The sequence below is a fragment of the Fusobacterium varium genome (genome assembly GCA_021531615.1).
GTDB classification, from domain to species: Bacteria; Fusobacteriota; Fusobacteriia; order Fusobacteriales; family Fusobacteriaceae; genus Fusobacterium_A; species Fusobacterium_A varium_C.
In genome coordinates this window covers 1-43,889 of sequence record JADYUE010000014.1, presented here as the reverse complement: position 1 = coordinate 43,889, position 43,889 = coordinate 1, and the positions used below count along the sequence as shown (strand labels likewise).

54 protein-coding genes, 1 tRNA gene, 1 CRISPR repeat array and 5 riboswitches are annotated in these 43,889 nt (G+C 30.2%); of the genes, 34 read left to right on the top strand and 21 right to left on the bottom strand.

Features of this window, described 5'->3' with window-relative positions:
- Nucleotides 1-80 precede the first annotated feature (80 nt).
- From I6E31_06560 to I6E31_06520, 9 genes are all read right to left on the bottom strand, one after another.
- Nucleotides 81-605: a hypothetical protein gene (locus I6E31_06560; protein ID MCF2639635.1), complete on the bottom strand. Its 525-nt coding sequence runs from the start codon at nucleotides 603-605 to the stop codon at nucleotides 81-83.
- A gap of 14 nt (nucleotides 606-619) precedes the next feature.
- A complete protein-coding gene (locus I6E31_06555; protein ID MCF2639634.1) occupies nucleotides 620-2,611 on the bottom strand; it encodes a TonB-dependent receptor in 1,992 nt (663 codons plus the stop codon).
- Between the two features lie 98 nt (nucleotides 2,612-2,709).
- Nucleotides 2,710-2,888, bottom strand: a riboswitch (cobalamin riboswitch).
- 158 nt (nucleotides 2,889-3,046) lie between these two features.
- Entirely contained in the window at nucleotides 3,047-3,358 is a 312-nt protein-coding gene (locus I6E31_06550) for a hypothetical protein (GenBank protein ID MCF2639633.1), read from the bottom strand.
- Nucleotides 3,359-3,434: 76 nt separating this feature from the next.
- A complete protein-coding gene (locus tag I6E31_06545) occupies nucleotides 3,435-4,130 on the bottom strand; it encodes an energy transducer TonB (protein ID MCF2639632.1) in 696 nt (231 codons plus the stop codon).
- An 8-nt stretch (nucleotides 4,131-4,138) separates the two neighbouring features.
- Nucleotides 4,139-4,549, bottom strand: a complete 411-nt coding sequence (locus tag I6E31_06540) for a biopolymer transporter ExbD (GenBank protein MCF2639631.1) — start codon at nucleotides 4,547-4,549, stop codon at nucleotides 4,139-4,141.
- A 6-nt stretch (nucleotides 4,550-4,555) separates the two neighbouring features.
- Nucleotides 4,556-5,176: a MotA/TolQ/ExbB proton channel family protein gene (locus tag I6E31_06535; GenBank protein ID MCF2639630.1), complete on the bottom strand. Its 621-nt coding sequence runs from the start codon at nucleotides 5,174-5,176 to the stop codon at nucleotides 4,556-4,558.
- Nucleotides 5,177-5,267: 91 nt separating this feature from the next.
- A riboswitch (cobalamin riboswitch) is annotated at nucleotides 5,268-5,440 on the bottom strand.
- Nucleotides 5,426-6,208: an ABC transporter ATP-binding protein gene (locus I6E31_06530; protein MCF2639629.1), complete on the bottom strand. Its 783-nt coding sequence runs from the start codon at nucleotides 6,206-6,208 to the stop codon at nucleotides 5,426-5,428. Its footprint overlaps the riboswitch before it by 15 nt.
- Before the next feature lies 1 nt (nucleotide 6,209).
- A complete protein-coding gene (locus I6E31_06525) occupies nucleotides 6,210-7,211 on the bottom strand; it encodes an iron ABC transporter permease (GenBank protein MCF2639628.1) in 1,002 nt (333 codons plus the stop codon).
- The gene (locus I6E31_06520) at nucleotides 7,198-8,100 is read right to left on the bottom strand and encodes an ABC transporter substrate-binding protein (GenBank protein MCF2639627.1); all 903 of its coding nucleotides are present in this window, start codon (nucleotides 8,098-8,100) and stop codon (nucleotides 7,198-7,200) included. Before I6E31_06520 ends, I6E31_06525 begins: the two co-directional genes overlap by 14 nt.
- A 101-nt stretch (nucleotides 8,101-8,201) precedes the next feature.
- A riboswitch (cobalamin riboswitch) is annotated at nucleotides 8,202-8,376 on the bottom strand.
- A 119-nt stretch (nucleotides 8,377-8,495) separates the two neighbouring features.
- Nucleotides 8,496-8,668, top strand: a riboswitch (cobalamin riboswitch).
- A gap of 108 nt (nucleotides 8,669-8,776) precedes the next feature.
- Here I6E31_06520 and I6E31_06515 point away from each other — a divergent pair.
- The 3 genes from I6E31_06515 to I6E31_06505 all read left to right on the top strand — a co-directional run bounded on the left by I6E31_06515 (nucleotide 8,777) and on the right by I6E31_06505 (nucleotide 11,172).
- Nucleotides 8,777-9,715 (top strand): sirohydrochlorin cobaltochelatase, encoded by a 939-nt coding sequence (locus I6E31_06515; GenBank protein ID MCF2639626.1) that lies wholly within the window; start codon nucleotides 8,777-8,779, stop codon nucleotides 9,713-9,715.
- A 166-nt stretch (nucleotides 9,716-9,881) separates the two neighbouring features.
- The gene (locus tag I6E31_06510) at nucleotides 9,882-10,400 is read left to right on the top strand and encodes a cob(I)yrinic acid a,c-diamide adenosyltransferase (protein MCF2639625.1); all 519 of its coding nucleotides are present in this window, start codon (nucleotides 9,882-9,884) and stop codon (nucleotides 10,398-10,400) included.
- Nucleotides 10,384-11,172, top strand: coding sequence for a nitroreductase family protein (locus tag I6E31_06505; protein MCF2639624.1), 789 nt, complete (start codon nucleotides 10,384-10,386; stop codon nucleotides 11,170-11,172). The genes I6E31_06510 and I6E31_06505 overlap by 17 nt, the downstream gene beginning before the upstream one ends.
- A gap of 55 nt (nucleotides 11,173-11,227) precedes the next feature.
- Here I6E31_06505 and I6E31_06500 read toward each other — a convergent pair whose 3' ends face one another.
- Together I6E31_06500 and I6E31_06495 are read right to left on the bottom strand one after the other, a co-directional pair.
- Nucleotides 11,228-11,815, bottom strand: a complete 588-nt coding sequence (locus I6E31_06500) for a DUF2284 domain-containing protein (protein ID MCF2639623.1) — start codon at nucleotides 11,813-11,815, stop codon at nucleotides 11,228-11,230.
- Between the two features lie 12 nt (nucleotides 11,816-11,827).
- Nucleotides 11,828-12,331 carry a hypothetical protein gene (locus I6E31_06495; protein ID MCF2639622.1) on the bottom strand — a complete coding sequence of 168 codons (504 nt, stop codon included), beginning with the start codon at nucleotides 12,329-12,331 and terminating at the stop codon, nucleotides 11,828-11,830.
- Nucleotides 12,332-12,456: 125 nt separating this feature from the next.
- Nucleotides 12,457-12,554, top strand: a riboswitch (TPP riboswitch).
- Nucleotides 12,555-12,597: 43 nt separating this feature from the next.
- On the opposite strand from I6E31_06495, the gene I6E31_06490 reads away from it, so the two are divergent.
- The 9 genes from I6E31_06490 to I6E31_06450 all read left to right on the top strand — a co-directional run bounded on the left by I6E31_06490 (nucleotide 12,598) and on the right by I6E31_06450 (nucleotide 23,459).
- Complete coding sequence (locus I6E31_06490; protein ID MCF2639621.1) at nucleotides 12,598-13,572, top strand: thiamine ABC transporter substrate-binding protein; 975 nt, start codon at nucleotides 12,598-12,600, stop codon at nucleotides 13,570-13,572.
- 244 nt (nucleotides 13,573-13,816) lie between these two features.
- Entirely contained in the window at nucleotides 13,817-14,881 is a 1,065-nt protein-coding gene (gene pyrB, locus I6E31_06485) for an aspartate carbamoyltransferase (protein ID MCF2639620.1), read from the top strand.
- Nucleotides 14,882-14,909: 28 nt separating this feature from the next.
- The gene (locus tag I6E31_06480) at nucleotides 14,910-15,713 is read left to right on the top strand and encodes a dihydroorotate dehydrogenase electron transfer subunit (GenBank protein MCF2639619.1); all 804 of its coding nucleotides are present in this window, start codon (nucleotides 14,910-14,912) and stop codon (nucleotides 15,711-15,713) included.
- Between the two features lie 23 nt (nucleotides 15,714-15,736).
- Nucleotides 15,737-16,654 carry a dihydroorotate dehydrogenase gene (locus I6E31_06475; GenBank protein ID MCF2639618.1) on the top strand — a complete coding sequence of 306 codons (918 nt, stop codon included), beginning with the start codon at nucleotides 15,737-15,739 and terminating at the stop codon, nucleotides 16,652-16,654.
- Nucleotides 16,655-16,686: 32 nt separating this feature from the next.
- The gene (pyrF, locus tag I6E31_06470; GenBank protein ID MCF2639617.1) at nucleotides 16,687-17,412 is read left to right on the top strand and encodes an orotidine-5'-phosphate decarboxylase; all 726 of its coding nucleotides are present in this window, start codon (nucleotides 16,687-16,689) and stop codon (nucleotides 17,410-17,412) included.
- Complete coding sequence (locus I6E31_06465; GenBank protein MCF2639616.1) at nucleotides 17,406-18,623, top strand: amidohydrolase family protein; 1,218 nt, start codon at nucleotides 17,406-17,408, stop codon at nucleotides 18,621-18,623. The genes pyrF and I6E31_06465 overlap by 7 nt, the downstream gene beginning before the upstream one ends.
- A complete protein-coding gene (locus I6E31_06460) occupies nucleotides 18,616-19,239 on the top strand; it encodes an orotate phosphoribosyltransferase (GenBank protein ID MCF2639615.1) in 624 nt (207 codons plus the stop codon). Before I6E31_06465 ends, I6E31_06460 begins: the two co-directional genes overlap by 8 nt.
- A gap of 251 nt (nucleotides 19,240-19,490) precedes the next feature.
- The gene (locus tag I6E31_06455; protein ID MCF2639614.1) at nucleotides 19,491-22,085 is read left to right on the top strand and encodes a cation-translocating P-type ATPase; all 2,595 of its coding nucleotides are present in this window, start codon (nucleotides 19,491-19,493) and stop codon (nucleotides 22,083-22,085) included.
- A 174-nt stretch (nucleotides 22,086-22,259) separates the two neighbouring features.
- Nucleotides 22,260-23,459 (top strand): dicarboxylate/amino acid:cation symporter, encoded by a 1,200-nt coding sequence (locus tag I6E31_06450; protein MCF2639613.1) that lies wholly within the window; start codon nucleotides 22,260-22,262, stop codon nucleotides 23,457-23,459.
- Nucleotides 23,460-23,678: 219 nt separating this feature from the next.
- A CRISPR array of direct repeats spans nucleotides 23,679-24,502; the repeat unit is 30 nt; unit sequence CTTTTTATTTAACCTTGGAGGATTGTAAAT.
- 137 nt (nucleotides 24,503-24,639) lie between these two features.
- Here the strand turns inward: I6E31_06450 and I6E31_06445 are convergent.
- The 10 genes from I6E31_06445 to I6E31_06400 all read right to left on the bottom strand — a co-directional run bounded on the left by I6E31_06445 (nucleotide 24,640) and on the right by I6E31_06400 (nucleotide 29,671).
- On the bottom strand, nucleotides 24,640-25,659 hold the full coding sequence (locus I6E31_06445) for a tyrosine-type recombinase/integrase (protein ID MCF2639612.1): 1,020 nt from the start codon (nucleotides 25,657-25,659) through the stop codon (nucleotides 24,640-24,642).
- Nucleotides 25,660-25,713: 54 nt separating this feature from the next.
- Nucleotides 25,714-25,905, bottom strand: coding sequence for a hypothetical protein (locus I6E31_06440; protein MCF2639611.1), 192 nt, complete (start codon nucleotides 25,903-25,905; stop codon nucleotides 25,714-25,716).
- A gap of 54 nt (nucleotides 25,906-25,959) precedes the next feature.
- Nucleotides 25,960-26,163, bottom strand: a complete 204-nt coding sequence (locus I6E31_06435) for a hypothetical protein (protein ID MCF2639610.1) — start codon at nucleotides 26,161-26,163, stop codon at nucleotides 25,960-25,962.
- A 95-nt stretch (nucleotides 26,164-26,258) separates the two neighbouring features.
- Complete coding sequence (locus I6E31_06430) at nucleotides 26,259-26,465, bottom strand: hypothetical protein (GenBank protein MCF2639609.1); 207 nt, start codon at nucleotides 26,463-26,465, stop codon at nucleotides 26,259-26,261.
- 12 nt (nucleotides 26,466-26,477) lie between these two features.
- Nucleotides 26,478-26,762 carry a hypothetical protein gene (locus I6E31_06425; GenBank protein MCF2639608.1) on the bottom strand — a complete coding sequence of 95 codons (285 nt, stop codon included), beginning with the start codon at nucleotides 26,760-26,762 and terminating at the stop codon, nucleotides 26,478-26,480.
- Nucleotides 26,763-26,807: 45 nt separating this feature from the next.
- Nucleotides 26,808-27,800 (bottom strand): recombinase RecT, encoded by a 993-nt coding sequence (locus I6E31_06420; protein ID MCF2639607.1) that lies wholly within the window; start codon nucleotides 27,798-27,800, stop codon nucleotides 26,808-26,810.
- A complete protein-coding gene (locus I6E31_06415; protein ID MCF2639606.1) occupies nucleotides 27,800-27,973 on the bottom strand; it encodes a hypothetical protein in 174 nt (57 codons plus the stop codon). Before I6E31_06415 ends, I6E31_06420 begins: the two co-directional genes overlap by 1 nt.
- Nucleotides 27,973-29,076, bottom strand: coding sequence for a YqaJ viral recombinase family protein (locus I6E31_06410; protein MCF2639605.1), 1,104 nt, complete (start codon nucleotides 29,074-29,076; stop codon nucleotides 27,973-27,975). The genes I6E31_06415 and I6E31_06410 overlap by 1 nt, the downstream gene beginning before the upstream one ends.
- 63 nt (nucleotides 29,077-29,139) lie before the next feature.
- Nucleotides 29,140-29,355, bottom strand: a complete 216-nt coding sequence (locus I6E31_06405; protein ID MCF2639604.1) for a hypothetical protein — start codon at nucleotides 29,353-29,355, stop codon at nucleotides 29,140-29,142.
- A gap of 142 nt (nucleotides 29,356-29,497) precedes the next feature.
- Nucleotides 29,498-29,671, bottom strand: a complete 174-nt coding sequence (locus I6E31_06400) for a hypothetical protein (protein MCF2639603.1) — start codon at nucleotides 29,669-29,671, stop codon at nucleotides 29,498-29,500.
- 151 nt (nucleotides 29,672-29,822) lie between these two features.
- Between I6E31_06400 and I6E31_06395 the strand changes: the two genes are divergently transcribed.
- The 22 genes from I6E31_06395 to I6E31_06290 all read left to right on the top strand — a co-directional run.
- Nucleotides 29,823-30,257, top strand: a complete 435-nt coding sequence (locus tag I6E31_06395) for a helix-turn-helix transcriptional regulator (GenBank protein MCF2639602.1) — start codon at nucleotides 29,823-29,825, stop codon at nucleotides 30,255-30,257.
- Nucleotides 30,258-30,276: 19 nt separating this feature from the next.
- Complete coding sequence (locus I6E31_06390) at nucleotides 30,277-30,699, top strand: hypothetical protein (protein ID MCF2639601.1); 423 nt, start codon at nucleotides 30,277-30,279, stop codon at nucleotides 30,697-30,699.
- Nucleotides 30,700-30,820: 121 nt separating this feature from the next.
- Entirely contained in the window at nucleotides 30,821-31,051 is a 231-nt protein-coding gene (locus I6E31_06385) for a hypothetical protein (protein ID MCF2639600.1), read from the top strand.
- A 724-nt stretch (nucleotides 31,052-31,775) separates the two neighbouring features.
- Nucleotides 31,776-31,848: transfer RNA gene (locus I6E31_06380), tRNA-Lys, on the top strand.
- A gap of 191 nt (nucleotides 31,849-32,039) precedes the next feature.
- On the top strand, nucleotides 32,040-32,828 hold the full coding sequence (locus tag I6E31_06375) for a helix-turn-helix domain-containing protein (GenBank protein ID MCF2639599.1): 789 nt from the start codon (nucleotides 32,040-32,042) through the stop codon (nucleotides 32,826-32,828).
- Nucleotides 32,828-33,616 carry an ATP-binding protein gene (locus tag I6E31_06370; GenBank protein ID MCF2639598.1) on the top strand — a complete coding sequence of 263 codons (789 nt, stop codon included), beginning with the start codon at nucleotides 32,828-32,830 and terminating at the stop codon, nucleotides 33,614-33,616. The genes I6E31_06375 and I6E31_06370 overlap by 1 nt, the downstream gene beginning before the upstream one ends.
- A 12-nt stretch (nucleotides 33,617-33,628) precedes the next feature.
- Nucleotides 33,629-33,868 (top strand): hypothetical protein, encoded by a 240-nt coding sequence (locus I6E31_06365; GenBank protein ID MCF2639597.1) that lies wholly within the window; start codon nucleotides 33,629-33,631, stop codon nucleotides 33,866-33,868.
- A gap of 2 nt (nucleotides 33,869-33,870) precedes the next feature.
- The gene (locus tag I6E31_06360) at nucleotides 33,871-34,413 is read left to right on the top strand and encodes a dUTP diphosphatase (protein ID MCF2639596.1); all 543 of its coding nucleotides are present in this window, start codon (nucleotides 33,871-33,873) and stop codon (nucleotides 34,411-34,413) included.
- The gene (locus tag I6E31_06355; GenBank protein MCF2639595.1) at nucleotides 34,410-34,712 is read left to right on the top strand and encodes a hypothetical protein; all 303 of its coding nucleotides are present in this window, start codon (nucleotides 34,410-34,412) and stop codon (nucleotides 34,710-34,712) included. Before I6E31_06360 ends, I6E31_06355 begins: the two co-directional genes overlap by 4 nt.
- A complete protein-coding gene (locus I6E31_06350; GenBank protein MCF2639594.1) occupies nucleotides 34,709-35,146 on the top strand; it encodes a hypothetical protein in 438 nt (145 codons plus the stop codon). The genes I6E31_06355 and I6E31_06350 overlap by 4 nt, the downstream gene beginning before the upstream one ends.
- Nucleotides 35,140-35,472 carry a VRR-NUC domain-containing protein gene (locus I6E31_06345; GenBank protein MCF2639593.1) on the top strand — a complete coding sequence of 111 codons (333 nt, stop codon included), beginning with the start codon at nucleotides 35,140-35,142 and terminating at the stop codon, nucleotides 35,470-35,472. Before I6E31_06350 ends, I6E31_06345 begins: the two co-directional genes overlap by 7 nt.
- Nucleotides 35,469-35,627, top strand: coding sequence for a hypothetical protein (locus tag I6E31_06340; GenBank protein MCF2639592.1), 159 nt, complete (start codon nucleotides 35,469-35,471; stop codon nucleotides 35,625-35,627). The genes I6E31_06345 and I6E31_06340 overlap by 4 nt, the downstream gene beginning before the upstream one ends.
- 135 nt (nucleotides 35,628-35,762) lie before the next feature.
- Complete coding sequence (locus tag I6E31_06335) at nucleotides 35,763-36,392, top strand: hypothetical protein (protein MCF2639591.1); 630 nt, start codon at nucleotides 35,763-35,765, stop codon at nucleotides 36,390-36,392.
- Nucleotides 36,382-37,632 carry a PBSX family phage terminase large subunit gene (locus tag I6E31_06330; protein ID MCF2639590.1) on the top strand — a complete coding sequence of 417 codons (1,251 nt, stop codon included), beginning with the start codon at nucleotides 36,382-36,384 and terminating at the stop codon, nucleotides 37,630-37,632. Before I6E31_06335 ends, I6E31_06330 begins: the two co-directional genes overlap by 11 nt.
- On the top strand, nucleotides 37,613-38,044 hold the full coding sequence (locus I6E31_06325) for a hypothetical protein (GenBank protein MCF2639589.1): 432 nt from the start codon (nucleotides 37,613-37,615) through the stop codon (nucleotides 38,042-38,044). Before I6E31_06330 ends, I6E31_06325 begins: the two co-directional genes overlap by 20 nt.
- The gene (locus tag I6E31_06320) at nucleotides 38,017-38,400 is read left to right on the top strand and encodes a hypothetical protein (GenBank protein MCF2639588.1); all 384 of its coding nucleotides are present in this window, start codon (nucleotides 38,017-38,019) and stop codon (nucleotides 38,398-38,400) included. The genes I6E31_06325 and I6E31_06320 overlap by 28 nt, the downstream gene beginning before the upstream one ends.
- Before the next feature lie 2 nt (nucleotides 38,401-38,402).
- Nucleotides 38,403-40,064 (top strand): hypothetical protein, encoded by a 1,662-nt coding sequence (locus tag I6E31_06315; GenBank protein ID MCF2639587.1) that lies wholly within the window; start codon nucleotides 38,403-38,405, stop codon nucleotides 40,062-40,064.
- Complete coding sequence (locus I6E31_06310) at nucleotides 40,054-40,284, top strand: hypothetical protein (protein MCF2639586.1); 231 nt, start codon at nucleotides 40,054-40,056, stop codon at nucleotides 40,282-40,284. Before I6E31_06315 ends, I6E31_06310 begins: the two co-directional genes overlap by 11 nt.
- Nucleotides 40,268-41,056 carry a hypothetical protein gene (locus tag I6E31_06305; protein MCF2639585.1) on the top strand — a complete coding sequence of 263 codons (789 nt, stop codon included), beginning with the start codon at nucleotides 40,268-40,270 and terminating at the stop codon, nucleotides 41,054-41,056. The genes I6E31_06310 and I6E31_06305 overlap by 17 nt, the downstream gene beginning before the upstream one ends.
- A gap of 19 nt (nucleotides 41,057-41,075) precedes the next feature.
- Nucleotides 41,076-41,951, top strand: a complete 876-nt coding sequence (locus tag I6E31_06300) for a hypothetical protein (GenBank protein ID MCF2639584.1) — start codon at nucleotides 41,076-41,078, stop codon at nucleotides 41,949-41,951.
- Between the two features lie 68 nt (nucleotides 41,952-42,019).
- On the top strand, nucleotides 42,020-43,249 hold the full coding sequence (locus I6E31_06295) for a hypothetical protein (protein MCF2639583.1): 1,230 nt from the start codon (nucleotides 42,020-42,022) through the stop codon (nucleotides 43,247-43,249).
- A gap of 16 nt (nucleotides 43,250-43,265) precedes the next feature.
- Nucleotides 43,266-43,889 (top strand): hypothetical protein (locus I6E31_06290; protein ID MCF2639582.1); only part of this gene is annotated, 624 nt, incomplete at its 3' end.

Genomic DNA, 43,889 nt, shown 5'->3' with positions numbered 1-43,889 from the left:
CTAAGCAAATTCTCCTAATTTTTAGCTGATTTTTAATTTTTTGTAAACTACATAGCTGAGTAGTTACCCTTGTTTTTGTATTATATTTCATCTTTTCTAATAATATCTTTTCTATAATCAAATATATTTAAAATATTTGTTAGTTCAGCATTAATAGCAGGAACATGATATGTTGAACCAGCAATAGCATCTAAATGTGCATTGGTTTTATCTTTTCCAATTAGTTTAATTTTTACATCATTACTATTTAATACTTTATGTTTATTTCTAGCCTCTGGAATGGAGTAATCAATAATCTTTCCATCTAGTGAAATGATAACAATAAAAGGTTCGTGTCTATCATAAACTTTTAAATGAGTTAAACAAGCATAGGCACATATCTTATTATCTTTTATAAGTGGATAGAAGTTATAATATCCTAAAATACCATACTCTTTAACTTTTCCAAAAGAGTCAAAGTTGAAGTTAGTTTTTTTAATTTCCTCTTTAAAATCCTCTATTTTAAATCTAGATGTAGGACTTTCTTTTACTCTATAACTATATGAGTTTGAGGCAAAAAGTAATAATAAACTTGATAATATAATAAATTTATTTAGTTTATTCATAATAGCTCCTATTATTAGAATTTATATTCTGCACTTACATAATAAGTTCTCTCAGGTGATGGGAAATAAGCTAAATTTGAACCACTTAAATAAATATAATCACAATATTTTTTATCAAATATATTTTTTATTCCACCAGAAAGAGTTAAGCCATTTTCAAAATTATATCTTACAGATACATCTGTTTTTGCATAGCTAGGAGTTTTTTCAGCTTTATTATAGAAGTCTCTTGAAGGAACAGCTTTTCCAACAAATCTAGTATCAAGATTTAAATCTAGACTTTCAACAGGAGTATAAGTGAAACCAATATTTCCTATAAAATTACTTACACCAGGAATTTCACTTCCTTTATATTTTCCAGAAGTAATTTCATGATCTATATATGTTAAACTTTCTCTTAAAGTTAATTTATCAAAATATTGTTCTGAAGCTAATTCAATTCCTTTTCTTTTTGTTTCACCTTCAATATTATAGTATGAACCATCATTTTTATCTCTATCAGGGTCATATACAATTTCACTTTTTCCTTTAACAAAATAAACAGCTCCTGATAAATAAATATTGTCAAAGATTGATTTTAGTCCAGCTTCATAAGTTGTAGTAGTTTGTGATTGAGGATCTCCACTGACAGTTTCATTCCATCTTGAATACTCCCCTATACTTGGAGCTCTTGAAGTTCTATTAAAACTTACATACATAGAAGTAGTATCATTTAATAAATAGTTAATAGCAAAGTCATAACTTTTATCATTGCTAGAATTTTTTGTATTAACTGTTTTTGATGTAGATACAGTTGTATTATCTTCATCAAATTCACTTTTTTCTAATCTAAATCCTTGAGTAAATATAAAATCATTATATGTAAATTTATTCATAATATATCCAGCATATAGACTATAATCTGCTTTAGAAAAACTTTTTAATTTTGTATATTGTGTATTAGAATCAAATGATTTTTCTTTTACCTCAGCAACAGAATAATCTCCTCCTAAAGTAATATAGCTATCAGGATAATATACATATTTAAATTGAGTATTTGTATACCATTGTTTTGTATCTTTTGGAGCACTTACTCTATCTTGAAAACCAGATTTTGCAGTGTTTTTTATAGGTCTATACTCTCTTTCTTTATATTCAGTATTAAATAACATAGAAAAATTTTCAGTAAGATTTTTATTAAAAGTTAAAATATATTTATCTTCAATATTTTTATTGTAATTTTTAGGATTACTATTGTATTTTCTATCAGCTTCCATTTGTTTTTTATTTAGACTTCCACCCCAGTTACTTTTTCTTTCGTTACGAATATATTTTAATCCTATATTTCCTTCATTTAATTTGTAGTTTGTAGTAATTTCAGCATATTCTGAATCTCTAAATTCACCCTTTCTATATCCATCTTTATCAGTATTAATATATTGTCCTTCAAGAGATAGTTTGTCATTAATATTAGTTCCATAATTTAATTTATATTTTCTTTCGTTGAAAGAACCTATAGTTAATCCAGCATTTCCCCAATATTTTTTATTTTGAGCTTCTTTAGTTATAATATTAACAACTCCAGCAGTGGCATTTCCTCCATACATAATAGCCCCACCAGCAGGTAAAACTTCAATTTTTTCTATTTGTTCTATAGGAATAAAATCTAGATCATAGTCTCTATTATCCAAACCATTTTGAGGAATTCCATTGACTAAAACCATTATATTATTTTTTCCAGCTAAAGGCATTTGTCCTCTCATAGAAATTGAACCATTAAAAGAATCAAACATAATACCAGGTACACTAACAAGTGCTTCTTCAACATTTTGATAACCTCTTTTTTCAATTTCTTCACTTGAAATAACAGTAATATTTTTAGCAGTTTCAATTACTGGAGTTTCATATCTATCTGATGTGATAGTTGATTCATTAAGTCTTACTCCATAATCTTTTTCTTTTGTTGTTTCTTCTGCAAATAAACTTGAACTAATAATTAAAGCTAAAATTCCAATTTTTTTATACATTTTCCCTCCAAATTTTTTATATTTAGGAGCAATAAAAAAACAGCAAATAGAGTTTCTACTTACTGTTAATCAAACAAAATAAAAAAATATATGAAATATCTTATATTTTACGATTTGGTAAGTCTTCTGACTTGGTTTCACTCTACTCTCACGCCTTCCCAGTTTCCCAGTGACATTCTTGTGATTTCGTCCACCTTACAGCAGTTTTAACTGTGGGAGATTTTCACTCCTCTTCCTCTATTAAGCTCTTATAAGCACCTAAATATATTATTTTCTACGTTGTATTCTATCACTTTTACAACAGAAAGTCAAAGAAAGAAAATGTAATTATATAAAATAATATATCTTTAATTCAAATTAAATGTTTTTATTTCAACTTAAAAATAAAAGAACTCCCATATTAATAGAAGTTCTTTTATATCTAAGAAATTTTAATTAAGAGTTAGTTCCTTTTACTATATCCACCTTTGAAATAGCTCCAAAATCTGCTATAGTTTTTTCAAAAGCTGTATTAATACCATCAATATATTTTTTTAAATATTCTTCTCCACTGTTGATACAATCAATGGATAGTTTGAAAACAGCATTTTTATCTTTAAAAAAATAAAGGTTTACTGTATCCATCACAGTAAAAATTTCTACCTCTTCCACTTTACAAGGGATATTGTAACTACTAGCAATTTCTTTAACTTTATTAATTAGTAGTGTAGGTATAACTGAGTGTGTAGGTTCATAATTTACTTTCATCTGTATCACTCCTCATTATTTTTTATATAAAACAGTAAGACTGTTTTTAACTAACTATTAATTATTTAATATTTAATTATTTAACGTTAAATCTAAAATCTTTATAAAAATACATTTTTATATTGTGCCCTTGGTATATAATAGGAGCAAACTCCCACTGTTTAAGAGCTTTTTCAACCTCTTTCCTAAATCCATATGATGTGAAGTTGTCTAAGAAGATAACTTCCTCAACCTTTCCATTAAGTCCCACTAAAAATTTAGTTTTAATAACTACCTCTTTGGTAAAGTTAGCCTTTTTTGCCATGATAGGATATTGAGGTTCAACCTCTCTTTTTATCTGATAACCTATTCCCTGTCCACCTCTTTGATCTCCAATATATGTACCAGTTCCATCTTTAACTAAACCAGCTAGAGGATTATAAGTGGCAGTATTAGTATTAGCTGAAGTTTCCTTTTCAACTTCTTCTACCTCTCTAGGTTTTTCAATAGGCTTAGGCACAGCTTTTTTAATTTTCTTTTTAACTATCTTTTTTTCTGGTTTTTTAATCTCTTTTTTTTCAATTTTCTTTTCTTCAACTTTTTTTATCTCTTGTACAGGCTCTCTATTAAAAGATTGAATTGGAGCAGGGGCAGGAGCTGGTATATCATTTTTCTTATCAGTTAGATACACAACTACATTTTTACTGTCCATTTTTATCTCTTTTATAGGAGCTTTATAGAAGATAAACAGCAATAACAAGTGGCAGAGAAAAGAAAAAATATAAAATTTCATTATCTCACCTACTTTATGCTATTTATTTCAATTTTTTCAATACCTATATTTTTTAATTTACCCATAGTTTCAATGACAATTTGATATTTTAAGTCTTTATCAGCACTAACAATAAGTGTCTGCTCTTGACGTCCATTCATAAGATCTTTTAACATAATTTCAAATCTGTCATCTGGAATTTCAATAGAGTTATCTCCATTTTTAAAGAAGAATTTTCCCTCTCTATCAATAACTAATTCCACTCCCTCTTCTAAACTATCAATCTGCTCTACAGATGATTTTGGAAGATTCATATCAAATTTTGTATATTGACTAAATGTTGTTACTAACATAAAAAATATCAAAAGCTGAAAGACTACGTCAATTAAAGGAGTCATATCAGGATTGATAATATTTTTTCCTCTTCTAAACTCTCTCATAAAATCTTACCTCTTTCCTGAATCTTTAATATTAATTAAAGCAGTTGAAGTTTTTTCTATTTCAAGCATAATTTTATCAACTTTTCTATTAAATGTGTTATAAGCAATAATTGCAGGGATTGCAATAAGTAGCCCAGCTGCTGTAGTTATAAGAGCCTCAGAGATTCCGTTAGCTACAACATTAGGATCTCCAGCTCCTTGAAGAGCAATAGCTTTAAATGATTTTATCATTCCAAGAACTGTTCCTAATAAACCTGCCATAGGTGAGATATACGAAACAATTCCAAGTATAGATAATCTTCTCTCCAGATTTTCAATTTGCTCTAGAGCTTTTTCTTTCATAAGTTTCTCTTTACTTTCATATAGATCATTTTCGTTTTTATATGCTAATAATATACTTTTTACAGTTCTTGAAACAGAATTATTTGTTTTATTGCAAAGCTCAATAGCTTTGTCTTCTTTTCCCTCTCTAACAAGATCTACAATTTCACTTTTAAACTCCTTTGTAATTCCTTGTTCATTTCTTAAAAAATAAGCTGTTCTTTCTAAAATAGTCCCCAAACCAGCTATTGATAAAATAGCTAGTAGCCACATCATACTTCCACCTTCAATAAAATAATTAAACATTTTTCCTCCTAAGTATTAAATTTCAAAATAAAAACTGATAAAAATAACTAAAAAAGCCCCCTAGTTATCTTTATCAGTAAGTTCAAAAGATAGTTTTATATTATTATCAGATAAGTCTCCTGACTTGGTTTCACTCTACTTCCAACCTTCCCAGAAAAAAATCCAGTGGTATTTAGGTTTCGTCCACCTTACAGTAGCGGGGGCTGTGCAGGATTTTCACCTGCTTCCTTTTTATGCATAAGCATCTGATTAATTATTTATAATTCCTTTTAATTTAAAGTATGGAATATTGTTTTCAATCTCCATAACTGAATCCACTCTATAAACATCTTTGATAAGTTGTGGATTTAACATTTCCATAGGTTTTCCCTCTTTGAATTTCTTTCCATTTTTCAAAACAATTATCTTATCACTATATTGAGCAGCTTGATTGATATCGTGCAACACCATAATAATAGTGATTCCTAATTCTCTATTTAACATTTTTACTAATTCCATAATCTCAAATTGGTGACATATATCTAAATATGTAGTAGGCTCATCTAAAAGTAGTATCTCTGTTTTTTGGGCTAACACCATAGATATCCATACTTTTTGTCTCTCTCCACCAGAAAGGCTCATAACCTTTCTCTCTCTAAATTTTTCAAGATGACAAATTTTAATAGCCCACTCTACAATGTTTCTATCCTCTTCATTATAGATCTCATACCATTTTTTATGAGGGATACGTCCATACATAATAAAATCATAAACTGTTATATCCTCTGGAATCTCATTGTTTTGAGAAACAAAAGCTAATTTTTTAGCAAAATCCTTGTTCTTTATATCTTGAATTTTACTATTTTCAAGGTAAATTTCACCTTTTTTACAGTTTAAAACCCTTGCAATAGCTTTAAGAAGTGTGGATTTTCCACAACCATTAGTACCTATAATCGAAACTACTTCCCCTTTGTTTATGGAAAAATCAATCTCATCAATTACTATTTTTTCATCATAAGCTAATTGGATATTTTGCCCTTTTAAAATCTCCATATTAGTCACCTACCTTTCTAAGTAGGTATAGGAAGAATGGAACACCAATTACAGCCATAACTATACCTGCTGGAATCTCTATTGGTGAGAACAGAGTTCTTGAAAGAGTATCAGCTATAACTAAAACAATAGCTCCCATAGTAGCAGCAAAAGGTATTAAGTATGTGTGATCAGATCCAATTATTAATCTGGCAATATGTGGAACAATCAATCCAACAAAGCCTATTAAACCTACATTCGCAACAGATATTCCTGTAAGAAAACAAGCAAAAGCACAAAGTTTTAATCTTTTTTTAGGAATATCAATACCTAAGTTAATAGCAAAGTTATCTCCTAATTGAAGAATATTGGCATCTCTAATTAAAGTTAGACAAGCTATTAATCCAAAAATTGTATAAGGGAAAAGTCCAATAACATGTCTCCAGTTTTTACCATTTAAACTTCCATTTAACCAAGATAAAACCCCTTGAATTTCATCACTAAATAGAATAAACATAAGTCCAGTAATACTTCCTAAGATAGCGTTGATAGCTACTCCAGAAAGAATAACTCTAATAGGTTTTAACCCTTTTTTCCAAGCTAGAGTAAACACAATAGCACAAGCTATTGCTCCACCTATGAAAGCTGAAAAATTCATAAAGAATATAGTTTTAGGAAAGAGTATCATAACAATTAGAGCAGTTACACTTGCTCCAGAAGAAACCCCTGTTAGCCCCGGATCAGCAAGTGGATTTTTCATTACTGCCTGAAGTAAGACACCTGCTAGAGATAGGTTGCAACCTACCATAACAGCTATTAAAATCCGAGGTATTCTTATATCCCAAAGAATGGCTTTCAATATTTCATCATCATAATTTTTAACAAAGATTCCTTTAAAAATCTCACTAGTAGAGTAATTTACACTACCAAATCTTACAGAGAAAATTACAGAAAACCATAATAAAATAAATGTAAATAATATCAGAAATATTTTTTTTCTCTGTTTATCATTATTCATAAACATATCTATATAGTTCCTCCAATGCATCTATGGAATTGACACCAGCACTCATTCTAAAAAGAGTAGGGTCTATATCAAGTATTTTTTTATTTTTATATGCTTTTGTAAGTTTCCATATTGGATTGGCATTAAAAATTTCTTCAAAGCTTTCTCCATTCTTAGTTTGACTTGTAGGCAATCTTAAAATTACATCTGGATTAGCTTTTATAAGTTGTTCCATACTAAAAGGAACAGATTTTTTTAGTAATGCACTATTATCAATAGAAGTAACAATATTTTCACAGTTAATTTTATCCATTAACCCCTGTAAAAAATGGTTTTTTCCAGTCATAAAGAAACTTTCACCATTTCCATAGATAATAGCAATTTTTTTAGGTTCTTTACCTTTTAATTTTTCATTTAAAATATTTTCTCTATTTTTAATATCCTTTAAAATAGCATCTGCCTTTTCCTCTTTATGAAAAGCCTTTCCAAGAATATCAATAGCTTCCATAGATTCATCATAAGTATCTACTTTTAGATAGAAACTAGGGATATTTAGATTATCATACTTTGGTTTTAAAGCTGGTTTAGAATATAGGGTAGAAACTACTAAATCCGTTTTTAAAGATTTTACTATTTCTAAATCAGGCATTCCAGATCTTCCAATTCTTTGAACTCCATTATATTTTTCTGGAATTTTAGTAGTAGAACTAGGAACTCCTACCAATTCAATATCTAGAGCAGCTAAAAATCTTGAGATAATAGCAGAATCAGTTACAATTTTTTTAGGAAAATATGAAAGTTCTAATTTTTCATCATTTTGCTCAATTGTAAAATTTTCTTTTGCCATTAAACTTTGAGTCAAGATTAGACTTAATATTACCAATAAAATAACTTTTATTTTTTTTATCATTGTTAACTCCTTGTTTTAATAAAAAAACCAGCACTTATAACAGAAAGATGCTGGTTAGATAAACTTATCTATAACACCATGACTTTCTTCGGAAGTCCATAGAGCAGTATATTTTGAGCAGGTCTTCTGACTTACAGCTCTAGCACTATTTTCACCTTCTCAGATAAACCAATGGCATTGAAAATAATTTGCTGATTTACAGCGGCCGGACCGTTTGAGATTTTCACTCAATTCCCTTTTAATATTTGTCAAACTCAAAATATTTTATATGGTACACTTTGTTACGATAATTCTATTACTTAATTTTGCCTTTGTCAATAAAATTATAGTTAAAAAATAAAATTATTATAACTCTTGACAATTAAAAAAAAACATAGTATATTCATATTGAACAGAATAATTGAATTTAAGGTTCTAATCTTTAGATTAAAAGGGAAGAGAGGTAAAAGCCTACACGGTCCCGCCACTGTGATGCAGACGAGAAATACAAACCACTGAGCTTTTGGGAAGGGTATTTTAAGAATGAAGCTAAGTCAGGAGACCTGCCTTGAACAAGTATTATGTAATATCATTGCGAGGACAAGAGATATTAACTTTAATGTCGTAATTAAAAGTTATATCTCCTGCACCAAAGGGGATTTTTTTATTTCCCTGAAAGAAGGAGGAGAAAATTATGGGAAAAATGAGAAAACTTTTAGTAGGAGCTCTATTAGTAGCAGCAGGAACTGTGGCTATGGCTCACTCAGATGGAGGATATGTGGACAACGATTTCTTTAAAGGAATGCAAAAAGGGGACAAAGCAGCAGTATTAATGGTACACTTTGGTACTACTTATGATGATGCTAGAGCATTAAGCATTGATGCTATTAACAACAAAGCTAAAAAAGAATTTAAAGGTGTAGATGTAAAAGAAGCATTTACTTCAAGAATTGTAATGAGAAGATTAAAAGAAAGAGGAATTGAAAAATTAAATCCATCAGAAGTTATCAATCAATTAAAAGCAGATGGATATACTCATCTTCTAGTTCAAGGAACTCACATTATGAATGGAGTAGAGTCTACAAACCTTGCTGAAGAATTAAAAAATTATGAAAAAGATTTCAAAGATATCAGAATAGGAAATCCTTTATTAACAGATCATGAAGATTATGAAGCTGTGGCAAAAGCTTTATCAGATAGAATTGGACCATTAAAAGAAGGACAAGGAGTTGTTCTTGTAGGACATGGAACTCACCACTTTGGTGGATCAGCTTATGCTATGATGGATTATGTTCTTACTGATGCAGGATTAAATACTTATGCAGTAGGTACAGTAGAAGGATATCCAGCATTTGACAATGTAGTTAAAAAATTAAAAGCTAATGGAGTAAAAGATGTAATTCTAGTTCCATTTATGTTTGTTGCTGGAGACCATGCAAATAATGACATAGCTGAAGATTGGAACAAAGACCTTCAAAAAGAAGGATTTACAGTATCTAAAGTTATATTAGAAGGATTAGGACAAAATCCAGCAATCCAAAATCTTTATATAAAGCATGCAGAATTTGCATCTCATCACAAACCTGAAGATATGCAAGCTAAAAAAGTTCAATATTCTAACGAAAAAGATTAGTTTATAGTTTAATAAAAAATTCTCTAAAAAATCTAAAAATATTTAAATTTTCAAAAATCTCTGTGTATTAAAATAAAGGAGAGAGAACTCATACCAGACCCATGAGTTCTCTCTTTTATTTTGTCAAACATTATAGTATACTAAATTATAAGGGAGTGTGATAATGATGAGAGGATATATTCAAGTTTATACAGGAAATGGAAAGGGGAAAACAACAGCAGCTTTAGGACTTGCAGTTAGAGCTCTAGGAAATGGATTTAGTGTCTATATTGGACAATTTATGAAGGGACAAGAGTATCATGAACTTAAAACTTTTCAGAAATTAGATAATATAGATGTAGAGATGTATGGAACAGACACTTGTCTTATCTCTAGAGAGCATGTACAACAATGTGATATAGACCATGCAAAGGCAGGAGTAGAAAGAGTAAAAGAGATTTTTAAAAGTAAAAAATATCAAGTTGTAATTTTAGATGAAATATGTGTAGCTAACTTTTTTGGCTTGGTAAGTGAAGAAGAAATTTTAGATCTGATGGAAAATAAGCCTGAAGATGTAGAATTAGTTTTAACAGGAAGATATGCTCCACAAAGTGTAATAGATAAAGCTGACTTAGTAACAGAAATGAAGGAAATAAAACATTATTATAGTAAGGGGGTTATGTCTAGAGATGGAATCGAAAGATAGAGAGATTTTAAAATATATAATGAATAGAAAATCTGTACGTGTTTATGAAGATAGGGAAGTGCCTGAAGAGATAAAAGAGAAATTATATTCAGCAATATTTCAAGCTCCAACAGCAGGAAATATGATGATGTATTCAATAATTGAAGTTGAAGATCAAAAGTTAAAGGATAAATTAGTAAAAACTTGTGATAATCAAGCTATGATAGGAAAAGCTCCTCTTGTACTACTTTTCTTGGCAGATTTTCAACGTTGGATGGATTATGTTAAATTTTCAGGAGCAGAGGAATTTAATAGAGAACACAATTTAGAAGAGTATATTCCAGGTGAAGGGGATATGATGTTGGCTATAAATGATGCTCTTATAGCAGCTCAAACAGGAGTTTTAGCAGCTGAAGAATTGGGATTAGGAAGTTGTTATATTGGAGATATAATGGAAAATTTTGAAATTCATAGAGAGATGTTTAATCTACCTAAATATGCAATTCCAATAACAATGTTATGTATAGGTTATCCAACTGAACAACAAAAAAATAGAAGAATGGTAAGAAGATATTTTACTAAAGATATGATTGTTCATAAAAATTCATATAGAAAAGTTACAGATGAAGAGTTTGAAAATATGGATATAGAGATAGCTGAAAAAGATAAAACAGTTTTCCTTCCTGGTTGCCACAATGAAGGATTACATATGTATAAAAGAAAGATTATTTCAGATTTTATGAAAGAGATGAATCGTTCTGTAAAAGAGATGATTAACTCTTGGAGTAAATAAAAATTATATTTTTAATAAAACAAAAAGGCTGTGGGGTTTCCACAGCACTTTTATTTTACAGGTTAATATTCTCTTTTAAATCTGATATCTCTTCATTTGTCATAATTCCTGCTATAAGAGAAAAATAATCAGGTAATCTTGTTTCGGTTGCCCATTTTAGTTCAAAATTAAGCAATTTACTAGAGATACCACCTACATCAAATCCAAGTGATTCTAAAGAGTATCTCATCAAATCAGGATGTAAACATTTTAAATTACTTTCTTTAGAACAAACTTCACAAAGCTTACAACCACCAGCAGAAAGAGAGGTTGAATTAGGATATAGTTTTTCTAAATTTAATATCTCATTCATTATCTTATTTTTCATAAAATGTAAAGTATCATTAGTATAATTTGAAATTTTTTCTTTAGTATTAATAGAAGAAAGTGTATCCTCATCAAAAACTATTTTTACTCCAACGATATAGATATATTTGTATCTATCTATATACTCTTCTATTGAAAAATCGTATGGTGGGCATGACCAAACTTTTCCATAATTTCTACATTGTTTGCAGAAACCTTCAAATTTTTCTATGTCCCAAAAACTTTTTTTTAACTCTTCTATTGTTGATGGTTTTATATATATTTCAGTATGATACAATTTTTGTCCTCCTTAAAATAGTTTATAACCAAAGATTAAAGAAAGTTGTTTCAATTTGTCTGAACCTCTGTTATCACTATCAACTTTAGTTTGTGAGTATAGAAGTTCCACTTGGAATGGATCAGTTTCAATACCAAAACCACCAGCAATATATGCTTTTCCATCAGGGGAAGAACCATTTACATCTTCATCAGTTCTTAAAACAGATCCCCCTTTTAAAACTATATATGGTTCAAAAAATATAGGAAGAAGATTTAATCTAGCAAGTAAGTATACAGGAACAGTTGAAATTTCAGAATCACCAACTTTACCATTATAAGCTATACCAGCACCAAAATCTCCAACTATAAATCCTTGAGTTAATTCGAAACCAAAAGTAGGAGCATAATCTTCAAAAGTTCCACTTTCATGGTTATAAGAGTTTGTTAATGTAGTTGCACCAAGTCTTAAATGTCCCTCAAGAGCTAAAGCATTTACTGAAAAAGCAAGAAAAATAATACATAATAATTTTTTCATAGTAAACCTCCCAATTAAGTTAATCATTATAGTAAAATTATAACTCAAAATGAAAAAAATAGAAAGTTAAAAAATAAAAAAGGATATTTGACAAAGTATAAATATAAGTGTATATTAAAATTAGATAAATATTTTACGGGAGCTGAAAAGCTGAGAGGAAATTTATTTCGACCGTCAGACCTGATTGGATAATGCCAGCATAGGAAAAATCTTCTTGAGTTGTCTTTCGGCAGCTTTTTTTATTGCTTTCAAATGGAGGAAGGTAAATGAAAAAAATTATATTATCACTGATGTTTGTTATTTCAGCAGTTATTTTTGGTGAAGAGATTGTAGTTTATGGACCAAGCTCTTATAAATGGATAGGAAAATCTTTTGCACCAATATTTAAAGAAAAAACAGGAGTAGATATTAAATATGTTTCAATTGATGGATTAGTGTCAAGATTGAAATTAGAAGGAAAAAATCCAAAGGCAGATATAGTAGTTGGATTTACATCTTTAAACACAGAAATTGCTAAAAGAGAGAATTTAATAGTTCCTTATATTCCTAAAAATATAAAAAATATCTATTCAGAAAAACTTGTAATGGATAAAGAGGGATATGTAACACCATTTGACTATGGAATGTTAGCAATAAACTATGATACTACAAAAATTGAAAATGTACCTAAAACTTTAGCTGATTTAGGAAAGATAAATAAAAAACTTTTAGTTGAAAATCCATCGACTTCAGCAACTGGAGAAGAGGCATTACTATGGAGTATCGCTCTTTATGGAGAAAATTGGAAAGAGTTTTGGAAAACTTTAAAACCATCTATATATAATGTAGAGCCTGGATGGAGTGAAGCTTTTGCTAAATTAACAACTGGGGAAGCTCCTATGATGATAGGTTATGCTACAAGTAATCTTTTCTTTGTTGCTGATGAGGAGCAAAAGAAATTTGATAGCTTCTTATTAGATGATGGAACTTTTATGTATTTAGAAGGGGTTTCACTTGTTAATAAGAAAGAGATAAAAGATGGAGCGAAATTATTTATGGAATATGTATTAAGTGATGAGTTCCAAGATTTAGTACCAGCTAAAAACTATATGTTCCCAGTTACAAAGGGAGAAATGCCAGAGGGATTTGAAGTAGTTCCTACTACTGATAAAACTGTAAAACTATCTAAAGAGCAAGTTGAAGATCTTGTAAATAATCTAGATAAATATAAAAAAGAACTTGTGGATATTTTGAAAAAATAATTGAATTTTTATCTTGAATTTTTTTATAAAATATGATAACATAATCAGGATATAGAAAGATGTTAGGAGGTAAGAATTAATGAAGATATTTAATCAAAAGTTAGATATACTTACTTATAGCTCTTATTTCTTTTATTTTTCTAATTTTCAAAATTTTTTCAATTGTAATTTAAAGGAATGTAAGCCATAATTTTTATGGTTTCATTCCTTTTTTTATAAATTTTAATTTTAGGAGGATAGTTTTATGAAAGATTTTATAGGAATAAAAGATATGACTAAAGAGGAGATTTTAGAAGTATTAGATTTAGCAGAAGAGCTTTCTAAAAATCCTCAACCAGAGTTAATAGACAAGAAAATAGCAGCAACTCTTTTCTTTGAACCATCAACTAGAACAAGACTTTCATTTACATCAGCAGCTATGAGAATAGGTGGAAAAGTACTAGGATTTGATTCACCAGGAGCAACTTCTGTAACTAAAGGTGAATCATTAAGAGATACAGTAAAAATGGTAGAAGCTTATTCAGATGTAATTGTAATGAGACATAATATTGAAGGTGGACCAAAATTCGCTGCTGAAATATCTAAAAATCCAGTAATCAATGCTGGAGATGGAGCAAATGAGCATCCAAGTCAAACTCTATTAGATCTATTTACAATAAGACAAGAGATAGGAAAGATAGAAGGAGTAAAAATCGCTTTTGTTGGGGATTTGAAATATGGAAGAACAGTTCATTCACTAACTAAAGCTTTAGAAATGTTCAATGGAGAGTTTTACTTTGTAGCTCCAGATCTAATTCAAATTCCAGAATATATTACAAAAGAACTAGATGAAAAGGGAATGAAATATCATCTTTGTTCAGAATATGAGCCAATTTTAAAAGAGATAGATGTATTATATATGACAAGAATTCAAAAGGAAAGATTTGAAAATCTTGATGACTATGAAAAAGTAAAAGGAGTTTATAATATTTCAAAGGATACAATAGTAGGAAAATGTCAAGATCATATGATAGTACTTCATCCACTTCCAAGAGTTGATGAGATAGATGTTGACTTAGATGATACAAAACATGCACTTTACTTTAAACAAGCAGCTAATGGAGTTCCAGTAAGACAAGCTATGTATGCTTTAGCTTTAGGAGCAAAGGAATCAAAGGCTGTTACTAAAGAGGAAGAAAATGTAGTGGAAAATGAAAAATCAGTTTGTTCAAACCCTAAATGTGTAACAAACTCTGAAATAACAAGAAATAAAGTAATAGTTAAAGAATATGGAAAATTCTGCTATTACTGTGGAAAAGAGATAAAATAATTTTATATATAAAACACTAGGAGGAAAAATGTTTTTAGAAGATTGTTTAATTTTAGAAAATAAACATATTGCAGGACAAAATTATTTAATGAGATTGAAATCAGAAAAAGCTGTAGAGGCTTCAAAAGCTGGACAATTTTTCATGTTAAAATGTGAAAATAGAATATATACATTAAGAAGACCTATAAGCTTACACTATGCAGATAAAGAGAAAAAAGAGTTAGAGTTCTACTATGAAGTAAAAGGTGGAGGAACAAAAGAGTTTGCTCAAATGAAAGCTGGGGAAACAATAAATATTCAAGGACCTTTAGGACATGGATTCTCTACTGATATGGAAGGGAAAGAACTTATGGTAGTTGGTGGAGGAATGGGAATGGCTCCAATGAAACTATTAATAGAAGTTCTAAAGAAAAATAACAAAGTTACTTTTATAGCTGGAGGAAGAAATGCTGAAGCAGTAGAGATTCTTTCAAACTTCAATTTAGATGGTGTAGAATTACATGTAACAACTGATGATGGAAGTGCTGGAACAAAGGGAAATGTTATAGTTAAAATGGAAGAGTTAATGCAAAACAAAAAATTTGATATGGTGTTCACTTGTGGACCTCATAAGATGATGGAAGCTGTTGCAAAAACTTCAGATAAATACAATACAGAGTGTGAAGTTTCACTAGAGGAAAGAATGGCATGTGGAGTAAAAGCTTGTGTAGGATGCTCAATTAAAACTAAAGTTGGAATGAAAAAAGTATGTCATGATGGACCAGTATTTAAAGCTGAAACAATAGTTGATTTAGATCCAGTTGAAAAAACAGAAACTTGTTGTGGTAATTAATTAGAGGATTTTGGAGGAAGAAGATGAATAGATTACAAACTAAATTTTTAGGAGTAGATTTTAAAAATCCAATAGTTACATCTTCAGGGTGCTTTGGATTTGGACTTGAGTATAGAGATTACTTTGATCCTAACATATTAGGAGGAATTGGAATAAAGGGATTAACATTAGAAGCTAGAGATGGAAACTATGGGACAAGAATAGCTGAAACTCCAGCAGGAATGTTAAACTGTGTAGGATTAGAAAACCCAGGAATAGAATATTTTGAAAGCCATATTTTACCAGAGATGAAAGCTGCTGGAATAACAACAAATATAATAGCTAACATCAATGGAAAAACAGTTGAAGAATATGTAGAGATAGCAAAAAGAGCTGACAAGATAAAAGAGATAGCTGTGCTTGAATTAAATATCTCTTGTCCAAATGTAAAAGATGGAGGAATGGCATTTGGAGCTAATCCAGAAGTTGCTGCAAGAGTTACAAGAGAAGTAAGAAAAGTTACTACAAAACCTTTAGTAGTAAAACTTTCTCCAAATGTAACAGATATAGCTGGAATAGCAAAAATAGTTGAAGAAAATGGAGCAGATGCAGTATCACTTATCAACACACTTTTAGGAATGGTAATAGATCTTAAAACTAAAAAACCTCTTTTAGGAAATACTTTTGGAGGATTCTCTGGACCAGCTGTAAAACCAGTTGCAGTAAGAATGGTATATCAAGTGTATAAAGCAGTAAATATTCCTATTATTGGAATGGGAGGAATCTCAAGTGTTGAAGATGCTCTTGAATTTATAATGGCAGGAGCTTCAATGGTGTCACTAGGAACAGGAATTTTTTCAAATCCAATGTTGCCAGTAGAAGTAGCAGAAGGATTACAAAAATATTGTGAAGAAAATGGAATTGAAAATATTAGTGAACTAGTAGGAATAGCACATAGATAATAATATAGAAAATTTAGGAGGAAAGAGTAATGATAAATGCAAAAGATAGAATGATAATCGCTTTAGATTTTCCTACAATGGAAGCAGCAAAAGAGTTAGTAGAAAAAATTGGAGATGGAGCTACTTTCTATAAAGTTGGACTAGAACTTTTCCTTAACTCAAAAGGGGAAATGATTGAATATTTAAGAAGTAAAGGTAAAAAAATATTCCTTGATTTAAAATTCCACGATATTCCAAATACAACAGCAATGGCATCAGTTTTTGCTGCTAAACAAGATGTATTTATGTTTAACGTACATGCTAGTGGTGGAAGAAAAATGATGTCTAAAGTGGTTGAAGAAGTTAAAAAAGTAAATCCAAATAACGTAGTAATCGGAGTTACTGTACTTACAAGTTTATCAGCAGCAGATGTAGAAGAAACATTTAAATCTACATTATCACTATCAGATTTAGCTTTAAACTGGGCAAAATTAGGAAAAGAAGCTGGACTTGATGGAGTAGTATGTTCTCCTTGGGAAGCAAAATTAATAAAAGAAGCTTGTGGAGCTAACTTTAAAACTGTATGTCCAGGTGTAAGACCAAGATGGTCAGCAACAAATGACCAAGAAAGAATAATGACTCCAAAAGATGCTATAATGAATGGATGTGACTTCTTAGTAGTAGGAAGACCTATAACTAAAAATGAAGATCCTGCAAATGCAGCTAAATTAGTAGCTCAAGAAATTGAAGAAGGAATGAAAGAGGCAGGATTATGCTAGTTAAAAATTGTAAACTAGTAGTAGAGAATAATCAAGAGATTATAAGAGATATTCTTATAGAAGATGGAGTTATTACAAAAATAGATGAAAATATTCAAGTGGATGGACATGAGATAGTTGATGCACAATCTAACTATGTTCTTCCTGGAATAATAGATGTTCACACACATATGAGAGATCCTGGACTTACTCATAAAGAGGACTTTACAAGTGGAAGTAAGGCATGTGCAAGAGGTGGAGTAACTACTTTTATAGATATGCCAAATACTATTCCTGTAACAGTTACAGAGAAAGCTTTAATGGATAAGAAAGATATGATGGTTGGAAGATCATATGTGGATTATGGATTCCATTTTGGTGGAAGCAAAAAAGATAATAGTGAAGAGATAAAGAAAGTTTTAGATAAAGTAGCCTCAACAAAAATTTTCTTAAATATGTCAACTGGAGATATGCTTATAGAAAATGAAAAAGTTGTTGAAAATATCTTTAGAGAATCAAAAATAATCTCTGTTCATGCTGAAGAGGGAATGGTAGAAAGAGCTATTGAATTTTGTAAAAAATATGATAAAGAGCTTTATCTATGCCATCTTTCTAAAGCTAGTGAGATTGAACTTTTAAAACAAGCAAAAGCTGAAGGAGTAAAGGTTTTTGGAGAGGTAACACCACACCATCTATTCTTAAATGTTGATGATGTAAATGCCACTGAGAGAAGTAAAATGCTTTTAAGAATGAAGCCTGAATTAAAAGAGAAATCAGATAATGAAGCTCTATGGAAAGCATTAGCAGATGGAACATTAGATAGTATAGGAACAGATCATGCTCCTCATTTAATAGAAGAGAAACTTGCTAAATTAACATATGGAGTTCCAAGTGTAGAAAACTCATTGGAAATGATGTTAAATGGAGTAAAGGAAAATAAAATAACTTTTGAAAGATTGATAGAAGTTATGTGTAAAAATCCAGCTAAAATCTTTAAAATAAAAAATAAAGGGGATATAGCAGTTGGATATGATGGAGACTTAGTTATTGTTGATATAAATGATAACTCTCCAATAAAAGATGATAAGGTTATAACAAAAGCTAATTGGACACCTTTTGAAAATTGTAACAGAGGTGGAAGAGTGCTTACAACTATCCTAAGAGGAGAGATAGTATATAATAAAGGTAATTTTAATGGAATACACGGGAGGGAAGTAAAATATTATGAGTAGAGAGAAAGATATTGCAAAATCACTATTAGGAACAGGAGCAGTTAGATTAAACGTAAAAGAACCATTTACATTTGTATCAGGAATTAAAAGTCCAATATACTGTGACAATAGAAAAATGATAGGATACCCAGCAGAAAGAAAAGTTGTTGTAGATGCTTTTGTTAAAAAACTTTCTGAAAAAGAATTTGATGTAGTAGCAGGAACTGCAACAGCAGGAATCCCTTGGGCTGCATTTATAGCTGCTGAAATGAACAAACCTATGAGTTACATTAGAGGAGAAAAGAAAGATCACGGAGCTGGAAGACAAATTGAAGGAGCAGACTTTGCTGGGAAAAGAGTAATCGTTATAGAAGATCTTATTTCAACTGGAGGAAGCTCTATAAAAGCTGTTGAAGCTGCTAGAAATGAAGGAGCTGCATCTGTAGAAGTAGTTTCTATATTCTCTTATGAATTTGATAAAGCATTTAAAAACTTTGCAGCAAATAACATTCCTTGGGAATCTCTATCTAACTTCACTGCATTAATCGAACTTGCAAGAGAAGAAAAATATCTTACTGAAGAGGAAGCTGAAATAGCATCATCTTGGAATAAAAATACAGATACTTGGGGAAGATAAAATTTTTTAAATTTTATTGACAAAAGTTATTTTTTAATATATCATATCAATATATTAAAAGGGAGTAGTTAAAAATTATAGTATCAACATCACGAAGCCACGGGCTATCTGGTACTATATACCTGAATGGTAACAAGACTTTTGATATAGAGTTTTTATAATCTCTATATCAGAAGTCTTTTTTTATCTAAAATTAAAAGAAAAGTAAAAACATTTAGAATAATAAATATTATACATAATAGGAGGATTTTATGAAAAATTATTTTGCTATGACAAAAGAGGAGGTACTGAGTAAGTTAAACAGCAAGGAAACTGGATTGACAACTGGTGAAGTAGAGATAGCTATTGAAAAATATGGTTATAACCAGTTAAATGAAGAGAAAAAATTGAGTACAATGCAAGTTTTTATCTCTCAATTTAAAGATTTTCTAGTAATTATACTGATTATTGCATCAATTATCTCTATTATCTCTGGAAATGTGGAAAGTGCTGTTGTAATTTTAGTTGTTATAATTATCAATGCAATATTAGGAACAGTTCAACATTTAAAAGCTGAAGAGTCTATTAGTAGTTTAAAAAATCTATCTGCTCCTAAATCTAAAGTTTTAAGAGATGGAGAAAAGGTAGAGGTTTTATCTAAATACTTAGTCCCTGGAGATATTGTTTTTGTTGAAGCAGGAGATGTTGTTCCAGCAGATGGAAGAGTTATAGAAAGTTTCTCACTTCTTATTAATGAAAGCTCACTAACTGGAGAATCAGAAGGAGTAGAAAAAATAAGTTCAGTGATAGATAAAGATGAATTAGCTCTTGGAGATCAAAAGAACATGGTGTTCTCAGGGAGCTTAGTTAGTTATGGTAGAGGAGTTATTTTAGTAACTACTACTGGAATGAAAACAGAACTTGGAAAGATAGCAAGTTTATTAGAGGCAACAAAAGAGAAACAAACACCATTACAAGTTTCATTAGATAACTTTGGTAAAAAATTATCAATAGGAATTATTATACTATGTATCCTTGTATTTGGAATAAATATTCTTCATGGAGTAAAACTTCTTGATTCACTTATGTTTGCAGTTGCATTGGCTGTTGCTGCTATTCCTGAAGCTCTAAGTTCAATAGTTACAATAGTTTTAGCTATCGGAACTCAAAAATTATCAAAGGAAAATGCAATTATTAAAAATTTAAAATCAGTTGAATCATTAGGTTGTGTATCAGTAATATGTTCAGACAAAACAGGAACACTTACACAAAATAAGATGACTGTAAAAAAAGTTTATATCAATAATGAAGTATTTAATGAAAAAGATTTAAATGCTAGTGGAATGGGAGAAAGTTTATTAATAAAAGAAGCTATTTTATGTAATGATGCAACTAGTGAAATAGGAGATCCGACAGAGATAGCTCTAGTAAATCTTTCAGAAATCCACTATAATCAATCTGGAAAAGAGTTAAAAAATAGATATCCACGTATTTCAGAGATTCCATTTGATTCAGATAGAAAACTTATGAGTACAGTGCATAATATAGATGGAAAAATAATGATGTTTACTAAAGGAGCTTTAGACTCTGTTTTACCAAAAGCTAAAAAAATATTAGTTAATGGAGAGGTAAGAGATATAACTTCTGAAGATATTAAAAATATTGAAAAAGTTAATATGGAGTTTGCTCAAACTGGATTGAGAGTTTTAACTTTTGCTTATCAAGTATTAGAAAGTGAAAAAGAGATAACAAGAGAAGATGAAGATAACTTTATCTTTATTGGTTTAACAGCTATGATAGATCCACCAAGAGAGGAATCTAAAGAAGCAGTAGCAAAATGTTTAACTGCTGGAATTAAACCAGTTATGATAACAGGAGACCACAAAATAACAGCTACAGCAATAGCTAAAGAGATTGGAATTTATAAAGATGGAGACAATGTAATGGAAGGTGTAGATGTTGAAAAACTTTCTGATGATGAATTATTAGAAAAAGTTGCTTCTACTTCTGTATATGCAAGAGTATCTCCAGAACATAAGATAAGAATAGTAACTGCTTGGCAAAGATTAGGTAAGATCTGTGCAATGACAGGAGATGGAGTAAATGATGCTCCAGCTTTAAAAAGAGCAGATATAGGAATTGCAATGGGAATTACAGGAACAGAGGTATCAAAAGATGCTGCATCTATGATACTTACAGATGATAACTTCTCAACAATAGTAAAAGCTGTAACAACTGGTAGAAATATTTATGCTAATATTAAAAACTCAATAAGATTTTTACTATCAGGAAATACAGCTGGAATCTTAGCAGTATTATACTCTTCATTAGTAGGACTTCCAGTAATATTTGCACCAGTGCATCTATTATTTATTAACCTATTAACAGATAGTTTACCAGCAATAGCAATAGGAATGGAGCCATCACATGGAGATGTTCTTACAGAGAAACCTCGTAATCCTAAAGAACCTATTTTAACTAAAGAACTTTCAGGAAAAATTTTAATTGAAGGAATTTTAATAGCACTATTTGTTATGATAGGATTCTATATTGGATATAAAGATAATAATGCATTAAAAGCAAGTACAATAGCATTTAGTGTTTTATGTCTAGCAAGATTATTCCATGGATTTAATTGTAGAGGTGGAGCATCAGTATTTGGACTTGGAATATTTTCAAATAAATTCTCTATAATAGCTTTTGTTATAGGATTTGTTCTATTAAATATAATATTATTAGTACCTGCATTCCATACTATTTTCCAAGTAGTTCCTTTAACAACAAATGAACTATTTACAATATATGGACTTGCATTTGTTCCAACACTAATAATACAAATATCTAAATTTATAAAATATAGAAGATAATTAAATAATCTAAAAAATATGGAGAGGTAGAATTTTATCTATCTCTCTATTTTTTTTGAAAAAAGTTTTTGAAAAATTTTTAAAATAAAATTGATTTAATTATTTAAATGTGCTATATTCTAAAATAAATATTGTTGACTAAAAAAATAAAAAAATAAAAGTGAGGGAATTCTTATGGCAAAATTAAGAGAAAGTTTGATATTTAAGTTACTTTTAGGAGTATTTGTAGGATTAATTTTAGGTTATTCCTTAGATGCAAAAATAGGTGGTGTTAGCCAAGAAACAGCACAAAATATAATTGGAGTAATAAACACTATAAAATTTATACTTGGACAGGTAATAAACTTTACAATACCACTTATTATTCTAGGATTTATAGCACCTGCAATAACAAAAATGAAAGCAAATGCAAGTAAAATGTTGGGAACAATGTTGATGATGGCATATCTATCATCTGTTGGAGCAGCTCTGTTATCTATGACAGCAGGATATATGATTATTCCTAAGTTAAATATTGCTGCAAAATCTGATATAGTAAAAAATATAATTCCAAAATTGATATTTAAAGTGGAGATACCACCTGTTTTTTCAGTAATGACAGCATTGATTTTAGCACTATTTTTAGGATTAGCAGTTGTATGGACAGAATCAAAAACTTTTGAAAAACTGTTAGATGAATTAAATAATATAATGTTGAAAATAGTTTATAAAATTATAATTCCAATACTACCATTTTTTATAGCTTCAACATTTACAACATTAGCATATGAAGGAGAGATTATAAAACAATTCCCAGTATTCTTAAAGGTAATTATTATAGTTTTAATAGGACACTTTATTTGGTTAACTGTTCTATATACATTAGGTGGAATTATTTCAGGAAAAAATCCTTTAAAACTATTAAAAAGCTATGGACCAGCATATCTTACAGCAGTAGGAACAATGTCTTCAGCAGCAACACTACCAGTAGCTTTAAGTTGTGCTAAAAAATCAGGTGTTTTAGATGAAGATATAGCAGATTTTGCTGTTCCTTTAGGATCAACTATTCACCTATGTGGTTCAGTGTTAACAGAGGTTTTCTTTGTTATGACAGTTTCAAAAATATTATATGGACAAATTCCTTCATTAGGAACAATGATATTATTTATTATTTTACTTGGAATCTTTGCAGTTGGAGCTCCAGGAGTGCCAGGTGGAACAGTAATGGCATCTCTAGGTATAATAATTTCAGTACTTGGATTTAATGAAGAGGGAACAGGGTTAATGCTTACAATATTTGCTTTACAAGATAGCTTTGGAACAGCTTGTAATGTAGTTGGAGATGGAGCTTTAGCATTGATGCTTAATGGAATTTTTAAAAAGAAAAATAAATAAAATTTAGAAAAATGCCCACTATAAAAGTAGTGGGTTTTTTATTGTCGATTTCTTATAATGTAAAAAAGTTTATGTATAGACAAATAGCTTTAATTTTTAGATTTTTTAAGTATATTTTTTATTTTAAAATAGAATTAGTATAAATTTTTTTTATAAAAATTCAGATGGACAAAAATTATAAAAGAGAGTATTATAAGACAAAAGATAGTTAGTGTGTTACTTTTTATTTAACCTTGGAGGATTGTAAATAAGTAAAGGAGAAAAAAGATGATATTTACTAAAGAACTTTTTATTTAACCTTGGAGGATTGTAAATAGATGCAAGACATTGCACCCAGTTGACAAGCAATGTTCTTTTTATTTAACCTTGGAGGATTGTAAATCTATTAGGGGTTTGAAATGAAAACTTTTAACTTATAACTTTTTATTTAACCTTGGAGGATTGTAAATTATAAATAACATAGGCAATATTACCAAATATAACCTACTTTTTATTTAACCTTGGAGGATTGTAAATAAACCTAAATTACCAGACATAGCTTTATCTATTTGACTTTTTATTTAACCTTGGAGGATTGTAAATCTTTAATACTCTCTATAGACTTACGTACCCAAGAATCTTTTTATTTAACCTTGGAGGATTGTAAATATATATTTGGTATTAATATACCAGAACTTGGAGATCCTTTTTATTTAACCTTGGAGGATTGTAAATTAGTTTTCCTTAAACCATATTGGGTCAATCCATAAACTTTTTATTTAACCTTGGAGGATTGTAAATGATGTAGATTTTAAAATAAAAGCCTTTAAATCTACACTTTTTATTTAACCTTGGAGGATTGTAAATAGTATACGTTTGGTATTAAGAAACGTGTAAGACAAGCTTTTTATTTAACCTTGGAGGATTGTAAATTTCTTTCCTCAATCTTAATTAGGTCTTTCATAAATCTTTTTATTTAACCTTGGAGGATTGTAAATTAATCTGTATTGACATCATATATTTTTTCTAGTCTCCTTTTTATTTAACCTTGGAGGATTGTTATATAGTTTATAAAGAACCGTGATATTGCTAATATCACAAAGTTTATATATAAAGTAAGTGGTATCTACTAGTACTAGAAAGTACTAAAAAGCATGGTCGTAGCCAACAAATAGACAACACTTACTTTTTTTATTGCTTTTTATTGAATTAAATTGATTGCTTTATCTAACTGCTCTTTATCTTTATGAGTATAAACTCTACTCGTTAAAGTATAATCTGTGTGCCCAAGAATTTTAACGATGCTTGTTGGATCCGCTCCAGCGTTGGATAAGAGAGTAGCCGTTGTGTGTCTACACTCATGCACAGTATGATTCATATTTAATTTTTCCATAAGAATTTTAAAAGCATTTCTGTAAGCTGGATAATTGAATTTATTCCCTTTTGAGTTTAAAAAAAGATATTCTTTACCAACACTTATATTTTTAGTTATAAGTTGAAGTATAAGAGGACTGATTGGAATATCTCTTATTCCTGCATCTGTCTTACTTGCTTTAACATGAATAACTTTATACTCATGTTCTAAGCTAATATCTTCTATTTTTAAATTAAGCAGCTCTGATATCCTCATACCTGTGTAGATAAGTATTAAAACACTATCTACAAGGTACATATCTTTATTATTCCACAATGTTTCTATTTCCTCAGTAGAAAATTGTGATTTAATTTTAACTGCTTTGAATTTCTGTAACTCTATAAACTTAGTGATATTTTTATCAATAATATCTTTTTTCACTGCATAATCAAATATCATACTTGCTATGCTTTTTATTCTTTTCACACTTGCACTAGATAAACTTTCTTCAAGCTTACTAAAAAAACTTTGAAGTGTAGTTATTTCAATATCTCTTATATACATAGTTTTTATCTCTTTGAAGTAAGCGTTATAAGTGTACTTAGTATTTTCAGCAACTCTTATACTTAACTTTTTAAAGTGATAATTGCTCCATTCTTCATAAACTTCATCTAAGGTTATTTTTGAGTTTGGATTATATATAAACTTTCCTAGTGCCTCCATTGCTTCTCTTTTGCTCTCGAAGTAGCCTACAACTACCCTTTTTTGTTTCCCATCTTCCCAAGCTATAGTTTTTCTTGCGACCCATTTTTTTCTTCTATTTCCAGTCAGTTTATAGACTGTACCAAAGCCGTTTGGATTTTTCATGAAGTACCTCCTGATAAAAAAAATAAGGGTATTAAGTTACCCTTTATTTTTCAATTAAAGATTATATTTTTCTCTCAATGCTTTAGAACTAACACGACCTCTTAATGTTTTAACATTTTTATTTTTTCTTCTAATTTCGCAATTTATTTCTTGCATCTTCTTTTTAGCCGTTTCTTCTGTAACATTGAGCAACTTCATGACCTCGTATTTGTTTAACATTTTATCTTCATTTAGTAACTTTTCCATTTATATTCTACCTCGTTTCTTTCCCAATTTCAATGAAAATGGGAATAATTTATATTACTCCTCCACCCACTCTGCTATATCTGTTAAGTGATCTCCTCTATTTCCACAATTCTCACATTCTATATCTAGCTCAGGGTCATTATCAACTTGTGAATCATAAACTGGTTCACCTTCTTTATCATATTCCCTATATTTTCTATATCCATTCATGTATTGCTCTATGAACTCAGTTCCACCACACTCTTTACATCTCCACATTTTTGCCACTCTCCTCCATCTATAACCTCTAATATAATCCCAGCAACTGCTAAGATTATTATTACCCAGTAAATAAATTCCCACATGCTCATCACCTAACCAAATAAGCTCTCACTTCTATTTAACTTTCTACATTCATCAGCTATAGTTTTAAAGTTTCTATAAAACTCAGTCTTGGAAATAGCTAATTTCAGTATCAAAGTTTTATTATCTATCTTATAATCAACTCTACAAAATTCTTTTAATTGCTTAATAAGTTTATTTCTTTTTCTAGTGCATTTCTTATAAGTTCCTCTTTTCATTTGCCACCTTCTTCATAGCCCAACTGTAACTATTTGAAAAGCTTTTTTTAGTCCTTTTACTTTTACAGCTTTCATCTTAGCTTTGTCTTGCTCCAAGTCTTTCTCTTTAATCTCCATCCAATTCCTGTCTACTCTCTTTAAGATCTCAGGATCTAATCCTAATCTTTTATGCTCTTGGTAAACTTTTAAAGCATCTATTGGGCTAGTTACTACATCCTTTTTAACATCATTAAAAATATCTCCAGTATCTGATATTCTTATTCCTTTATAGCTTTTAATTATGTAATTAAATACCATTTTATTCCTCCTGTAAGGAAAAGAGGGGAAGATCCCTCTTCATTTTTACATCATATCTGCTAATCTGTCAGTTATAAAAGCATCAACCTCATTAGCTTCTGATTTACTCATAGTTTCAAAATCAATTCTCAATTCTTTCTTTACTACATCAACAAGATTGATTTTTAAAGGCTCTGCTAATTTTAATAACTGTACTCTATCTTCATCAGTTGCTTTTATATCATCTATAACCTCAACTACATCTCCATTATTGTCTGAGAACTTTCCAGCTATAGTTCCATCATCTTCTATTTCATTAACTACCATTCCATCAGTTTGAAGTGCTTTTTGTATCTCTACTGATAAAGCACCATATTTACTGATATTAAGTTTTAAAACTGTTTTAAGTGCCATAGCCTCAAAATTCTTACTCCAGTTTGAATTTTTCTTATTGTAATTAACATCATATTGATAAGATTGACTATATCTTTTAGCATGATTTTTCATTTGTGCCTCTGTCATAAAGAGTGTATTTCTAAATCCATTGTTAAACTCTATATAACTAGCATACCCAACTGTTTTAGCTTCAAGTCTTTTATCAATATCCTCAATAAATTCTAGCTCCAACTCTCCAGTAAGCATGTTATAATTTTTAATTTCTCCCTCTTTTACCTCAATAGCATTGATATATTTATACTCTCCACTTCTCAAAGCTAGTTGTATATAACCTTTATATCCTAATTGGAACTGTGCAATCATTCCTTTTTCTCTATCTTTGTAAGGAACTATATAAGCAAATCCTAGGTTTTTCTCAATAGGAAGATTTAACACTGCACTTGCTATTGCTGCATTGATTATTGATTGAGGCTCTGCCTGTTGTAGTTGTGGAGTACCTTCTACAACTTGAACTATTGCCATCATAAAATGCCCTGATCTATCACCAAGCAATGATTTAATTTGTTTTCTTATTGCTTGTGTTGCTAATGCACTTTTTAAAGCTGGAACTCCAGTTGAAACCTCATTTTCATTTGTTACTAATTTGTTTACTGCTCTTGCCATTATTCTTCCACCTCATATTTATCTTTTAAATCTTCAATTTCATTTTCTAACTCTATTGCTCTATCATAAAAATCATCTAGTTTGTCTATTACATCTCTTATACAATAATCTTCAGGATATTTTTTTAAATCCATTAAAAAATCTCCGATTTTATCACTTAAATCTAAATACATTATGCCACCTCTTTAATTTTTTGATTTTCTTTAAGCTCTTTAAAACTAAATCTTTTAGCTCCTCTTGCATCTATCTTCCAAGTTGCTAGATAACTACCATTTATAACTAAATTTTCAGTTTCAAACTCTAGCATCTTATTTTGTATGATACATGTTAGCATTTTCATATCTTTTTCAATCTCTTTAGTTTCCTTTGATAACTCTTTTTTAGTATCTTCCATAGCAAAATAATCTTGAACTGTTTTGCTATCTAAATCAATGCTTGGAACTTTCTCATATTTATTACCAAATCCTTGAAACTCAGCTTTAAGATACTCACATTCAGCCTCACATCCATTAAGTTCAGGGGCTATGTCGTTATCAAGGTAATATTGGAATCTTTTTGTTATTTCATAAGCTTGACTGATTAGTTTATCATCTCTTTCAATCTCATAAACTCTAGTAAATCTATTGTCTACAAATCCAACTAAAAATCCTTTAGTTTTCCCTAGTACTGCAAGTTGTTGTTGTACTTGTGCAAAATACTTGTTTGGAACTTCCTCTCTCTCCCATTCATAAGCTGTATAACTATTTCCAGTTTTTAGCTCTACTGGATACCATTCACCTTCTATTTTTACCCAGCTATCAGGAGTACAACTCCATAGAGGATAGTTTTTATTTGCTACAACTTGATTACCCTTTAATGTATCTTGGATCTTAATATTGAACTCTTTCTCAAATAGTACTGGAAGATGTGCAATTATAAAATCTTCTGCATAGTGTCCAAAGTCCATTGCTACCTGTGAGTTAAAAGAAATCTCTTTTTTATATCTTCCTTTTCTCTCCTCAAACATTAAGAAAGGACTTGTGTATTTATCAGGTCTATCAAGCAAGTTATTTCTATAAGCATTATCACAAATAAGAACTGATGTGTCTGTTGCTCCTATTCTTCTATGATTTAACCATTCTCCATCTCCTGAACATTCCCCAGTGAACAGAACTTCACTATCATGTAGATGTACAGTATTTTCTTCTATTAGTTTTTCCAATTCTGCTTTTTTCAATGTCCAAAAACCTTTTAAACCTAATTCCTTGCATTTAGCTCTAAGCTCTTTAACTGTCATAATATTTCACCTCTTTTAAATTTTTAACATGGCTCTCATCAGTGTGAGAGCTGTGTTAAAAACTTAATTTTCTTCTGCTGGTATAGTAGTTTTTTTATATGCTTTTGGTTTTAAAGTTTGAATAAAACTTTTAGTGGCTCCAGCTTCTCTAAATAATGCATTATATAGAATTTGGCATATATCTTCTGCTTCTTTTTTATTGAGATTTATAGGTGTTTCAATTTGAGCTCCAAGATCAGCATAATTTATAGAAATAGTTATTTTAGTTTCTAATTTCATTTAATCCTCCTTAAATCTATTTAGTAAAAATTCTAACCATCATGTAAAAATCTGTTATTGTCATTTCTTTCACTGGATAACCTAATCCAGCAAGTTTGTTCATCATTTTTTTATAATCTGATAGTTTCATAGTCCTTTCTTCCTAGGCTGTGTATTGTTCTAATAGTTCCGCCATTCTTCTGATTGTTGCCCAAAGATACTGATTGTCTGCAAATTCGTTTCTATCTAGTTCATCATAAGCATCTTTTTTTAATTCCTCACATTCAATTTCAAAGTAATCTAACTTTTCAATCATTCCTTCAACTATTTCTCTCATAGTACCCTCCTGAGTTTTTGTATAACTTTTGTTATACGTTTTCTTTGATTGTAGTGTATAACAAAAAGTATACGATGTCAAGTATTTTTTTACTTTTTCAAAAAAATATTGTATAATAGTTGATATACAGAAGGTTTGAAAGGAGGCTTATATGTTCCGTGAAGTTTTAAAAAAGATAAGAGAAGAAAAAGGAGATAGCATCAGAAGCTTAGGAGAAAAAACTGAAATACATTTCACATATATTAGCAATATAGAAAGAGGAGCAAGACCAGTAAATAAAGAGATTCTTTCTAAAATAATAAAAGTTTATCCTGATAAAGAAAAAGAATTAACTCAAGCTTATTTGGAAGAAGTTTTGCCTGATGATGTAGCTAAAAAAGTTCTACAAGATAACAAGTTCTTGTTAGGAGAAGGAAATGATAGAGAACTTTTAAATTACCTTATGGCAGATTCTACAGCTGAAAATAGAAAAGCTATATTAGAGTTGATGATTCTACAAAGAGAAGTAGAAGCAAGGAAAAATGGAACATACGAAAATAGAAAGGCTGAATTAGAAGCAATAAAAAAAGAAATTGAAAAATTATAATTTTTGTGGAAGTGATGTTATGCTATTTTTTAATAATGAAAAAGAACAATTAAAAAAAGAGTTAAAATACATGAAAGAAACACTGAAATTTAATGAAATAGAATTACAAGTATTGTCTATTTTACAAGCAATTATAATATTATCAGATTTTAAAAAGTTGGATGAACAAGACATAATGGATTATGCTTTTTCTCATATGAAAGCTATTATTGATTTTGTTGCTAAAAATAGGTTTAATTTAAAAGGATTTATTTTGAACCCTGATAAAAGAGGGGAATTTGTAACAGAAATGGCTGTGATGGTATCTCAGTTGTTAGGAATAGCGAGGCAAGAAATTAATTCAAATGAAACAGGAAAATATCTTATTTCTATGGTTAAAAAAATAGAAAATTACGCAAGCCCCAACCCTGAATATAATTATAATATTTCTGAATTTAAATAATTTTTTAAATATACATTTTTTAGACTAGATTAATTTCTAGTCTTTTTTTATTGACAATGTACTTCAAATGTTATACAATAAAGAAAAATATTTGTTTAACAAAAAGTATACGGAGAAGAGAATGGAGATAAAAGATATTTATGAAGTCTTAGATAAAGAAATAAAAAGATCATATAAAAGCAGATCAAAATTTTCTACAACTTTAGGCTTACAAAGAAGTGTTCTTCAATCTTTTATGAATAAATTAAAAGATGGTACTGGAATCAAATTGAGATCACTTAAAAGACTTTGTGATGGATTAGGCTATGAAATAGTTGTAAGAAAAAAAGAGGAAAAAAATACAGCAAAATAAAATTACTTTGCTGTATTTCTATCATAATCTTTAATCATTGATATAATTTTTTCTAATTGTTTTTTAGTAGTTATTTCATCAGATTTTTTCATATAAAACCACTTCCCTTATAAATAATTATTTATAGTTATATATAATTATAGATAACTTAATTATAATGCAAGTGTGTAAAAAAATCAATATAAAAAATTGAAATAATGAAGAGTGCCAAGATGGAGGTGATGAAATGTCAGGATTTACAACTTTTGGTATTGTATTCTTTTCTGTAATAGCTGGTATAGCTATTGGTTGGATATGGAAGGGAAAAAGAGATAAAAATATAAAAAAATAATTTTTGAATATCATTTTGCTGACGTCGGCAATATGCTTGTTGATGTCAACAAAATGGTAGTTTGCCTTTATTGGAGCATATCAGCAAGTGCTATGAATCACTTTCCTGAATATAAAATCCCATAAGTAAGCTGGTATGTTCCAACAAGGGCAATCACTCATTATTATTTAGTATTAATAAAAAAATTGGAGGTGAATCCCCCTTTAAAAAATTTGTTTCCAATTTTGTGTCCTTGGAGGAGGTAGATTGTTTTCAAATAATTAGATTTTAGCGGCAATTTGGTTGCTCTCCGTATCGATCGTGGAGCTTGGTTTATAATTTTTTAAATTATTTTCTTTATTATAAAAAATAAAAAACAATAAAAACTCTATAACCCTCACACGAGGGTAGTATGGGAATGTAGCTCAGTTGGTAGAGCGTACGACTTTTAATCGTGAGTGCATCAGTTCAATTCTGATCATTCCCATCACCACTATAATTTCCAAGAAAAAAATTCAGTTTTCGGGGATTTCTGTAAAAAATCCCTGACAAATTTTTATTTGGTATCTGTTCATCATCTTTAAGCCACTAGATCCAAGGGTCTTAGAAGATGGTGGGCAGTTACAAAATAAAAAAAGAGAGGGGTCTAGTGGCATAGTCCCTCAGTAGGAGGATAATATGAGAGAGATGAGAGAAAGAGACTGGTTTTGGTTAGATAATGCTTTAGTAGATAGATATGATCTCAATATCTATGAGAAGATGTTGTATGTTTGTTTAGCTAGACATATAGGAAGTAATGATTATGCTTATCCAAAACTTGAAACTTTAGCAAAAGAATTAGGAATAAAAGATACTAGAACTATAGTTAAGCACACAAAAAGTTTAGAACAAAAAGGTCTAATCACAGTTGAAAGATTAAAAGGAAAAGCAAACAGATATTATCTTAATAATGTCAAAGTAGATACATCAAATGTACCTACATTAGATGATACTACATTGAATGTACCTACATCTGATGTACCCCCAGTACCTACATCAAATGTACCTACAAGTACCTACATCCCATGTGGGTCTAAGAATATACATAAAGAAGATACAATTAAGAATAAAGAGAGAGAGAAAGAGGCAGAGCCTGATCCTGTTTCTAACTCAGGAGGATATTATCAAGAAATAAGAATGTTACTTGCTAGTTATAAAATCAACTATGAGAAGATAGCAAGACTAGGTAAACCTATTTCACGTATTAAAGAAGTTCTTAAAATAGCCAAGGAAAATGGTAAAAGTGAGGGTTGGATAGTAGGAGCATTAACTGATGATTATAACCTTGAGTATTTTTATAAACCTAGGGAAATAAAAAAAGAGGCTGCTAAAAAGAAAAGTGGAAAAGTTATAAATAGTTCTGAATATGAAGATTTTTCAGAGGACTATTTTGAAAAATACATAGGAAAAGGGGAGGAAATAGCATAATGAAATGTCAATATTGTGGAAAAGAATATATAAAAAACAGTGCTGATTTAAGCTATATGCCTGAATTTATGCAAGAAAAACTTAAGTATATTCCAGCTTGTAACTGCTTGGAGAAACTGCATGAGCAGGAAATGGAAGCACTTAGAAAGAAACAGGATGAAGAAAGTAGAATGAACAGAGTTAAAAAGTTCATGGATATATCTGTAGTTGATGCCAAGTTTTTTAAAAGTACCTTTGAAAATGCTGATATGTCAAGTAAGCATATGAGAACTGCTGAAAGATATGCAAAAAGTTTTCTAACAAAAAATCAAAATGTAGGGATGTTACTGTATGGAGGAGTTGGAACTGGTAAAACTTATGCAACTGCTTGTATAGCTAACTATCTAAGAGAACACGGAAAAAGTGTGTTTGTTATGAACCTTGGGCTATATTTCAACAAGCTAAAAATAGAATGGGAAAAGGAAGAAAAGGCAGTTCTTGAAAATGTTAAGAAATGTGATTTATTAATCATTGATGACTTTGGTGCTGAGATGACTTCTAATACTGAGAATGTAACTTGGAGAGATGAGAAGATATTCAATTTGATTGATACAGCTTACAGATCTGAAAAGCCTTTGATAATATCTACAAACTTAAAATATCATGAAGATCTTTCTAAGTGTGAGATTGAAAAGAATTTAGGAAGTAGGATAAGAGATAGGGTTGTAGATATGTGTTACCCAATTGCAGTTATTGGAAAAAGCAGAAGGGGGATTAATAAAGAAACTTTCTGGGAGAGTATAGCATAAGGAGATGATGAGATGTCTAATAGAGTTTATCCAGAGGTTATAGCAAGCTATGAGAATAAGAATTACCTTGTTTATCTTTATGAGTGCTATAACGAGGAAGTGAAATATTATTACTTGAGTGGAGAACCAAAGGCACTAAGATCAGGTTATACTTTTTCTAAGAGATTTAGCTCTGAATACTCAATGCAGTATATAGAGAGCTGGTTAAAAGAGTGCATTGGAGAGTTCAGAAAGTGTGAGGGAGATGAATAAAAATGATTAGTAAACCTAGATGTTTTAATGATTTATTAGAGTTACAAAGAATTTTAGATGAAAATATAGAAAAAAATAGAAAAAACGGATTTGTACCAAGAAAAAGAAGTTTGTTAGATATTCTACTAGCAATAGATGATGAGTTCCAAGAATGCCTAAGAGAGTTACCATATGAGTATAATTTCAAAACTTGGAAGCAGAAAGAATATAGCAGAGAGAAAGAATTAGAAGAACTAACAGATGTTCTATTTTTCTTTTTGCAGTATTTTAATAGGTATTTCATCGACGTAGATAATTATAAAAATAATTTTTGTAGAGATTTTTTTGAACGAAATTATTATGATGAAATAGACCAAGAATTATATTCTGTGATTATGGATTTCAAATACGATTTATGGAATAGAAATGATTTAACAACTTTCTATGACTATATGAAAATAGTTTATAAAAGAGGATTTACGAGACAGGATTTATTAGAAACTTACTGGGAGAAATGGCAAAAGAATATTACTAGAATTAATAAAGATTGGGTGATCCAAGAATGAAAAAGTTTTTATTAATAAGCTTATGTCTTATAACTTTAGCAGGGTGTGGAGATGTTGAATATGATATTAAAACTGGTAAAGTTTTAGATAAAAAATATATTCCAAGTAAAACAGTAAGCTTTACAAGACTTTTTTTTAATGGGAAAACAACAGTTCCAATGGCATTTATTGAAAGCAGACCTGAAAAATACATTTTCAAAGTTTCTTATATTGCAACAAAAGAAATTGTAGTTTCAAGAGAGGAATATGAGAAAACAGTTATAGGTGATGTTGTTAATTTCTTGGAGGTGAAAAATTGAAAAAGAAAAGAAAAAAGTACATAAAAGTTGACATCTTTAGAGGGGTGGCAGTTAGAAAGCTTGGAACTAAAGAGGCAGTTGAAAAAGCTTTTCAGGATCTCTTTGATGAGTATGCTGATAGAAAGTATTTAGTTAAAGATGAGAAACTTAATAAAACTATCAATGATTTGAGTGAAGTAAATAAAAAAATCTTAGAAGAAAATTGTAAATTAAATACTAAAAATCATGATTTAGAGTCTATAGTTTTAGATAAAAATGCTATCATCTCAGAGATGAAAACTGAAAATAATAAATTAAGAACTCAACTTCAAGAGAGTGATAAAAAAGAGATGAAACTTAATGAAGATATTGAAGAGCTATGTAGATTAAATGATTCTCTTTTAAGTAAAATAAAAAAACTTTCTCCAAAATGGTGGGAGTTCTGGAAATGGTAGAAAATCAAATTCAATCTGCTATTATTGATTATTTAAGCATCTTAGAGAACCAAGGAAAACTATTTTTTCAAAGGACTAATAATATAACTGTCTATGATAGTAAAAAGAATATACATAGAAGTTTAGCAAAAGGTCAGAAAAAAGGTTTTCCTGACTTACTTATATTATTTAAGGGTAAATGTCTTGGAATTGAAATTAAGACAACTACAGGTAGACAGAGCAAGGAACAAAAAGAGATTGAACAACAGTTTAAAAAGAATGGAGCAATATATCACATTGTTAGAAGTTTGGAAGATATTCAAAGAATACTAGGAGAAGAGGCATGAGAAATAAAAAACTAGAAACTTTCTTGAAAAATGTTGATAGGGGAATTTATAAGAATTGCTATATCAAATTAAAGCTAGATAAAAAAGGATTTGTAGTTAAGTTAAGCATTGAACAAGAAATTGATGAGAATGAAAAAATGAGTGGAGAAAACTAGATAAATAAGGATAATTGTGGTAAAATATATTTATAATTATATATACTAGTTAGCACTCAGAGCGGAGGGGACTAGATGAATTACAGATTATTTCTGTAGTTTTTCTAGTTCCCTTTTTTTATTTTCCAAGGAGGTGTGGCAGATGACGTGAGTTCCAAAGAAAAGATAATAGCATATTTAAAACTGGGCAAAAGTAATAAAGAGATTGCTGAACTATGTAACGTGTCTGTCAGAACTGTAGAGAGACATAAAAAGAGTTTAACGACAAGCGACAACGACACAAAAAACGACAAACGACAAAACAGGAAGATAGCTAAGGAAACGGCTAAGATTCTAATTAAAGAGGGTGCAAGTATAAGTGAGGCTGCAAAACAAACTGGAATACCTAGGTCAACTATTGGAAGATTAAGCACTCAAGAAAATCTACAGCAATCACAACTTGAATATCTTAAAGAGTTTAGAAATAATCAGAGGAAAAAAATAAGAGAAAATAAGCTGAAAAGATTGATGTTAAATGATGAGATCTTAGAGGCTATTGAGTACGAATTAAGTAACTGGCAAGAAAATGGAAGAGTTTCCAAGGCAGCTATTGAAAAGCTTTTAATGTCTGAGGAACTAGAGCAAAAAATATTTGAACTAGATAGAATTGAAAGACTGGAAAAATTAGAAATAGATAAAAAGAAAGCTACAACAGAACAGAGTGGAGCAGAGAAAAAGCTGGATCAGTACATAAACACTCTTATGGAGGCATTGGATGAAGAATAATCTAAGAAAGTTATATACAAGAAAGCAGATTGAAGCTCTCAAATGTTTTAAAAAAAATTTTTGGCTCTTAGTTCTACATGGAGCAAAAAGAGCAGGGAAAACAGTGGCAGATAATGATCTATTTTTATTAGAGCTTAAAAGAGTCAGAAAGATAGCTGATAAGCTTAATATTCCAGAGCCTCAGTATATTCTTGCAGGAAACTCATTAGGATCTCTTGCTCGTAATGTGCTAATAGAATTAACTAACAAGTATGGTATTGAGATTAATTTTAATAAGCATAATGAATTTAAGCTCTTTGGAGTAAAAGTGTGTTGTTTTGGACATGGAACAATTAGAGATATGGCACGTATAAGGGGGATGACTTCCTTTGGTGCTTATATTAACGAGGGAACAACAGCAGTTGAGGAAGTAGTCAGAGAGATATTAAATAGATGCTCAGGAGAAGGTGCTAGGGTAATGATGGACACTAACCCTGATAATCCTGAACATTATATTAAAACTGACTATATTGATAAAGCTGATGATAATAAGATAATTGAGATTCATTTTGAATTAGATGACAATGATTTTCTTACTGATGAGTATAAAGAAAATGTTAAGTCAACAACTCCAACAGGACTATTTTATGACAGAGATATTCTAGGTCTTTGGGTAAATAGTGAGGGAGTTGTCTATAAAGATTTTAATAAATCTATGATTCTTGCTAGATACAATAAGCAAAACATAATTAAATATTTTGCTGGTGTTGACTGGGGATATGAACACTTAGGATCTATTGCAGTTATTGGAGTAGATGGACTAGGTAATCATTTACTAGTTAAAGAGATAGTTGCTCAGTATGAAGAGATTGATTATTGGGTACAACAAGCTAAAGAAGTTGTAAAAGAGTTTGGAAATATAGATTTTTATTGTGATTCTGCTAGACCTGAACACGTGGCTAGGTTTAGTCGTGAGGGATTCCAAGCACATAATGCTAATAAAGAAGTTTTATCAGGTATTGAGGTAGTTGCTCATTTAATGAAAACTAATAAATTCTATGTCTTAGATAGTTGCAGTCACTTCAAAAAAGAGATCTACAACTATGTGTGGGATAAGAGTAAAGGAGTGCCTATTAAAGCAAATGATGACTTATTAGATGCTTTAAGATATGCAATATATTCAGAAAGCTCTAAGCAAAAATCATTTGAAAGATGGACAGGTAAAGAATGGGGGAATTATCTTGATAAGGGAGTTAAGTAAAGAAGAGATAAAAGAGATTGAGGATTATATCCAAACTCTCAAAGGAGAAGAGGAATATAAAAACTATTTCTATGGATCACAAAAACAAGGATATGCAGATAGAGGTTTTCTTCTAAATGATTCTTACTACTGTGATGTAGAAATATACAACAGCATCCCTTTTATTGGTATGTTCAAACTTCCAAACATGGAAAATTATTCTTTAAAATCAATAATTTACTTATTTGATAGCATCTTAAAAGAATATGGATGCATAGGAGTGTGGAGAACAGCAGAAAATAAGCAGGTTGAGAGTCTACATAATCACATTAAGAGAAGATATAAAAATGTTACTGAAATAAAAAAAGATAACTTAATAATTATCATTGTTAAGGAGGTGACAAGATGCAAACAGAAATTGAATATAGTTTAAAAAATAGAATTGAAAATCATATAAAAAAGCATAAAGGTGGCTTTATTGGTGATGTCTTAGGTAGTGTTACTGGTGGATTGATAGGTAATGACCCTAATGAAGAGGCTAAAAAAGAAGCTGAACGTCAAAGAAAAGAGGCTGAAAGATTAGCAAGAGAGAGAGAACAGCAACAACAAAGAGAAGACAAATTCAATAAAGATGTTCAAAAAGATAGTGAAGTTATGGCAAATCAGCAAGTTGAAGAGCAAAAAAAGGGTAAACCTACCACAACTGTAGATTTTAGTAATGCAGTTAAAGGATATAGTTCTGATGAGTCTGATGAGGACAAGCTAAAAAAAGCTTTTAGGAGGAGATAGTTATGGCATTAGTAACACAAGATAAATTAAAACAACTCTTCCAGCAAGCACAAGACTATAAGTCTGATATAAAAGAAAGCTATAATGAAACTTTTAAATTAACAGATCCATTTTTTGAGATTAAAGACAGTGGTAAAATGGAAAAATTAGAGAGAAGAAAGATTGATTCAGTTATTCTGACATCTCAAAGATTTTTATGTAACTTTATAATGACATCTATTTTCTCAAGAAGTGGAAGTTGGGCAATGCTTAAAACTAATCCTGTGGCTTATAAAGAGATGACAGCAACAGATGGAGAAGTTGCTAAAGGTGCTATTGAAAATCTAAATAGATTAATGGGAAAAAATAGCAATACTGTTTATGAGCTAAATGAGACTACTAATTACTATACAGAAACTGCCAAGGCAGTGATGGACTGTATAAGGGTAGGAACAGGAATAAGGAAAATAGTTGAACTTAAAAGTAATTCTAAACCTTTTACTTATGAGTATATAAACATGGACAACTTCTATTTTTTAGAGGATAGTTTCGGACATCCTACAATCACATTCAAAATTCATTCAGGTAAAAACTTACAACAGTTAAATGATATGTTTGGCCATATAGATGGTTGGAAAAAACCTGATGAAATGGCTGATGAAGAGGATCTGAAAAAAACTATAAATGTTATTGAAAGTGTAATACCTGACTTCAATGAGGCAGATTCTACAGTAGTTTATTATCATCTAGTCCATACAGAGAACTTTGATGAGTTGCTTTTAGAGGAAGTACTAGACTATCAACCTTACAGAGTTTTTAGATGGAGTACTGATAGTTCTAATCCTTGGGGAGTTGGTATTGGTAGAGAAAATACAGATTTATTTACTGACTTAGAAAATTATAAAACTAAGAGATTAACACATGTAGATAAAATTGTAGATCCTCCACTCAACTTCAAAGGGAATATTGATTTGATCTATAAGGTCAGTCTTGAGGCAGGAGCAAAGAACTATGCAGGTGATGGGCTAAGTGCTGAAAATGATTTAGGAGTTCAGCCTATTAACCTTGGAACTAATCTTATTCCAGTTGAACAGGATATAGCAGATTGTAGACAAAGAATAAGAGAGGTATACATGGCACAGCCTCTCGGTGATGTCTTAGATACTAGAAATAGAAGTGCTACTGAAATGAGTTTAAGACATGAGATGTTTAGAAAGGAATTTTCAGGAGCTTATGAGCTTATAAATACAGAGTTATTACAGCCAACTTTTATGGATGCTTATATCATTCTACAGAAAAAAGGATTGTTGGAAGATTATAGCAGTATAGAAGGCGGAGATACAGGGAATAACAAGTATTTAGAGTTCTCTCAGATTGTATATCTTAATGAATTAACTAAGAATGCAGGTAGGGAGAGAGTAATGGATGCAGTAAGTTGGTATCAAATCAATGCTGAAATTACTGATGAGAATAGAAGAAAATACCTCATAGACATTCCAAGCTTCAATAAATGGAGTGCTGAAATGATGAGAATACCAGCTGAACTTATTCCTAATAGCACAGATGTTCAAAATGCTATTAAGAGAGATGAGCAAATAGCACAACTAGCACAACTAGGTCAAGTACAAAATGCAGGACTTCAACAACAAGTTGAGGCTATAGCAGGAGGCATTAATGGAGAATAGAGATAAAAGAGATAAATATAATAAACTCTTAGCTAAATTCTGTTCTAATGATGAGTTAATAGAACTAATAGAAGAGTGTGAGCTAGATGAGAGAGGGAAAAGAGAGTTTCATTATTTGAAAACTAATAGATATCCTGAACAGAGGGAACTACTAGGGAAATTAAAAACAGATTTAATTTTAAAAAGAAGAGAGGTGTTAATGGATGGAAGAAATAGTTGATTTAGATCAAACTACAGAAGAAACAGTTGAGCAAGGTCCTGATGTGTCTGAAATAACTGGAGGAGCAGGTGGAGATGATACCAATGATTTGATTGATAATACAGAAGAGGGAGCAGAGGAACAAGAAACAGATGATAGTGAGTTTAATCCTGATGACCTTGAATTTGATGACAGTATAGAGGCTAAATTTGGAGATTATGACCTTACTGCTTTTAAAGATAGAATAAACTTTGAAAATGATGAGGTTAGAGAGTTATTCAATAACCAAGCGGCAGAGTTAAAAGAGCAGGGATTTACTCAAAAGCAAGTTGAATATCTATTAAATAAAGAGATTGAATACGCTTTAAAGAGTAGAGAAACAGAGGCATTTAATAAAGAAAAGGTAAAAGCTGAACTACAAAAATCATTATCTCTACAAGAAAAGAGAGATTATAAAGCAGTAGGACAATTTTTAAAAGAAATAACTCAAGGTGATGAGCAGTTAAATAAAGTTTATAAGGAAGCTATGAGTAATCCAATAGTTTACAAGTTACTTCATAGAGCTTTTATAAAAGGTAATGGTGGAAAACCTTTAGGATTAGGAACTACTAAGGGAAGTAAGGAAGTTAGATCGCAAGGCATGACACTTGATAGAGCTATCAGTGAATATACTGACTATCTAGCTAAGCATCTAGGAGATGGAGAAGATAGAACCCCAATTGTTAATAAACTTATTAAGGATCTATCAAAGGAACAACAAGAGCAATTTAAAAAAACTTTTAACTTAAAATAAAAAAAGGAGATGGTAAAAAATGGCAACTACAAATACAGTACAACAAAATTTTAGTACAGCAGTTTTAGCATGCATGGACCAACTTAAACCAGCTGGATTAAAAACTTTTGGAGAAAGAAAAACACAAGAAGGGGGAGAGTCAATCACTTTCTACAGATATAAAGGTGGAAAAGCTAAAGATGGTGTACCAACAATGTTTGATTCTAGTTTCTCAGGAGATGGACCAGACTTTTCTAAATTTGTGGCTACTATTGAATATGTTTCAGCACAAGATAAATTATCACAAGCTGAAATGAAAAAAACTAAATTAAACTTAAAGGATCCAATTGTCAACAGACTTACAAATGCAGTTTTAACAAAAGAAGATGAAAAGATTATAGAGAAGATAACAGAGTCAGATGCTAAGTTAAATAAAGCAGGTAGTGCAACATTAGACCCTACTACTTTAGATGCGGCTAGAACACTTTTAGCAGAAATTAGAGATTGTTATGTATCTGCTGAAATGACTCCTGACGGTAAAAAAGGTGTTGCAATAGTTATGAATAGAGAAGATTATAAAAGATTCTCTACATCTGATGCATTCATCCATGGAGATTATAAAGATGCAATCACTGGTGGAGATGGAGTTTTACCTTTATCAATGAAAGGTGCTGAAATATTTATATCTCAATTAGTGGATTCAGGAACTGTTTATATTATTCCGTCAAACTCTTTCGGTTATGCTGAGTGGGAAGGTTCAGTAATTCCAACAGCTAAATTCTATGAAACTGATGGTTTAAGATGGCATCTACAAGTTGTTAAATCAACTGGATCAGTAATTATAGAGCCTAACTTCATCACTAAGTTATCTCTAAAACCTACTGAATCAGCTAGACCAGCATCTTTAATGGACTAAAATAAATAAACCTAACTAAGGCTTGAGGCTTAAAAGAGCCTTGAGCCTTTTCTTATAGGAGGAAATTAATGGCAAATGAAGATTATAAAAGTGATAAGATTGTTGAGATAGTCAGAGAATTTGATAATACAGGGAATAAGTATGAAGTTAATGGCTTAGAACTCAATAAGATGATCCCTTTTTGGAGAAAAGATAAAGGGAAATTTTATGCATTAGCAAAAGGGCAATATACATATCAGGAAGAAAGTTCAAATACTTTTTTAATTATTCAAGATGAAACTATACTAGGACAGGCTACAGAGTTCCAGTTAGTTTATATCTACTCACAAGATTCTAGTAAGTATATAGAGGATTTTCCTGACTTAACTATTTTAGTAGATAAATATAATCAGCTTGTAGATGATACTACAAAGTTATTTACTTACTTAAAAAACACTGGAATTAAAGCAGATACATTGAAAATGACAAAAGTTCTAGTACAGTTAGAGCCTTTTACAGTTCTCTATATGAATGATAATGGAGAACTAGAGGCATTACCTGTTGATGAAATGTATAACAAGTTTGATTCTATGGTTAATAAGGCATATGAAGAGGTTAAAAAACTTTTACTTGCTGATAAAGATAAAATGTCACAAGAGTTAAGAGATGAGACTGATAAGTTATTAGGAGAGCTTAACACTTTAAAAACTAAACTAGCTACTGCTTTGGAAACTTTAACAGAAGAGTGCAAAAAAGCAATAACAAAACATAAAGATGATGTAGTTATCCCTAGTATAGATGATTATATAATAGATACTTCAAAACCTAGTATTAATAAACATGTAGATGATAAAAAGATAGAGCTTAACAAGTTTATTGAAGATAATAAAAGCAAATTAAAGGGAGATAAGGGAGACACAGGAGAAAGGGGCGAACAAGGACCTGTTGGTCCTAAAGGGGACTCTATAAAAGGTGATAAGGGGGACAAGGGTGATACTGGAGAAAACGGAATCAGTATTAAATCTGTTAGCTTTGTAGAGACTACAACAACTGGAAATAAGTATAATGTCAATCTAGATAATAGAAATGTTGCAGGTACTTTTATAGCTCTTAAAGGTGATAAAGGTAATAAGGGTGATAAAGGGGACAAGGGTGATAAAGGGGACCAAGGAAACACAGGTATTACAGCACCAATACAAGGTCAATACGCCTTAGAAGTTGAGCCTAACGGAGATTTGTATGTGGTTTACCCTGATGAAACTACACCACCAACATTTACATTAGAATCTAATGGTGATTTATTTTTAGAAATAGATTAAGAAAGGAGCTGGTAAAATGGCAAGATTAAAGATAGGTAATATAAAAGGACCTACTGGGGCAACTGGTCAAAATGGGGTAAGTATTACTGGGATAGAACTAAAAGAAACTTCAACAAATGGAAGTAAAGTCTATAATCTTATTTTAAGTAATGGTAACAAATTAGAGTTTACAGCACCAATAGGACCTGTTGGAAACACAGGACCTAAAGGGGATACAGGAGTTCAAGGAGTTCAAGGGGTTGGAATTAAAAGTATAGTCTATAAAAATAATGATAGTAATGGTGGAAATGTCTATACTATAACACTTACTAATAACAATACTTATGAATTTACAGCACCAAAAGGGGCTAAAGGAGATAGAGGAGAAAAAGGAGAACCTGGAGAAAGTACAGCAGTCAGTTTAAGATGGGATGACATTTTAGAAAAGCCTAGTTCGTTTCCATCAGCTTGGGGTAGTGTGGCAGGGAAACCTAGTTCATTTACACCATCAGCACATAATCACGCTTGGTCGGAAATAACTGGTAAACCTACTGTTTTTCCTACTAGCTGGAGTAATGTTTCAGGTAAACCTGCCACTTTTCCACCTGATTCACACACTCACCCTTATTTGTCAACAAGTGGTGGTACTGTTAATGGCAAC

Bases quoted from the DNA above. Each gene is read 5' to 3' on its own strand.
- I6E31_06455 (MCF2639614.1), top strand. From the start codon at position 19,491: ATGAAAAATTATTTTGCTATGACAAAAGAGGAGGTACTGAGTAAGTTA.
- I6E31_06445 (MCF2639612.1), bottom strand. From the start codon at position 25,659: ATGAAAAATCCAAACGGCTTTGGTACAGTCTATAAACTGACTGGAAAT.
- I6E31_06360 (MCF2639596.1), top strand. From the start codon at position 33,871: ATGATTAGTAAACCTAGATGTTTTAATGATTTATTAGAGTTACAAAGA.
- I6E31_06420 (MCF2639607.1), bottom strand. From the start codon at position 27,800: ATGGCAAGAGCAGTAAACAAATTAGTAACAAATGAAAATGAGGTTTCA.
- I6E31_06400 (MCF2639603.1), bottom strand. From the start codon at position 29,671: ATGAGAGAAATAGTTGAAGGAATGATTGAAAAGTTAGATTACTTTGAA.
- I6E31_06465 (MCF2639616.1), top strand. From the start codon at position 17,406: ATGCTAGTTAAAAATTGTAAACTAGTAGTAGAGAATAATCAAGAGATT.
- I6E31_06475 (MCF2639618.1), top strand. From the start codon at position 15,737: ATGAATAGATTACAAACTAAATTTTTAGGAGTAGATTTTAAAAATCCA.
- I6E31_06340 (MCF2639592.1), top strand. From the start codon at position 35,469: ATGAGAAATAAAAAACTAGAAACTTTCTTGAAAAATGTTGATAGGGGA.
- I6E31_06530 (MCF2639629.1), bottom strand. From the start codon at position 6,208: ATGGAGATTTTAAAAGGGCAAAATATCCAATTAGCTTATGATGAAAAA.
- I6E31_06460 (MCF2639615.1), top strand. From the start codon at position 18,616: ATGAGTAGAGAGAAAGATATTGCAAAATCACTATTAGGAACAGGAGCA.
- I6E31_06370 (MCF2639598.1), top strand. From the start codon at position 32,828: ATGAAATGTCAATATTGTGGAAAAGAATATATAAAAAACAGTGCTGAT.
- I6E31_06405 (MCF2639604.1), bottom strand. From the start codon at position 29,355: ATGAAATTAGAAACTAAAATAACTATTTCTATAAATTATGCTGATCTT.
- I6E31_06540 (MCF2639631.1), bottom strand. From the start codon at position 4,549: ATGAGAGAGTTTAGAAGAGGAAAAAATATTATCAATCCTGATATGACT.
- I6E31_06410 (MCF2639605.1), bottom strand. From the start codon at position 29,076: ATGACAGTTAAAGAGCTTAGAGCTAAATGCAAGGAATTAGGTTTAAAA.
- I6E31_06480 (MCF2639619.1), top strand. From the start codon at position 14,910: ATGTTTTTAGAAGATTGTTTAATTTTAGAAAATAAACATATTGCAGGA.
- I6E31_06390 (MCF2639601.1), top strand. From the start codon at position 30,277: ATGCTATTTTTTAATAATGAAAAAGAACAATTAAAAAAAGAGTTAAAA.
- I6E31_06320 (MCF2639588.1), top strand. From the start codon at position 38,017: ATGCAAACAGAAATTGAATATAGTTTAAAAAATAGAATTGAAAATCAT.
- I6E31_06545 (MCF2639632.1), bottom strand. From the start codon at position 4,130: ATGAAATTTTATATTTTTTCTTTTCTCTGCCACTTGTTATTGCTGTTT.
- I6E31_06300 (MCF2639584.1), top strand. From the start codon at position 41,076: ATGGCAACTACAAATACAGTACAACAAAATTTTAGTACAGCAGTTTTA.
- I6E31_06395 (MCF2639602.1), top strand. From the start codon at position 29,823: ATGTTCCGTGAAGTTTTAAAAAAGATAAGAGAAGAAAAAGGAGATAGC.
- I6E31_06510 (MCF2639625.1), top strand. From the start codon at position 9,882: ATGAGAGGATATATTCAAGTTTATACAGGAAATGGAAAGGGGAAAACA.
- I6E31_06425 (MCF2639608.1), bottom strand. From the start codon at position 26,762: ATGGTATTTAATTACATAATTAAAAGCTATAAAGGAATAAGAATATCA.
- I6E31_06555 (MCF2639634.1), bottom strand. From the start codon at position 2,611: ATGTATAAAAAAATTGGAATTTTAGCTTTAATTATTAGTTCAAGTTTA.
- I6E31_06440 (MCF2639611.1), bottom strand. From the start codon at position 25,905: ATGGAAAAGTTACTAAATGAAGATAAAATGTTAAACAAATACGAGGTC.
- I6E31_06345 (MCF2639593.1), top strand. From the start codon at position 35,140: ATGGTAGAAAATCAAATTCAATCTGCTATTATTGATTATTTAAGCATC.
- I6E31_06430 (MCF2639609.1), bottom strand. From the start codon at position 26,465: ATGAAAAGAGGAACTTATAAGAAATGCACTAGAAAAAGAAATAAACTT.
- I6E31_06295 (MCF2639583.1), top strand. From the start codon at position 42,020: ATGGCAAATGAAGATTATAAAAGTGATAAGATTGTTGAGATAGTCAGA.
- I6E31_06315 (MCF2639587.1), top strand. From the start codon at position 38,403: ATGGCATTAGTAACACAAGATAAATTAAAACAACTCTTCCAGCAAGCA.
- I6E31_06525 (MCF2639628.1), bottom strand. From the start codon at position 7,211: ATGTTTATGAATAATGATAAACAGAGAAAAAAAATATTTCTGATATTA.
- I6E31_06450 (MCF2639613.1), top strand. From the start codon at position 22,260: ATGGCAAAATTAAGAGAAAGTTTGATATTTAAGTTACTTTTAGGAGTA.
- I6E31_06355 (MCF2639595.1), top strand. From the start codon at position 34,410: ATGAAAAAGTTTTTATTAATAAGCTTATGTCTTATAACTTTAGCAGGG.
- I6E31_06310 (MCF2639586.1), top strand. From the start codon at position 40,054: ATGGAGAATAGAGATAAAAGAGATAAATATAATAAACTCTTAGCTAAA.
- I6E31_06515 (MCF2639626.1), top strand. From the start codon at position 8,777: ATGGGAAAAATGAGAAAACTTTTAGTAGGAGCTCTATTAGTAGCAGCA.
- I6E31_06495 (MCF2639622.1), bottom strand. From the start codon at position 12,331: ATGAAAAAATTATTATGTATTATTTTTCTTGCTTTTTCAGTAAATGCT.
- I6E31_06375 (MCF2639599.1), top strand. From the start codon at position 32,040: ATGAGAGAGATGAGAGAAAGAGACTGGTTTTGGTTAGATAATGCTTTA.
- I6E31_06490 (MCF2639621.1), top strand. From the start codon at position 12,598: ATGAAAAAAATTATATTATCACTGATGTTTGTTATTTCAGCAGTTATT.
- I6E31_06550 (MCF2639633.1), bottom strand. From the start codon at position 3,358: ATGAAAGTAAATTATGAACCTACACACTCAGTTATACCTACACTACTA.
- I6E31_06415 (MCF2639606.1), bottom strand. From the start codon at position 27,973: ATGTATTTAGATTTAAGTGATAAAATCGGAGATTTTTTAATGGATTTA.
- I6E31_06365 (MCF2639597.1), top strand. From the start codon at position 33,629: ATGTCTAATAGAGTTTATCCAGAGGTTATAGCAAGCTATGAGAATAAG.
- I6E31_06535 (MCF2639630.1), bottom strand. From the start codon at position 5,176: ATGTTTAATTATTTTATTGAAGGTGGAAGTATGATGTGGCTACTAGCT.
- I6E31_06385 (MCF2639600.1), top strand. From the start codon at position 30,821: ATGGAGATAAAAGATATTTATGAAGTCTTAGATAAAGAAATAAAAAGA.
- pyrB (MCF2639620.1), top strand. From the start codon at position 13,817: ATGAAAGATTTTATAGGAATAAAAGATATGACTAAAGAGGAGATTTTA.
- I6E31_06505 (MCF2639624.1), top strand. From the start codon at position 10,384: ATGGAATCGAAAGATAGAGAGATTTTAAAATATATAATGAATAGAAAA.
- I6E31_06435 (MCF2639610.1), bottom strand. From the start codon at position 26,163: ATGTGGAGATGTAAAGAGTGTGGTGGAACTGAGTTCATAGAGCAATAC.
- I6E31_06560 (MCF2639635.1), bottom strand. From the start codon at position 605: ATGAATAAACTAAATAAATTTATTATATTATCAAGTTTATTATTACTT.
- I6E31_06330 (MCF2639590.1), top strand. From the start codon at position 36,382: ATGAAGAATAATCTAAGAAAGTTATATACAAGAAAGCAGATTGAAGCT.
- I6E31_06305 (MCF2639585.1), top strand. From the start codon at position 40,268: ATGGAAGAAATAGTTGATTTAGATCAAACTACAGAAGAAACAGTTGAG.